The sequence below is a fragment of the Terriglobia bacterium genome, from assembly GCA_020073185.1.
Lineage (GTDB): Bacteria > Acidobacteriota > Terriglobia > Terriglobales > Acidobacteriaceae > JAIQGF01.
In genome coordinates this window covers 1-57,671 of record JAIQFT010000002.1, presented here as the reverse complement: position 1 = coordinate 57,671, position 57,671 = coordinate 1, and the positions used below count along the sequence as shown (strand labels likewise).

The window sequence follows — 57,671 nt, the reverse complement described above, 5'->3', positions numbered from 1 at the left end:
TCGTCCTCCACAATCGGGATGTCGTGCGCATCGGCAAGCAGAACGAGTTTCTGCCGGCGCTCCTCGGAGAGTGTGACGCCCGCCGGGTTCTGGAAGTTCGGCAGGATGTACATGAATTTCGGCGACGAGCGCAGCGCTTCGTGCAAGCCGTCGGTGCGAATGCCCTCGTGATCGACGGGGAGGCTGACGTATCGGGCGCCATAGACGTTGAATGCCTGCAAAGCGCCGAGGTAGGTGGGCGCCTCCACTAACACACGATCGCCGGGGTCAATCAGCAGCTTGCCGATCAAATCCAGGGCCTGCTGCGATCCACAGGTGATCAGGACATTGCTAACATCGGCGACGATGCCGTAGCGCCGCATGTTGTCCACGATGAATCCGCGCAGCGCCAGGTAGCCCTCCGTGGGCCCATACTGCAGCGCCGCGGCGCCGTTGTGCTGGAGCACCGTGTGGCACGCTGCCTCAAAGCGATCGATCGGAAACAGTTCCGGGGCAGGTAAGCCGCCGGCAAAGGAGATGACTTCTGGACGCTGTGTCAGTTTGAGGAGATCACGAATTACCGAGCTTCGGACAGCGCTGATCCGCTGGGCATAGTGGCGCGACCAGCCAGTCTCCATGGAAATCTCCACCTCTGTGGAAATTCTAGCCCTCCAGCCTGGCACCGTCTGTGATGCACCGCACCCGCTCCCTGGGCTCATTCCGGGAATGGGACGAATGGGCTGAAGCGTCGGAATCAGGCTGCATTTTCCCCGGTGGTTCTAAAATAGCAGTAGCAGTGCTTCCGGTCCGGTCGGAGGTTGTTATGGAAATGCACATCACTGCGCAGGAACAAGAGCTGCTGGCGGAAGTTCTCCGGCAGCATCAGCGAGAGCTTCTGCGGGAGATCTCGCACGCCGACCACCACGATTTCAAGCTGGCCTTACGAGCTCGGGCGCGATTGTTGGAAGAGCTGTTGAAGAAATTGGACGCGCCCGAGCCGGCGTTGAAACGCGCATCGTGAACCGGCGCCGAATGGCGTGACCGGTCTTACTGGCGGCCAAGCGCAGCAATTTGTCGACACGACCCAGGAGGAGATACTGTGGAATTCGCTCCCAAGACGATGTTGTGCCTCCTGGACCTGAGCCCGGCCTCGGCCAGTGTGCTGCAGTGGACGGGATTGTTCGCCGAGAAGTTTGGCGCCGAAACTCACATTCTGCATGCCATGTGGCCTCCGGTTCCGCGCGAGGTCTCCGAGGCGGAAGGCGAACAACTGCAGGGGGAATATGAGGAGCGCCGAGTCGAGCTTGGCCGCTCGATTCGCGCGCAGGCCGAAAGCGTGCTCGGCAACCGGATTCGCTACCAGGTCGCCGTCGGCGTCGGACACCCGGTGAAGGTCGTACTCGACTTCATCGGGCAACTGCATCCCGACCTGATCGTGCTCGGCAGTCACGGGCACGACGGTATGGCCCGCTCCTTGCTTGGTTCGGTGGCGGAAAACGTGGTTCGCGAATCGGCGTTCCCTACGCTCGTCGTGAAGGGCGCGGACCTAGTCTTGGGCCCGGGCGCCCTGAAGACGTTGTTGTGCCCGGTGGACCTCACGAACCTGGCGACACAATGCCTGGAGGCGTCGCTGGACCTGGCACGCGTGTTCGGCGCGAGGATCGATGTGCTGCGCGTGCTGCCGGAAGGCACAGCCGATGCCGAAAACGAGCTCAACATGTTGCGCCAGTGGGTCGGGGAAGTTGTCCGGCCGAGCTCTCCGGTTTCGGAGACGCTGCGCATCGGCGAGACCGCCGAGCAGATCATCATCTTCGCCCGCCAGCGCGCCGCCGACCTCGTCGTGGTGGGAGCGGAGCGCCGCAAATTTCTTGAGTTCACCGTGATGGGCCGTACGACAGAGCGCGTCGTCCGCCACGGGCCGTGCTCGGTGTTGCTCTTGCGGCTCGATTCGCGCAGCAATTAGATTCCCGACAACGTCTCGGCGCAATCATGGAGCGGCAACGGTTTACTCGCCTGGTGGAGCAAGCGCTGGATCGGCTGCCGGAGCAGTTTCGCACCCGCCTGGATAACGTGGTCGTGCTGGTCGAGGACCTCCCGCCGGAACCGGCGACACGGCAACGCGCGCCACGGCCACGCTCCCTGCGCCCGAAAACGCTGGTGCTCGGAATCTTCCATGGCGTGCCGGCAACGCGCCGCAGCGTTTTTGACCTTCCCACCGGGCCGGCGCGCATCGTGCTGTACCAAAGGAATATCGAGGCGGTGTGCTCCAACGACGACGAAATCCGTGAGCAGGTGCTTCTGACCATAATGCACGAAATCGGCCACTACTTCGGCATGGACGAAGACCAACTGCGCGATGTCTGAAGAACGGTAACTCCCACCAGCGCCGGTTTCACCTCGCAGCCCGCAAAAGGCAAACCTTACCGGCGTAAAATGCTGCTGCATGACGACACGGCGCTACATGCTTGCGGTGCTGCCCGCGGATGGGATCGGAAGGGAAGTGATACCGGCAGGGTTGGAGGTCTTGCGCGCGGTATCCGAGGCGCACGCGGCCTTTGCTTTCGAGACGCAAGAGTTTGATTGGGGATCGGAGCGCTACCTGCGCCAGGGCGCGATGATGCCGAGCGATGGCGTACGGCAGTTGGAGCGTGGAGGCTTCGACGCCATTCTGCTCGGGCCTGTCGGCGACCCGCGCGTTCCCGACCATGTGACCCTCTGGGGCTTGCTGCTTCCGATCCGCCAGGGTTTCGATCAATACATCAATCTGCGTCCCATGCGCCTGCTGCCGGGGATCAAGACACCGCTCGCGGGCAAGGAACCCACGGACATCGACATGGTGTGCGTGCGGGAGAACGCCGAGGGCGAATACGCGGGAGTTGGTGGGCGCCTGCATCGCGGCACGGCGGCCGAGGTCGCCATCCAAAGCAGCGTGCATACGCGGCACGGCACGGAGCGCGTGATCCGCTTTGCTTTCGAATATGCGCGCGCCAACGGGCGCAAGAAGGTCACCAGCGCCACCAAGTCAAACGCGCAGCAGTACAACATGGTTTTCTGGGACGACATCTTCTCCGAGGTGGCGGCGCGATATCCCAACGTCGCGCACGAACAGCAATTGGTGGACTCTCTGTCGGCGCGCTTCGTCTCCAAACCTGAGAGTCTGGACGTGTTGGTCGCCTCGAATTTGTTTGGCGACATTCTGACCGACCTGGGCGCCGCCATTTCGGGGAGCATGGGCATTGCGCCCAGCGCCAACCTCAACCCCGAGCGCAAATTTCCCAGCCTGTTCCAGGCCATCCACGGCTCGGCGCCGGACATAGCGGGACGGGGTGTTGCCAATCCCCTCGGAACCGTGTGGTCCATCCAGATGATGCTCGAGCACCTCGGAGAGTCTGAGGCGGCAAAGCCGCTGATGAAGGCCATCGAGCAGTTCGCGGCCACCGCGACCGCCAAGACACCGGATCTGGGTGGGCGGGCGAACACGCGCGAGGCAACCGCAGCGCTGTGCGAATTGATTCGCGGCCAGCGCTGAGAGAATCGACGAATTGTCGGATTTTCGAATTGGCGAATTTGCCGGACCTTCGAGGGTGAATCTAGTTCGTCAATTCTCCAATTCGGCAATTCGTAAATCGTCCCACGTGGTTTTGAAACTTGCGTCTGCTGCGGGTTATCCAATCCAGACATTAGCTGCTGAAACCACGTCTTGGGGAGCCGACCATGAATCCGTACGCATCATTTTTGGGAGATCGGGACGCGCTGGAGGTAGTAACGGGCACGCCGACGCGCCTGGAAAGTTTGGCCAACCTGCTCGGCCGGGAGCGGGTCGAATATTCGCCGGCGCAGGGGAAGTGGAGCGCGCGCGAAATTATCTGTCATCTGGCGGATTGCGAGTTGGTATTTGCCTTCCGTCTGCGGCAAACGCTGGCGGAGGACCACCACGTCATCCAGCCATTCGATCAGGACAAGTGGGCTCGCCATTATGCAGGGCACGATGCCCACGCGGCATTGGCGGTGTTTTCAGCAGTGCGGAACTGGAACCTGCAACTGATCCATCAGGCGGGCCCGACAGCGCTGTCGAAGAAGAACACGCATCCGGAGCGCGGCGAAGGCAGCTTTGGCGAGATCATCGAAACCATGGCGGGCCACGATCTCAACCACATCAAGCAGGTCGAGGCGATTACCAAGAAGCTGGCAGCGTAAAGGCAGTGGTCAGTTGTTAGTGGCAAGGTGCCCCACATCTGCCGTTCTTGGCAGATGTGGGCTTCAGCGATCTGGTTCGCTACTTGCTAATTCCGAGAAGCTCCACATCGAAGATGAGCGTCGCGTTCGGTGGGATGACCCCACCGGCGCCGCGGCTCCCGTAGCCCAGTTCAGGCGGAATGCGCAATTGGCGCTTGCCGCCGACCTTCATGCCGGCCACGCCCTCGTCCCATCCCCTGATTACCTGGTGGGCGTCAATGGTGAACCCAAATGGCTCGTTGCGATCCACCGAGCTATCGAACTTCTTTCCATTCGTCAGCCAGCCGGTGTAGTGGACTTTGACCTTATCGCCCTTCTTGGCGACTGCGCCGCTGCCTTCCTTGATATCCCAATACTCCAGGCCGTCGGGCAGCTTGGTCGGTTTGCCGGTAACCTTGGTGGGCCCGCCGGAATTCTGCGCGGGCGCGGAGGCCAGCAGGAAGGCCAGTGAGAGTGTCGCGATGGCGAGCTTCAGCATGAGGCTTGTTCTCCTGTACGACAATCCACCAAGCTACCACCGGCGCAGGAATTTCGCCAAACGTGGAAGGATTGGGGTAGTGGGCCGATTTCCGGATCGGGCGTGACTCGGCCAAGTAACGGCTACTTGACCTGCCACTCCGCGTACAGCTTGGTAATCGCCGGCCCGATGGTGAATCCCCACGCAAAGACCGGAAAATTCTTGAATTTTTCGGGTACGACATATCGGTGCTGCGCTTCCTCCGCCGGAACTCCCGCGTGGTACATCTTCTCCGCCTGTCCTGCAATGTCATCGAACACTTCGCGGATTTGCGCGATCCCTTCCTGTCCGCAGATCTGTCCGTGTCCCGGCACAAACAGCGTGTCCTTATCGAGCGCGGCAAATTTCTTCAATGTTTCGCGCCAGCCTGAAATCGTCGCTTTCTCGTCAAAGCAGACCGGATACCACCCGCTGAACAGCAAATCGCCGGTGTACACCACATTCTGTTCCGGCACGTTCACAATAATGTCCGTTCCGGAGTGCCCGGCGTGGGATTCCAGCACTGCGGAGACCCCGCCGAGATCGATGGTCATCGGCAGCTTTACCGGATCGAGCGGGTGATTGGGCAGCGCCAGAACGCTGGCGTTGGCAATCGTGAAGACTCCGGTGATCGCATTCAGGTCGCTCTGCGCGTGCGCTTTGACCGTCTCCGACTTGGCGTCCTGCACCCGCTTCTCAAACGGGCCGAGCACCGCCGCCTTGTCCGCTCCCTGCAGCGGCGAATAATTCTCGACAATCCGCTTCGCCGCCGCCGCATGCGCCCAGAGCGGTATTCCGTTCGCTCCATAAAACGAATTTCCCATCGAATGGTCGAAATGATAGTGCGTGTCCAGCGCGGCCTTTACCGGCACCGGGCTCGCCAAACGCAAAGCATCCATTTGAAACGACGCGCCCACCGGCGTGGCGAATCCCTCAATCATCAGCGCCCCGTCTTTTCCCACCAGGAAGCCGCCGTTGCACAGCGTCGTATTGCCCTTCGAGGGGTCGGAAATCGTTGCGTACAATCCATTCCCCACCTTGCGCACCGACGCAAAATCCTTGGCCACAATCGGCGTTTGGGACACCCGCGAATCGCTCTCCAATACCGCCCCCAGGGCCGGCAAGGGAATCAGCTTGGCCACGGCATAAAGCGCGCCGAAACACGAAGTCTTGGCGAGAAAACTCCGTCGTGAAAACGGCATCGAGCGGCCGGTTCCGCGGCCATCCTGGTTGCAGTCGATCATGGCTCCTCCTGAACTATGCTTCGTACGCGGTTAAGATTATTGCGGGTCGGTCGCAGACTCACAAGATTGCTTGTCCGGCAGCCCGATCGCGACCAGAAGCGATTCAATCCAGCCACCGATGCAGGAATTTCGCCAAGTGTGGAAGGATTAGGGTAGTGGGTCATTTTCCGGGTGGCCCGTGACTCGGGATGAATCTAGCCCCAAGTGCTGCTGTGGAGGGATTCCGAAAGCAAAGTCCAACAGGAATAGCTGCCGTGCAATCATAGTCTCGTGGAATTACATCCATGACTGCGCTTCGGTTTCTAAAAAGGCATCCCCTGCCAATGCAGGCGTATTTCGAGCACGTCTTGGTCCTTACATACGCCTTCCCCGACACGATCTTGCGACCGCTGATGCCGCCAGGCTTGGTTCTGGACACTTACGAAAATTATGGTTTTCTGGCAATAGCCATGGTGCAGACGAGGAACATGCGACCGAGGTTCATGCCAAGGCTAGTCGGCAGAGATTTCTTTTTGACGGGCTACAGAATCTTTACGCGTTACCGAACACGATCAGGAAAGCTACTCCGAGGCTTACGAATTCTACGCAGCGACACAGACAGCAATTTCATGGTACGGTGGGGCAATCGACTCACGCACTACGGATATCGAAAAGCTGATGTGGACTATTGCTGGAACGATCGCCTGCTAGAGATCAAGATTCACACGCCCAGTGGAGAAGCGGACTTGCATGTGCGCGCGCATTTAGCCGACGAACCCGCGCCTCTGCCACAAGACTCCCCGTTCTCGAACCTGCAGGTGGCCCGCAAATTCGCGGGGCCTTTGCCCTTTACCTTCGACTATGAGGAGGAAACCGACTCCATCGTCCGCGTCCAAGGTGTGCGCCAGGCTTGGGACCCAAAGACGATCCGTGTGGAGGTCCTGCAAAATACATTTATCGAAAAGGAACCGTTCGCCAGCGCGCATCCCATTCTGGCCAGTGCTTTCCATCTGGCGAACGTCTCGTACCGGTGGAGACGCGGAGTGCGCGAGGCTGTGACCGCCTAACAAGATGCACGCCGCCAACAACCGACCTAGCAGCTTTAGCGGTGTGTGGCAGATCTTTTTGTACAACTGGCACTTTTACGCCGCAGCGTTGGTTCTTGACTTGATCGCAGTGCTATTCCTGGTGCGATTCTCTCCTCCGGCAGCGATTCGTCTTGCGGTCATGCTAGGTTCCGCCATTGCTTCGTTTTGGGCGGTGTCCTCCTTGCTGGTGTCCCATTACATTTACGATCGCTCACGTTTGTATCAATGGAACTGGTTGGCGGCAGTGGTGAAGCGAAATCCGGTCAGCTGGGCTAATATCCATGCCGGCCTGGATCAGACCAGCGAAGCGCTGATTCGACTGTTCCCGGCCGCGCGGCGCAGAATTCTGGACATCTACGTTTCCTCGGAAATGAGCGAGCCGTCCATTGAACGTGCCCGCCACCACATTGAGACAGCCGCTGCGTCCGAAAAAGCCGATCCGCAGGCTTTGCCCTTAAAAGACCGTGAATGTGACACCGTTTTCCTGATTTTCGTCGCGCACGAATTGCGCAGGCAGGAGGCGAGGCTGGAGTTTTTCCGCGAGGTGGGTCGCGCCCTGAAACCAAGCGGCTGCGTCGTGCTGGTTGAACACCTGCGAGACTGGAAAAACTTTCTGGCGTATGGGCCGGGAGCCCTGCATTTCTTTTCGCGACGGGAGTGGCTCAACGTGGGAAGTCAGGCCGGTTTCAAGGTGGCTTATGAGCTTCGTATCACACCTTTTGTTGGGTGCTTTGTTTTGGCAAAAACCCCAGCAGTTAAACCTGACCCATCCGGAAGTGCATCATGCAGCTGAATGTCATCGAAAAGATGTTGCTCAACAACCCCGCTCGCCGGATGGTGCAAAGGTTCTATGAGGCCCCGCCCCTGCTTCGCATGGCAGGTCGTCTGGACGGTAAGCGAGCACTTGAGATTGGCTGTGGCCAAGGCTTCGGACTGGAAATCATTCTCGGGCGGTTCGGCGCGGCCAAGGTGTCTGGTATCGATCTGGACCCCCAAATGGTCGCGCGTGCGCAAAAGCGTATTTTACTCCATGCGGGTCGCGCCGAAGTCTCTGTCGGAGACGTAACCGCTATTCAGGCACCCGACCAGAGCTTCGATGCTGTGTTCGACTTCGGCGTCATCCACCATGTGCCTGCCTGGGAGGACGCGATTCGCGAGGTCCGGCGAGTGTTGAAGCCCGGCGGCATTTTCGTTTTTGAGGAAGTCTCAAAACAAGCGCTCGACAGATGGGTCTACCGAGCGTTGTTCAAGCATCCTAAGGAAAATCGTTTTACAGCGGAAAATTTCGTCGCTGCACTGCAGCACTATGGAATACCAGTAGGCGGGAAGCTGGTCAGTTTCTTTTTTGGCGACTTCTTTGCCGGAGTAGGCCAGCGGAAAACCTAAGCCATTTGCGAACTCCGGGAAACTCCGGAGACTGCCTTCTGGAAAATTAAGGACCACGGGCAGCAGGATGGCCTCCAGCTTCCGTATCGTCGCCAAACCGGAAATTGACCCACTACCAGCATTAGCGCCCAGGGCGCAAAGATTTCGCGGAAGCGTACAATCGTCGCTTCGCGATAGATCGCACGGGGTGAAAAGAATGGGTCGTTTACGCTGGCTGGTGATGATGTTGTGCGTCGGGGCGCCGCTGGTCGGGCAGCAGTTCAGTCCGTCGCTTTACCAGGAGATGCGCTGGCGCATGATCGGGCCGTTCCGCGCCGGTCGCACCGTGGCGGCGACGGGCATTCCCGGAAAACAGAACGTCTTCTACATGGCGGTCAACAACGGCGGAGCGTGGAAGAGCACCGACTTCGGGCACACCTGGAATCCCATCTTCGACGGCCAGCCGACCGGCTCAATCGGCGCGCTGGCGGTGGCGCCGTCGAATCCCGACATCATTTATATCGGCAGCGGCGAAGGTCTGCATCGGCCCGACCTCGCTACCGGCGACGGAATCTACAAGTCCACCGACGGCGGTAAGACTTGGCAGCACCTCGGCCTGCGCGATGGCCAGCAAATTCCCGTGGTGCTGGTGGATCCGCATGATCCCAATCGCGTCTTTGCTGCCGTGCTCGGACATCCCTACGGCCCCAACCCGGAGCGCGGCGTCTTCCGCTCCACTGACGGCGGCAAAACCTGGCAGAAGATTCTCTACAAGGACGAGAACACGGGCGCCATTGAGCTGGCGTTCGATCCCAAGAATTCGCAGACGCTCTATGCGTGCTTATGGTCGGCGCGCCGTCCGCCGTGGACCACCGGCAATACCTTCGACGGCCCGGGCAGCGGGATGTTCAAGTCTATCGACGGCGGCAACACCTGGCAGCCGCTGACGCAGGGACTGCCAACGTGGGCGGACGGTCTGGGCAGAATCGGCATTGGCATCGCGCCCAGCAATCCCAGCCGCATGTATGCGCTGGTGGACGCCAATCCGGACAAGGGCGGCCTCTATCGCTCCGATAACGCCGGTCAGACCTGGACCCGCGTCAACAATGAAAATCGCCTGTGGGGACGCGGCTCCGACTTCGCCGAGGTCAAGGTGGACCCGCGCAATCCCGATGAAGTGTACGTCGCCAACATCTGTAGCTATCGTTCCATGGATGGCGGCAAGAATTTCACCGCCATCAAGGGCGCGCCGGGTGGGGACGACTATCACCGCATCTGGATCAATCCGGAAAATCCCGACATCATCCTGATGGGCGTGGACCAGGGCGCGACCCTCACCGTGAACGGCGGCGCCACCTGGAGTTCCTGGTACAACCAGCCGACGGCGCAGTTCTATCACGTGATTACCGACAACCAGTTTCCGTACTGGGTCTACGGCGGCCAGCAAGAGAGCGGATCCATCGGCACTGCCAGCCGTAGCGACTACGGCGAGATTACCTTTCGCGACTGGCACACCGTGGGCACCGAGGAGTACGGCTACGTCGCGCCCGATCCGCTGAATCCCAACATCATTTATGGTGGCAAGGTCTCGCGTTACGACCAGACCACCACCCAGGTGCAGGACGTTTCGCCCGTCGTGTTGCGCACCGGGAAATATCGTTTCAACCGCACCGCGCCGCTGATTTTTTCTCCGGTCGATAAGCACGCGCTGTTTCTCGGATCGAACGTGCTGTTCAAAACCACCAACGGCGGGCAGAGCTGGCAGATCGTCAGCCCGGATTTGACCCGCGACCATCCCGGCGTGCCGCCCAACCTGGGCAACTACGCGGCCGGCGAGAAGACCGAACATCGCGGTGTGATCTACAGCATCGGGCCGTCGTTCAAGGACGCAAACCTGATCTGGGTGGGCAGCGACGATGGGCTCATCCACGTCACGCGCGACGGCGGCAAGACCTGGCAGAACGTCACGCCGCCCGAGCTTACGCCGTGGAGCAAGGTGGCGCAGATTGAAGCGGGGCACTTCGACACCAACACCTGTTACGCCGCGGTGAACCGCTTCCGTCTCGACGATCTGCATGCCTACATCTACCGCACCCACGACGGCGGCGAGACCTGGCAGAAGATAACGACCGGATTGCCCGATGACGCTTCTGTCAATGCCGTCCGCGAGGACCCGGAGCGCAAGGGGTTGCTCTTCGCCGGGACGGAAACGAATATCTGGGTCTCCTTCGATGACGGGGACCACTGGCAGTCGCTGCAATTGAACCTGCCCGCCACTTCCATGCGCGACCTTGTCGTCCATGGCGACGACATCGTGGTGGGCACGCACGGCCGCTCGTTCTGGATCCTGGATGACATCACTCCGCTACGGCAGATATCGGCGGAGGTTGCCCAGGCCCAGGCCCATCTTTTCCGGCCGCAGGTGGCGTACCGCGTGCGGCGCAGCACCAACACGGACACGCCGCTGCCTCCGGAAGAACCGGCAGGACAGAATCCGCCCGACGGTGCGGTGATCAACTACACGCTCAAAGCGGAGAGCGGTCCGGTGACGCTGGAGATTTTCAACCCTGCCGGCACACTGGTTCGACGCTACACGAGCACCGACAAACCGGAGGAGATCAATCCCAAAGCGCTGAACATTCCCACCTACTGGGTCAGGCTGCCGCGCGTGCTGCTGACTTCGCCGGGCATGCACCGCTGGGCGTGGAACCTGCATTATCCGCCGCCGGCGGTGCTGCGCCGCCAGTATCCGATTTCGGCGATCGCCCAGGATACCCCGCTTTGGCCGCAGGGGCCGCGCGCCCTGCCGGGCGAGTACACCGTCAAACTGACGGTCGGCGGACAGACATTTTCGCAGCCGCTGACGGTGAAGATGGATCCGCGCGTCACCACTCCAGCCAGCGGCCTGCAACAGCAGTTCGAGATGGAGATGAAGATTGCCGACGCGCTGCAGCAGGACTACGACGCCCTCCAGCAGGTGCGCGCGATGAGGCAGCAGTTGAAGGAGTTGGCGTCGCGTGCGCCATCGCTGCCCGGATCGGTTGCAGCCGACATTGCGGCTCTGGAGAAAAACCTCAGCGCGCTGGAAGGGGCCGCCGGCGGATTCGGACGTCGCGCAAGCAGCGAAAGCTTCGCGGCGCTGAACGACAGCCTGGCGACCGTGTACGAAATGGTGGACAGCGCGGACGCGCCGCCGACATCGCAGGCGGCGACAACGCTTCGCGAGTTGCAACAGGCCCTGGCGACGCTGCTGCTGAAATGGACCGAGGTGAAGACGCGCGATGTGCTGGCGCTGAACCAACAATTGCGAGGCGCGAACCTGGGTGAGATTGGCGTGCCTTGACTACCGCGCCGCCGCATGGATCGGTGCGCGCGGCCACACCTGGACAACGGACCACCCGGAAGGAGACTTCCACAACCGCGGGCCGGGCGGCGCCACGCCTCCTGGCGCAATCACTTTCACGACAAATGCAGCCTCGGGATTCCTCCCATTCGCCAGTGCGGCGGCGGCATCGCGCGCCGGATTGCGTATCACCTTCGGTTCCGAGACGGGCAGGGGCGTATCGGGCGTGCGGCGCCACGTCGCGTAGGGCGCCCAAGCGTCCGCCACGACCACGATGGTGTCGGCGGGCGTGTGTTGTTCGATCCATGCGTAGGCCTGACGGCGCTCCGGGTTTGGCTCGCGCGCGAACATCTCGACCCAGAAGGGAACGTTGGTCAGCGCCACCAGCAGTCCGGCAGCAATCACCACGCCCGTCCTCAGCCGGTAATGCTCGGCGACGCGGAACAGCGCATAGCCCGCAAAAATGCTCAGGAAGTAGACCAGGTCGGTAAGAAAGCGCGAGGGCGTGAACGCCACGTACTCGCTTCCCCAGCGGCGCAGGGAATAAGCCCGGTACAACGGAGCGCCCGCGACATACAGAACAACGAGAACTGATGCCGCCGTGAGCACCAGCCCTGCGCGCTTGCGATCTGCGCCTCGGCAGGCGATCACACCCGCCACTCCGCAGGCTACCAGCACGGTCCCCATTTCCACGATCATCAGCAAGAGCGAATGCGGCTCCGTGAAGCGAAGCACGTCGGTGTTGCGAATCTCGGCGGCGCGCATCGTGTGCGGGACCAGGTATGGCGATGCGGCGGCGGCGCCGACAAACCCGGCAAGCAGGAGCCCGCGACACTTCGCCCGGGAATCATCCGCACGCGCGGCGACCAAGTACACCATGCTCGCAATCAGTACCGCCGCCGTAACCAGGCTTACATGATGATGGGTGAGCAGAATCGCGCTGACCAACAGGGCGGTCAGCGCAGTTGTCCGCCAATTCCATCCGGGCTCGGCAAGGATGCCAATCACTGCCAGCAGGAACATCATTCCGAGTTGGTTCGGCAGCCCGCCCCACGTGTAATAACCAATGCTGCCGGCGAAGGCCCATGTGCCGTAGGCGACGGCGGCGTACAAGCCAACTTCCGAGCGCTGAAAGACCCGCGCCGCCAGCGCGTACACTTGTGCGGTCGAGACCACGCCGAATGCGGGAATCAGGAACTGAAAGACGCGAGGCAGCGGCAGCCCGGTCAATCGCGCGAGCACCGCCACCAGCAGGTGGCTGCCCAGCGGATAATTCAGCGGTACGGATTCGAAGGGCGTCCAGTCGGACACCATGTGGTCGGCGAGAACAAGTTTGCGGATGAGGATGAGATGAAAGCTGGGGTCCCAGCCCGGAGGCGTCTCGCGGAAGAACACCGGCGCAAATCGCGAGATGGCGACCACCGCGAGCAGCAGGCCGAGCCAGAGTCCGGAACCCTCGCGCCGTGTCGGCTTGGCGCTTGTGCTTCTCCATGCCGGCACCACGCAGGCCGCGCAGAAGACAAACCAAACCGGCCAGAACCAGGATAGGCGAAGGTAGGCCAGGTAGAACGTGACCAGCACGGCGAGCGCCAGACCCGCGGTGGCGCCCCAGGTGTACCGTTCGACCGGCGTTTGCTGCTGAAACAGGAAGGGCCACAGACCCACGCCGGGGAAGGCAAGAAGCGCGAGACCGCCCACGAGCACCACGATGTCCAGCATGCAAACGAGTACCCGGGACTGCTATATCACACTTCGCGCTTCGCCTCTTCTCGCGAATGCCAGAGGGTCCCATCCTGGAAAGCAGTTCAGCGCCGGGTGGAAACTCAGGCAAGCGACAGTTCGACGTAAACGTTGTCTTTGCTCCACAGCCACGGAATGCGGGCCAGCCAATATTTTCGACGAATCGACTGGCGCGCGGCGTTTTGATTGGCGGCCACGCGGGCGATGGCGGCAACGTAGGGTCCGAGCGCGCGGCCGCGAATGGTAGACGGCGCAATCTCCACTCGCGGATTGTTGCGAATGCGTTTCATCTTGCCGGCGTCAGGCCGGCTGAAAATGTACAGTTTGTCAGCCTCCTCGGCGAACCACACGGGCGTGTGCACCGGCACGCCGCTTTTGCGGAACGTGACCAGGTCAATGTACTTGCGGCCACGCAAATGCGAGAACGCCTCGGGCATAGGGGTGCAGTTTATCAGGCAGCGCTATGAGGGCTGATTACAATGAAGCGCAGTGAACCGCCAGAGTTTCTCCTATCGCGCGTGGCTGCGGGAGTCGGTAAAGCGGCGCGGTGTGCTGCGGACGACGGCCGCGCTGGCTCAGGGCGCATTCGAGATTGCGCGCGACGCTCTGCCATCGCGGCGGCGAATACGCTTCGGGGACCTGGATTTCGACTGGGACCACCGCGTCGATACCACCTGGTCCAACCTCCCCTTGCGGACGCGCATCCGCGAAGTGTTTGTCGGACGCGCCTACCAGCCCAGCGATCCGCTGACCTTCCACCAAGTCATGGCGCAGCTCCCGATTGATTTCCGCCAGTTCACCTTTGTTGACCTGGGCTCGGGCAAGGGACGCGCGCTGCTGATGGCCTCCGATTATCCCTTCCGGCGAATCATTGGGGTGGAGCTGCTGCCGGAGCTGCATGACATCGCGCAGGAAAACGTGCGCCTATACTCCAGTGACCGACAGCAGTGCCGCCACTTCGAATTACACTGCGCCGATGCCCGTCGCTTTCAACTCCCGCCGGAACCTCTGGTGATTTTTCTTTTTAATCCGTTTCCCGACGACATTCTGGGCGATGTGATGACGGTAATAGAGTGGTCCATGGGGGAAACGCCGCGGCCGGTTTTCGTGGCGTATCAGAACCCGGTGTCGGAGCGGGTGGTAGCGCAGTTTGCAAGTCTTCGCAAGATTGCGGGAACGATTACTTATGCCATCTTCGAGGCTGTGTCCTGCAACACCCAGCTTCACTCGTAGCGCAGCGCTTCCACGGGTTCCATCTGCGCGGCTTTTAGTGCCGGCCAGAAGCCGGAGACCACTCCAACTGCGGACAGGATGAAAAACGATGCCAGCAACACCACTGGTGAGGTGCGCAGAAAAATGTCGCCCTCGTGATTGGCCGTGTGGAACTCCTCGGCATGGAGCGGCATGGCCGGCACGGTGTGCGCGATCACGCCCGCCAGAACCATGCCCAGCGCGCCGCCGATGAAGGTGAGGACCAGCGCTTCCACCAGGAACTGCCCGAGGATATCGAACTTGCGCGCGCCTACCGCTTTGCGCAGGCCGATTTCCCGGGTGCGCTCGGTGACCGACACCAGCATGATGTTCATCACCCCAACCCCGCCCACGCCCAGCGTGAGCGCGCCGATGATGCCAAGAATGATCTGCAGCGCGATGGAGAACTGCTGAATTTGCTGCGCATCTTCCACCGTATCCCAGTCCTGCGTGGCCTTGTCATCTCTGGGATCGAAGTGGTGGCGGCGGGCCAGAACGGCGCGCACGGCTTCCCTCGCCTTGAGGTGCAGGGAAGGATTGAGCGGCGCATACACGATCATCCCGGGATCGCGCACATCCATGACATCGCGATAGGTCTCGAACGGCAAAAAGACGTTTTGATTATCCGGCCCGTTGTTGGACGAATCCTGGATTTTCAGTTGCAGCACCCCGATGATCAGGAAGTCCTGCCCGCGAACGCTGACGTATTGCCCGACAGGATTGATCCCGCCGAAGATCCTCTTGGCCGCCAGCGGGCCGAAGATGACGACACGCCGGTGCTCGATGAAATCCGCTTCTTCGAAATACCGCCCCTCCTCGACGTTGAGCTTGCGAATCGCGCCGTAAGGGAACTGCACCGCCTTGCTGGATATGGTGATGACGCGGTTTTCGTATTTGTACGGGAGGTTGCTGTCGTCCTCGGCGCTGACGCCCTTGAGCAGCGGCACTTCATCGCGAAGCGCCTGGATATCCTCGTACTTGAAATGGATACGGCGTCCGGCGCGCTCGCCGCCCGCCTGCATGCTGGTCTGCCCGCCCCAGGAGAGGATGACGTTGTTGCCGATACCCATGAACGCATTGAACACGCTCTCGCCCACGCCCTGGCCGTATCCGAGCAGCAGCACTACCGTGACCAGGCCCCAGGTGATGCCGAGCATGGTCAACGTGCTGCGCAGGCGGTGGCGCGTCAGCGATTGCCAGCTCTCGACGATAACTTCCTTCAGCCACATGCTGGTTCACTCGTAGCGCAGGCACTCAATCGGCGACAGGGAAGCGGCCCGCCGCGCCGGATACATCCCCGCGGTAATGGTAATCAGCGACAACGTCGCAAGGGACGCCAGGATTGCGCCGGGGACAATGACGGGCGCCGGCATGAAGTCCGGCAGCGCGACACTTTGCAGCGCGGTGCACACACCCAGCCCCAGCGCCAGCCCGATCGCTCCGCTCAGCGCCGTGAGCGTGGCCGACTCGGCGAAGAACTGGCGCTGAATGTCGGCGGCGGTGGCGCCCAGCGCTTTGCGCACGCCGATTTCGCGCGTGCGTTCGGTCACCGACACCAGCATGATGTTCATCACACCGATTCCGCCCAGCGACAGCGTCATCAGCGCCACCGCGCCGAAAAACATCGTCATCACCGCGAAGATTCTCTCCGACAGCTTGGCGCCGTACATCGTGTCCCAGGTGAAGAGCGCGTATTTGTCCTGCGCATCAAAGTGGTGAAGTCGGCCCAGCGTGCGGTACACCTGTGCGATGGCTTCTTCGTGCTGCTCGGGATCCGCGACCTCGAACACCAGGTTGTTGATGTAGCCGCGGTCGATCCATGGGCGCTCCGGGGTGCTGGGCGGCGGATAATCGCGCGCCATGGCGGAGTAGGGAACAAACAATTGCGTGTTATCCGGCCCGGAGCCGTAGCTGCCGTTTTGTTTTTTCCTCTCGAGCACGCCGATGACCCGGTAGGGATAGCCCGCCATCACCAACGTCGCCCCGACCGCCGGCTTGCCACGGAAAAGTTGCTGCCGCGCTTCGTCTCCCAGCACCACCACACGTCGTCCCTGCGCTTCGTCCTCCGCCGTCATCAGCCGTCCTTCGGCTGCGGTGAGAGAGCGGAATCCTTGGTATTCGGGCCAGACGCCGCGCACCGGGCGATTGGCGGCATTGAATGCGCTCACCTCCGCCACCGGCCGGATCATTTCCGGGCTGACCGTCTTGATCAGGTAACACTCTCGCTGGATAGCCCGCGCGTCGTCCACGTGCAGCCGGATCGGGCGCCCGGCGGCGTAGCCTCCCGCGTCCGTGCTGGTGCGTCCGCCCCATACGATCGCCAGGTCCACGCCGATGGTGCGCAAGCGGCGCTTCTGGTCGCGATTGAAGCCGCGCCCCAACCCCACCAGCAACACCACTGAGGTGATGCCCCAGATGATCCCGAACATGGTCAGGAAGCTGCGCATCTTGTGGGCGCGCATCGAACCCAGCGTCTGGCGGGCGATTTCACGGAGATTCACCGAATGCTCCCTGAACGCCGTCTGGCAGCGGCGGCTACCGGTTTAGACGCCACGTTGGCTGAAAAGTAAGCACCTGTGTTCACACTGGGAAATACGGAAACGGGAAGCCTTTGGTTCTTGTTTCCTTGCTCGTCCTGGTACAGATTCGTCAAATTCAAAGTTGCCGTTTATGATCTCTGTTGGCCGGAGGAAAGTCGAATGAAGCGGGCGCTCGTATTGATCTTGGTGATGGTTTTGGGGTTGACGTGCGCGGCTCAAACACCGGACACAGCCACCATTCACGGACAAATTCTGGATCAAACTCGTGCTGCTGTGCCCGGCGTGCTGGTCACAGTCACGAATGCGCTGACAGGTTTGCAGCGCAGCGCAACCACTGGCAACTTGGGCTCGTTCTCCATTGGCGGCCTTCCTGTCGCCGGTGAGTACACGATCACAGCCGTCCGGCAAGGCTTCGCCGACGTGACGTTGAATGAAGTCAGGCTCGTTGGAGGCAGGTCGGCAAACCTGGATATTACTCTCACCGCGGCGGGTGTGCCGTCGGAAGTCACCGTGACCGGGGCCGCCGGTGAGGTGCGTGCCGACCAGCCCCAACTCGGCAATCAGCTTTCGTCGGCCCAGATTCAGGAAACGCCGCTGCTCAATCGCCGAATTACCTACCTGCCCCTGTTGAACGCTGCCAACCGCCCGGCTATCAACCAAGGCGACGTTTTCATGAACGAAAACCTGTTCAACACCAACGGCACCGGGCGGCGCCAGACGCTGTTCGTGATTGACGGCAGCTCCGGGTCGGATGCCTGGGGCCGGCAGACAATCTTCACCAATGTTCCCGAGGACGCCGTGCAGGAGATGACCATCCTGACTAATGCGTTTTCCGCCGAATACGGTTTCACCGCGGGCACAGTGGTGAACATTGTCACCCGCAGCGGAGGCGACCGCTTTCATGGCGACGTACTCGGCATGTGGCGTCCCGCCGACACCGCCGCGAGTCTTTCCGGATTTACCGCCACTTCGTCGAACGCCATCGGCAACGCCCTCGTGACCGATACCCTGCGGCAGGCAGCGGCGGCTTTCTCCGGACCGATCGGCAGCAGCGGTCGCACTCATTTCTATACCGCCGGCGAATACAACTGGCAAAACCGCGGGTCGCCAATCATTTCGCCGCTCGCGCCCGGCATCTTTGTTGGGCACTACCGTGGCTGGCTGGGATTCGCGCGCCTGGATCACCAGATCAACGACAAGCACCTCCTCTTCTTGCGGGGCGACGTGGATAGCTTCCGCGATACCAATCCCAACGGCACTGTGGGCGGCAACAACCTGCCCAGCGTCGATCGCATTTTTCGGCGGCGTACTTATGCCGTGGAAGGTGGCGAGACCGCCGTGCTGAGCCCGTCGTTGCTCAACAACCTGCGCCTGCAGTTTCAACTGGCATCGCCGATCACCGCCTTCGACCCGGTATTGTTCGGCACACAGTTCGCTGTGCCCATCGCCGGCGCGGCAACATTTACGACCGGCACGTCGCAATCCGCCATGCTGTTGAATCGCCAGTATGAGGTTGGCGACACCCTGTCGGCGGTCCGCGGTCGTCACACTCTGAAATTCGGCGCCGACGTTCTCCACGCGCGCAGCGGCGGCAACAGCAAGGAATTTGGTGGGCCGATTTTCCTCGGCTCGTTCACCTACAATCTGTGCAACCAATCAATTGCCACCTGCGAGAGCGCCGCCTACCTGAACAACTTGGCGAACGTGAGGAGCTACACCCAGAGCTACGGCAATGCCAACTACGTGGTCGGCGATACCATGTGGTCGCTGTTCGCGCAGGATGACTTCCGCGCGCTTCCCAACCTGACCCTCAACCTGGGTCTCCGCTATGAGCGTCAGACATTCACCGACGCCGCCAGGAATTTCGCCCCGCGGGTTGGATTTGCCTACAACTGGCGCGGCGACGGCAAAACCGTGATCCGCGGCGGATTTGGCATTTATTACTCGCAGGTTGTGGACAACGCCGCCGCCAACTATGCGCTTGGCGGACCCAACGGCGTTTTCAATTTCACGGCCGGCCCCGGCCAGATCGGTTTCCCGACCAGCGTCTCGGCCGCGCCTCTACCCGCATTTCCCGCCAATGCCGTGCAGCCGGTGCGCGATCTCTACATCCGTCCCGGCCAAAGCGCTTTCTTGGACCAGTTCTTTCCCACCTCCGCTCTTATCGGATATCCCAATCAGTTGTTGAATCCCTACACGGAGCAGTGGACGTTTGGGTTGGAGCGCGAGGTTGCCTCGAACTGGGTGCTGTCGGCGGACTACGTCGGCGCGCACACGCTGAAGATCAATCGTCCGCTCGACGTGAATCCACCTACGTCCTTCGTGCGCACCTTGCCGGGGCAGATCCGCAGTGCGCAGGCCGCCAACTGCACGCGGCCCTTATGGGTGTTGTGGTACGCGCAACACAATCTCGCGTGCAACCCCAACGCGGCTACCAACCCGCAGCCGCCCTACCGCCTCATCCAGACCGATGTGAACAACGGGTTCGCGCACTACAACGCGCTCGATGCCAACCTCAGCCACCGCTTCAGCGAGCGCTTGAGCATGCTGGCCAGCTACACCTGGTCGCATGCCACTGACAACGTCGATCCCGACATCCCGGGCCAGAATCCCAACGATCCGAATCTTACCGGCGCGGCGGAGAAGGGCAACGCCATCTTCGACCAGCGGCACCGCTTCGTTCTGAGTGGTTCGTACCAGGCGCCGCTGAAGATCACTATCGGCGGCGTTTCGACCCTGGCCAGTGGCGTGCCCTTCAATATTGTGACCGGGAGCATCAACAGCGGTGACACCGGCGGGACCACCGACCGTCCCGTGGTCAACGGCGTCGTGCTTTCCCACAATGCCGGACGCGGCAAAGCCATCTACGACGTGTCGCCCTTTGTGGAGCGGCCGTTCGCCCTCGGTGAGCGCGTTCAACTGAAACTGCGCGCCGAAGCGTTCAACGTCCTCAATCACGCCAACTTCGTCGGCTACAACGGGACTTGGGGCAATGGCGCCACTCCCGCGGCCGGTTTCGGACAACCGCTGGTCGGCATTACGGCGCAATTGCCCGCGCGCTCGATGCAGTTTTCCGCCCGGTTGTCGTTCTAAAGGGTGTCGTACAACGCGGTTCGCTTTATCGACTCATGACTGGAGTTGAGATGCGCCACTTCATCGTCCTGGTGCTGATGGTTGTTTGTTCGATTGCGCTGTGCGGCCAGGAGCGCCGCGCGCCTGCCACGGCGGAACACACCACCGAAGGCGAACACCCGCGTGACGCCGAGCCCAAGCCCCCTGTCGCCGACAAGGAAAAAGAACCTCCGGAAGAAAAGCCGGTGGTCACGCATCACCAGATCGCCATCGCAGGCAAGACCCTGCGCTACACCGCCACCGTCGGCATGATGCCGATCAAGAACGAGCAGACCAACAAGGTCGAAGCGCACATGTTCTACGTGGCCTACACGCTGGACAATCCCCCCGTTGGACGCCCCCTGACCTTCGCCTTCAACGGCGGGCCAGGTTCCTCGTCGGTGTGGCTGCACATGGGCGCCATCGGCCCCAAGCGCGTCAAGATGCTCCCCGAGGGCGGCATGCCCGCGCCCCCGTTCCAGGTCGAGGACAATCAGTACACCTGGCTCGACGCCACCGACCTGGTTTTCATCGATCCCGTCGGCACCGGTTACAGCCGCGCGCTGACCCCGGAGCTGGGCAAGAAATTCTGGAGCTTGCAGGGCGACATCGCCTCCGTCGGCGAGTTCATCCGCATGTACTTGACCCGCTCCCAGCGCTGGACCTCGCCGTTGTTTCTCGCCGGCGAAAGCTACGGCACCACGCGCGCCGCGGGCTTGTCCGGCTACCTGATCGATCGCGGCATTCCGCTGAATGGCATCACGCTCATTTCATCGGTGCTGCACTTCGAGACCCTAAGCTTCGCGCGCGGCAACGATTTGCCCTATATCGCCTACCTTCCGACCTACGCCATGACGGCCCAATATCACAAGAAGCTGCCGCCCGATGAGCAGGCGATGGACGGGGCAAAGTTGCTGGCCGAAGTCATGCAGTGGGCCAACACCGGCTACACCGAAGCCTTGCAGAAGGGCGACCGCCTTACCGCGGACGAACGTCGCGCCACCACCGAGCGCCTGGCGCGCTACACCGGGCTGAGCCCCGTCATCATTGACGAGCACGACCTGCGCATCGACCAGCAGACCTTCAGCCGCGAACTGCTGCGCGACCGCAAGCTCCAGGTCGGACGTCTCGACACGCGCTTCCTCGGGCCGGCATCGCCGGGCGGCGTTGGCGGCGACCTCTACGGCTACGATCCCAGCGAAGCCGCCATCCGTCCACCCTTTACCACCGTTCTTAACGAGTACATCCGCTCCGACCTCGGCTACAAGACCGACCTGATCTATTACATCCTCGGCGGCGGCATCGGCGCGCAGTGGGACATGGGCACGGGCGCCCGCGGCGGATTTCCCGAAACCGCCGACGCCCTGCGCCGCGCCTTCGTCAAGAATCCCTATATGCGCGTGCTGGTGGCGGAAGGCTGGTACGACAACGCCACCCCCATCAACGGCATCGAGTACACGCTTGCTCACATGGGCCTGGACGCCGCCATGCGCAACAACATCTCGACCGCGCAGTATCCCGCCGGCCACATGGTGTACATCCAGGTAACCTCGCTGGCGAAGATGAAGAAAGACGTGGTCGAAATGATGCAGCAGGCGCTGAAGGGCGGAGGCAACGATTTGAGCCCGGCGAAATAGATCGGTTGATTTCGTGATCGAGTGATCGGGTGACTTGGTGAGGAGTCCCGGGGGCTGGCCCACCCTTTCCGTCAAGCAAAATTCCGAGGTTGCCCCACCCTTGTCTCGCCCGTTTTTTGGCGAGACAGGGTGGGGAAGTTCATTGGTTCGGAGGGGCACGGCTTCAGCCGTGACGTAAAGCCCCATCGCTTGTGTCATTCCGAGCCGCACCGACTGAGCGTCGCGAGGGAGGCGCAGCGAGGAACCTGCTTTTTGATGGAGAAGACTGGAGAGCTGCCGTGAAAGGAGACGTCTTCAGCGGTGCCAAACGCCTTTTACTTATCTCCAACTGGTTGTCCGCGTGCCAGTTTCAAGTTCTCGGGCGACAACTTAGATGTCAGCCACGCATGGGTCTCTGCGTGGTCTTTGAGCTGCTGCAGGTTCACGTTGAAGTTCACAGTTCCTGCCGCGTGGGTAGTAAAGGAGATGCCTTCGGCACTCAGGCGACCCGAGACTTCTGGGTCCTTGCCTAGCTTCAGCTGGATAAACGCCCGGTCGTTCTCCCGCTTATTGATCCATACCTTCGCAACACCTCCGACAACCAGCGATATGTAGCTGTCGTAATACCTAACTGGAACGTCACCATAGAGTCTCTCCACCACGCCCCGATACCACTTCGCGCATTCCAAGGTAGCCGGGTAATTCTTGACCCAGTATGACTCGTCGAATTGGGACTCCTGCGGCGCTTCGGCTTCCTCGGGCTCTTCGTAGGTGTCGATCACCTTGGTGAAGTGCAACGCCTTCGCACCGCCTATGTCCACCACATTGGCCTGAATACCGATGATTGGCACGGACATGCTCAACAATTGCACTACGTTAAAGAAGCGGTTGGTGATCCTCTCGGCGACAAGCACCGCCGTATGGCTGCGCTTCGGCCACTTGCGCTTTTCATTGGCCCAATATTCGATGGTGCGGATGATGTGGATCTCATCGGTCTCTCCTAGCTGCAGCTCGACCTCGTACATGGAATTGTCTTCTGGGTCTTTCAGCAGCAGATCCAGCCTTCCCCCTTGTGATTGGGTGCGCTCCTTGCTGATCGGCTGCAGATCACCCAGATCAAGCATGGATGGATCGTCGTAGATCGTGTCCCGCAGCCAGTACTCATCGTGGCCGCATTCGTTGATCCTCAAAACCTTGGCGGTACTAATGTCCTCCATCGTGTTCTCCTCTGCAGGAGGCTGCTGACTTGTGCGGCTCACATGAACTTCCGGCGACTTAATGTTCTCACATCCGCCGCCTCCAAGTGGAACCATTCGAACCCCGGTCAAAATTTCACCTCACTTCCACGCCTTTTCCTCTCCCGGCTCATACCCCGGAATTTTCTTTCCCTGCAGATAGATGTCGAACCAGTTGACGATGTGCTCCAGGCGCTCAATTCGGTGCCACGGCTGGCCGGAGCGCGACAATTCGTGCGACTCGCCCGGAAAGCGCACCATCACCGTTGGCACCTTGCGGTATTTCAGCGCGCGAAACATCTCCTCGCCGCCAGCTCCCTCCGGCGTGCGCCAGTCGGCATCGCCGAGGATCAGCATCAACGGCGTCTTGACCTCGTTGATGTAGGTGATCGGCGAGCGCTCCGCGTATTCCTGCGGATCCTCGAACGGAGGCTTGTGGAACCAGTTCGGCTGAAAGAACGTGATGTCCGCCGAGTACCACCACGCCGCCCAGCTCGCGATATCGCGCTGCGCCACCGCTGCCGCAAATCGCGTGGTATGGCCCACAGCCCAGTCGGTCAGCAGCCCGCCGCCGCTGCCGCCGGTGACGCCCAGCCGCTTATCGTCGATGTACCCGCGCCGGATCAATTCATCCACCCCCGCCATCAGGTCTTTGAAATCGTCGCCCGGATAGTGGTACTGGATGATGTTGCCAAACTCCTGCCCGTAGGTCGTGCTGCCGCGCGGATTCGGATAGAGCACGACGTAGCCTTTAGCCGCCATCCATTGGAACTCGTGATCAAATACCCAGCCGTACGCCGCATGCGGCCCGCCGTGAATGTTAAGGATCAGCGGATATTTCTTTTTCGCATCAAAATCCGGCGGCTTCTGCACCCATGCCTGGATCTTCTTGCCATCGAAGCTGGTGTAGGTGATTTCCTCCGGCGCGGTGAGGTTCAGTTGCGCAAAGAGCTTCTGGTTAATGTCCGTCAGCCGCTGCAGTGATCCGTTGGGCTGCACCAGGAACAGATCGTTGATCATGGTCGGCGTGCTGACCTCCACCACCGTCATGGCGCCGTCGGGCTTCTCGACGTACGCGTCCACCGACTGATCGCCGCGCGTGACCGGCGAATTCTTGCCGGTAGCCACTTCGAACCGCTCCAGGTTGCCGCGGCCCTCGCGACCGACCAGCACGATCAGCGAATTTCCGTCCGCGCTCCACAGCGGACGCGAGCCACCCGCGGCGCGCGGTGGTTCCTGGTCGCCGAATGCACCCGATCCCACGTCCCAGTCAAAGCTAGCGGTCAAATTGCGCGGCTTGGCGCCGGCGACAAGGTCCACCACCCACAAGTCCTGTTGCGTGTAGGAGCGCACCGGCTGGTTCAGCGAACCGAAAAACGCCATGCGCTTGCCGTCGCGGCTAACCGAAATCGAGGACAGAGCGCCGCCCTCCAGGCGCGTTACTTCCTTGCTCTCGCCACCGCCCGCGGGCACCTCGTATACCGCGTTCTGCGGAAACTCGTAATACGGCTCCAACGACCGGTTGGAGACGAAGTAAATTTTTGACCCGTCCGGCGCCCACGTGATCTCCTGCTCGGAAAAATCGCCGGAGGTAAGCTGCGTGGGCTTGACGGCCTCATCCGGCCTGCCGCCGACCGCAACACTCCAGACGTGGTTGCGATGCGTAAAATCCAGGTATCCGGCGCCATTCAGCCGATAGACGGCGCGGCTGACGACGTGCACGTCGCTCTCGTGCTCCGCCTTGGCGCACTTCGCTTTGTCACTCTCGGATTCTTTGTCCGTGCCGTCCTTGCCGCCCTTGCACGCTTCCTTCGCGAGATCGTCTGCATTGGTTGGGCTGTTGAAGGCGATCGTCTGCCCGTCTGGAGACCACGTCGGCCGCGACGCGCCCTTCGGCAATTTGGTCAGCGGCCACGCTTCGCCGCCGGTGAGAGGAAGGATGTAAATCTGCGGCGGCTGGCGCTTGCCGTCTTTCTCCACGCTGCGCACGAACGCCAGCCGCGTGCCTTCCGGCGACCACTGCGGCGACGCGTCTCGCGTTCCCGAGGTCAGCATGCGCGGCTCGCCTCCGCGCGTCGAGGCCGTCCAGATCGAGGTGTCGTAATCGTCCTTCTTGTCGTTGACCACGATCCGCACGAACGCCACCTGCGTGCCGTCGGGGGAAACCTGCGGATCGGCAATCCAGGTGAACTGGAACAGATCTTTTTCGGTGATCGGACGCTTCTCGGCCGCCGCCGCGGCCAGTGTGAACAGGAAACAAGCGGCCAGCAGGGCGGCGCACCGGCCGCGGACAGGTGTCATGGCGTGCTCCTGACTGTAAATATCGTGATACGATATGACAATGCCCCACAGGGTTCGTGAAGCGGCGGAATGATATCAAACCATGTCCGCGACGATTACGAGCCCGCTGCGCCCGCCGCTCTTACCGTCCCGGTTCGCCATGCCGCGCGCCATGCCAGCAGCGGCCACGCGACCAGCACCACCGCCGCGCCCACCGCCACCCACCCATTCATCCGCAGGAAGGCATTCGGCTGTTTCAGCAGGACCGCGGCCGCGGACAGCAATCCCGACAATCCGCCGATCAGGAAGTACGCCATCGCATTGAAGCGCACGATCCGCTGTACCGCGACCCAGATCACTGCCAGCGTCACCAGCCGAATCACCAGGTGCTGGGCAAAGTCCGCGGGACTGCCCCAATCGCCCGCCAGCGCCAGCGCCGCGCCGAACAGCAGCGCCCACTGCATCCAGCGCTGCCGCAGGTAACACGCGATGAACCCCGCCGCCAAGCCAACCAGCGCCGTCGCGAAGATTCCTGTGCTGAGCGCGTGGCCGATCGCCTGCGCCGCCGGCAGATACGCGTCCAAACCCGACGGTACCGCCGCCTCCAGCGAGCGCATCAGGGTCGGCATGGCCTGCGACGCGAGATACGACAATCGTTCCAGTCCGGCCAGCGCTGCCGTCCCGCTCACGCCGACGAGCAGCGCGTCGCGGTAGTAGTTGGCTGGCTGCCCGCCCCACCCTGGCAGCCTCTGCTCGCCGAAAGCGCGCGCCAGGTAAAACCACGCCAGCCCCAGCAGATACGCCGCCGCCGCGAAGCCGAACAGCACCGCGATGAACAGCGACACGCTCATGATTGTCCGAAAGGTTGCCAGCGGCACCGCCGTCGGGTAATTGGACATCACGCTCGGCAGGCTGTTGAAGGTAGTGATGGCCGAACCCGCCAGCGCCACCAGCGCCCATTTCGCCATGCGCTTCCAGGGAACCGTTTGCTGCCGCAGGTTCTTGAAGAACAACACCACCGCGGCGACGCCCAGTCCGGCGAAAACGACCACCGTCCACACCGTGCGCAGCACGCGCGGCAGCGTCCGCTTCTGCTGATCGCGCTCCCATTGTTCCGGGATTTTGACGAACACGCGGTAGCCGGAAACTTCGTCTCCCAACACGTGCAACTCGGCGCGCACGTGCGCCGCGTCCGTTCCCGAGCCCGCCGCAGCCTGCTTTTCCTCCCAGACGAATTGATGATCGGTGCGCGCCGGCCGCGCGTCGGCGCTGGAGTCCACCAACTTCCACTGGTTCAGGTCGAGCTTTTTCTCCTCGCGCAGATACTCTTCGGCGAGCGCCTGCGCCTCCTCGCGCGAGAGCTTCGCCCCCGGCGCGTTCTCTTCGATAGTGTGGTGCACGGAATGAAAGGCGCCGTCCGGCCGCAGCACGGCTGCGTACTCTTCTTTCTCGCCGTCGCGGAAGTAGCGCACGCGCCACAGCGCCAGCGGCACTTTGTCCTGGAAAACGCGGTTGGCGCCCGCAATGCCGATCTTCCTGCGCAGGAATTCATTCACGTAAGCATCGGAGTGGTTCGCCAGCGTGGTGACGCGGTGATAGCGTTCCGGCTTAACTCCGCGCGCGCGCAGTACGCTGTCGGCGCGCTCCGCTGCCTGCTGCGCGTTAATTTGGAAGCGCAGGAATTCGCCGATCTGTTGCGGCCTGATCATGACCACCAGCAACAGTCCCAAGACGCCACAGCTCAGCACGAACTTGATGTTCGAGGCGCTCAGCGCTTCCACCGGCGCTGTCTGACGTTCCACCGGCATGGCCTCGGGCACGGACTTCTCCGTCAGCACCTCCGCGCGGTTCAGGAGCGCTTCGTCGGGCTCGAATCGTCGTCGCGCCAGGTAGAATCCGCCCGAGATCAACAGTGGAATCAGCGCGCCCGCTGCTACCAAGGCGCCCGACGTGCGGAAGTACAAATTGCCCGAGCGCAGCAGGAACAGGCTGATCAGCGCCGCGTCCACCGTGTAGTGCCACACCAGGGTTGCGAGGATGCCGTAGCGCAGCATCACCACGCCCGCCACGATTCCTATCAACCCCACTTCGATTCCGCGGACGTAGCCGGGCTGCTGCGGATACGTCGAGTGCAGAAACCCCCAAAAAAACGCCGGCAGCACAACCGCCAACACGCGCGAGTTGGTCAGGCGCATCAGGAAGGGAATGGCGAACAGCCGGAAGAGGAATTCCTCGCTCGTCGCCGCGTAGGCGCCGATGGTCAGCGGAAACAGCCACGGAAACTTGGTGCTCAGCACATCGGTGTAGGGAACGTCCTGCGGCGCCCACACCCCGACTTTGCTTCCCAACAGATAAAAGAGCACCACGAACCCGATGTGTCCCGCGGCCATGCCCAGGCCGATCACGCAGGAGCGGAAAAACTCTTTGCTGCGGATTCCCGGCAGCGTCCACGCCACGTTCAGCCGCAACTGCTCCGGCTGCGACCAGCGATACAGCGGCTCACCGGCGGCTACCGTCAATGCCACCATCAGTCCGAGCGCCAAGCTTCCCACGAGCGCCAGTGCCAGGTGCTGCACCACGAACGACGGGTACGACGAATTGGTGTCGTAGGCGGCACGTGTCACCGGCCAGTTGTTCGCCGTCATGGCGAAGAACAGGATGGCGAGCACGAATCCCAGCTTCAGCGCGCCGCTCCAGCGGACGATGCCGCGGCGGCCAAGACCGAACAGTACCCACAGCATCGCGCCGTTGAGGAGCAAGTAGGGAATCAGCGCGATGGTGCCGTAAAAAGCGTTGCTGGAGCGCAGTCTCTGGTAGCTGCGCTGCCAGGCCTCCGGCACTTTCAGGAATTCGCTGGAGGCGCCGGGCTTGTCGCCCTGCACGCTGACGCGTAACCGGTAAGACGCGCCGTCTTCACGCTGCGGCGCTTTGAACCCGCGCCGTTCCCAGGTAAAGCTCCAGTCGCGGCGGTTGGGACGGTCGTTGGAGTTCGCCTCCGCCGGCAGAAAATCATAGGAGGCGAAGTCCGCGTATTGTGCGCCGGCAAATTTTTCCGCGATGGCCTGCGCCGCGTCGTGCTCCAGCTTTGCCCCGGCCCGCGCTTCCTCGATGGTGTGCGAGAACCCGGCCACTCGTCCCGCTGGGCTTACGCTGACGCTAAACTCCTCCTGCTGCTGTGGCCGGAAAAAGCGCACCTCCCAGGCCCAGACAAGCACCGGTCCGGCCATGAGCTTGTTCGCCTGCTCCAGGCCGAGCTCGCGCTCCAGGTAAGTCTTCGCGTTCTCGTCGACGTGGAACACGATACTCGATTCGTAGCCATCCACCATCATGCCGTTTTCGGCCAGGAACTTGCGCGCCGTCTCCAGCGCCTCACCCTTGGAGACCTTGAGGTTGAGCGCGGCTTCCGGAAATGCGGCGTGGTAGTAGCGGACCGCGACAACGGCGCCCACCACGCCGATCACGATCCATGCGAGCAAGGTTCTGAGGTCTCTTCCTGTCAGGCGCGACACTAGGCTCTCCGTGAAAACAGGCCGGCTGTGCGGGCATCCTAAGCTGCCGTTTGCTGAGAGTCAAACTTCCCAAATCGCTTGGGGCAATCGGCGGAATCCTGAAGCCGTCGTACAATCCCGGAACAGTTTACTGGCCACCGATCACTTTTCACCGCACACTAGTTCGTCATCACCACGGGTTTTTGTTCGTATGGCTGAATGGTTACCGTCAACGCCTTGCGCTTTTCGAACTGGTCCTTGGTCACGGGAAAGCTGAAGACGATTGTCCCCTTCTGCGCGCCGCCGGGCGCGATTTTGGCCTCCGGCAACAGCGCCGCCAGCGTGTTCTGCTTCAGGTCAGGGAACGCCTGGTAGTAGCGCTCGGCATCAACGGCGGGTGCGGCCTCGTCGGAAAAATCGCCCTTGTCGGTCTTCAATTGCGCCGTGATGTCGTGGATCCAGAGCGGCTTCTGGCCGGAGTTGTTCAAGGTGACGTTGACCGCGACCAGCACGCTGTCGCCCTGGATTTGGACGACGTTCATGTTGTCGATGGTCGCTTTGCCTTGCGGCTTGGCCCTTGTGATCCACGACAGGAACGCGACCACCACGGCAACGATGGCCAGCGCGATGACCACAGGCTGCCAGGGCGGAAGAGTCCATTTCGCCTTGTCGAACTCTTCTCCCATGGGGACATGGGCGCGATCGTAGTTGTCGGCGTCATGATTGACGACCTGCGGTTTTGCCGGCGTCGTGCTTGGCTTAGGGTCCGGTGTCGGATTGAGTTTTACGTTGTCTTCCGGCATACGGCAGATTCCTCACGTGTGAAGCGCTGAAAACAAGTGGTCAGTGGCCAGTGCCCGGGAACGAAAGCCCGCACATGAACGCGACGCTTCGCGGACGAAAGGCCCTCGTTTCCACGGTAACGCGCGCATTGGTGATTATCAGATACCTGCTCTCTGACTGGCCGCTAGCCACTGGCCACTGGCCACTGTTTCTTCATCGCTTGGGCGAATTTTTCCGCCGGTAAAGTGTTGAGCACGTCGTCTTTTGTCAGCCACGCGCGGCGCGCCTGCAACACGCCATACTTGATTTTCTCCAGGTGCGATGTGTGGTGCGAGTCGGTGTTGATGACGATCTTCACGCCGCGTTCTTTGGCCATGCGCAGATGGCGATCGCACAAATCGAGGCGGTCCGGATAGGCGTTCAACTCCATCGCTACCTTGTTGCGCGCGGCGGCGGCGAGCACGGCCTCCATATCGAACTGGTAGGCGTCGCGGCGCAGCAGGATGCGCCCTGTGGGATGGCCGATGACCGAGACGTTCTGGTTCTCGATCGCCTTCAGCAAGCGCCCGGTCATCTGCTGCGGCTCCTGGTTAAAGGCGGAATGCACGCTGGCGATGACGATGTCCATATCCTCCAGCACCGAATCGGAAAGGTCGAGCGAGCCGTCGGCGAGAATGTCCACTTCGATTCCAGCGAAAATGCGGATGCCCTCCAGCTTTTCTCCGGCCTTGCGGATCCTCGTGATGTGGGCGACAGCGCGCTTATCGTCGAGGCCATTGGCCATGGCCAGGTTCTTGGAATGGTCGGTGATCGCCATGTACCGGTAACCGCGGGCGCGCGCCGCTTCGGCCATCTCCTCGATGGTGCACTTGCCATCGGTTTCGACCGTGTGCATGTGGACGTCGCCCTGGAGGTCGCGCCGCTCGATCAGCTTGGGCAGGCGACGCTCGATGGCCGCCTCGATTTCACCACCGTTCTCGCGCAGCTCAGGCGGCGGGCAGTCCATGCCGAGCTTGGCGTAGATTTCCTCCTCCGTCTTGCCGGCGACGCGCTTGTCGGTGTCGAGCTTCGCCAGCCCGTATTCGTTGAGCGTGAAGCCGAGCTTGAGCGCGCGCTGGCGCAAGGCGACGTTGTGCGACTTGGAGCCGGTGAAATACTGCAAGGCGGCGCCGAAGGACTCCGGCGGAAGCAGGCGAACGTCCACCTGCATGCCGCTGCGCAGCTTGAAACTGACCTTGTTTTCGCCACGCGCGATGACGTCGAGAATGCCGGGGAAGCTCACGATCTGCTCGATGACGTGGTTGCGCTGCTGCTCGTGCGCACAACACTTGCCGGTTACGAGGATATCGAGGTCGCCGACGGTTTCGCGGCCGCGGCGCAGCGAGCCCGCGGGCGTAATCTTCTCCACGCCGGGCAAATGCGCGAGATGATCGCCGAGCTTGTGCGCGACGGCGTCGGCGTCGTCCAGGCAGAAGCGGCCGGAGATGCGGCGATAATCCTCAATGGCCTTGAGGATTTTCTGCTCTTGCTTCTCGCCCATGCGCGGCAGCTCGCGCAGCTTGCCGGCGCGCGCCAGCTTCTCGACACCGTCCACATCGTTGACCTGGTGCGCGCTCCACAGCAGCGCGATGGTCTTGGGGCCAAGGCCCTGGATTTTGAGCAGCTCGAGCATCGAGGGATGGTATTTCTCCAGGAGCTGCGCGTGCAGTCCGACACGCCCGGTTTCATAGAGCTCTTGCAGGTGCGCGCTCATGCCTTTGCCGATGCCGGGAATTTCCAGCAACTTCCTGGGTTCGGGAATCAGGGCCCAGATGGGCTGGTCGAGCGCTTCGATGGCCTCCGCGGCGCGGCGGTAGGAGCGGACGCGAAAGGGGTCGTCGCCGTTGATCTCCATCAGGCTGGCAGTTTCGTAAAAGATGGAGGCGATAGCCTGGTTGTCGAGCGGGCGCGGTTCGGGCATACGCCAGAGGATTTTATGCCTGCGAACAGGCTGTCGGCTATCGGCGGTTGGCAGTTGGGGAAGGCCATACAACAAAGCCCAGCCTCAGGGGCTGGGCTAGCGAAGTGATTGAATTTGGTGTTGCTAGGCGGACAACTTGGTGACGTTGCCGGCCTGAGGCCCCTTTTGGCCTTGCACGATCTCGAATTCCACGTCATCTCCTTCCTGCAGGCTTTTGTAGCCTTCCGAGGTGATGGCGCTGTAGTGGACAAAGACGTCCGGACCATCGTCGCGGCCGATGAAGCCGAACCCCTTGGCGTTATTGAACCACTTTACTTTGCCTTTAATACGAGCCACCTTTCTCTTCCTCCGTACGGGTACCGCCGCCGCGCCCCCCCCACGCGCGGTTAGAAGTCCATCAAGACCACGGCCAATTGCGACGGAGCGCTTGCGGGCGCCACATCGTGGTTGGGCAGAAGGGGATCTTACGAATATTGGATGTCATTTTCCTGCCGTTGGGATGTGTTGTCAAGAGAGTATACAGGCACGGTGGCCGGCGACGGGTGTGGGCGGCACGCCAGGCGCAGCGTCTTAAAGAGACGCGGCCGAGGAGGACTTTTGAGCGGCTCTTCGGCCAAGTTGGAGTTTTTCGGCGAGCCACAACACGCCGCAGATGGTCTTGCCGTCGCGGAGATTGCCGCTCATCACCATGCGGACAAGCTGGGAGAGCGGAAACATGCGCTTCTGGATGACCTCGTCTTCCTCGGGTTGGGCTTGGCCACGCTTCAGGCCGGATGCGAGATAGACGGCCATGGTTTCGTCGAGGAATCCGGGGCTGGCGTAGAAGTAGAACGCGCGCTGCCAGTGAGTGGCGGCGTAGCCGGTTTCCTCCACCAGCTCGCGTTTGGCACCGGCCAGTTCGGATTCTCCAGGATCGATGCGCCCGGCGGGGAGCTCCCAGAGATAATCGCCGGCAGGATGGCGGTACTGACGAGCAAGCAGGACGCGAGGCTCGGAACGGCTGTTGTCCACCGCCATAATGACGATGGAGCCGGTGTGGCGCACGACGTCGCGGCGCACGGTGATGCCGCCGGGCTCCTGGACACGGTCGGTGGCCACGTAAAACACCGGTCCGCGATAGACGACACGGGAAGAGAGGAGCTTGGCCTGCTTGGGCTTGCGGGAGCGGGACATGCTGTCAATATACGCGAGCGAAAGGGATTGGCGATCGTGATTGGTGAATTGTGATTGGCTGGCGAGGGCAGATTGACAACTGCTATGCTTCCGCCACTTCATGCGCAAGCCAACCATCGCGATTATCGGGCCGGGGAATTTGGGGAGCGCCATGGCGCGCGCGCTGCACGCGGCGGGATACCGCGTGGAGGAGATCGTGCATCGCGGGGGCGCAACGGCGAAACGCGCAGAGACGCTGGCGCGCGGTCTGGGGACACGCGCGGTCGAGTTGGAAGAGGCGAAATTCTCCGCCGACATGGTTTGGATCTGCGTCAGCGATGGCGCGATTGCCGCGTGCGCAGGCGAGTTGGCGAAAAAAGGGAAGTGGGCGGGTAAGATCGCGCTGCACTGCAGCGGCGCGCTGAGCAGCTGGGAGTTGAAGAGGCTGAAGGAGCGCGGAGCTGCCGTCGGCTCGATTCATCCGATGATGACATTTGTGCGCAAGGTGCGGTCGGAGCTGCGCGGCGTGACCTTCGCCATTGAGGGTGATCGGCAGGCGGTGCGGGTGGCTCGGCGGGTGGCGCAGGACCTCGGAGGACGCGTGGTGGTAATTGAGGCGCAGCGAAAGCCGATGTACCACGCGTTCGGGGCGTTCACGTCGCCGCTGATCGTGGCGACGGTGGCGGCGGCGGAGCGGGTAGCACGGCGGGCGGGATTGAGCGAAGCGTCGGCGCGGGCAGCGATGGGGCCGATCCTGCAGCAGACCGTGCGCAACTATTTGCAGCGCGGCAAGGCGGGCGCATTCAGCGGACCGCTGGTGCGCGGGGACGTGGAGACGGTGCGGCGGCATTTGGAAGTGCTGCGGGCGGTGCCGGAGGCGCGCGAGGTGTATGTGGCGCTGGCGCGGAGTGCGTTGAAGACGCTGCCGGTGAAGAGAAAGAAAGAGATACGGGAATTGTTGAAGCCGGCTTGTCGATAGATCAAAAGGTGTCGTCCCTGCGACGGGGCTGATGTGGCAAAAATTGGGCCCCGTGGAGGTCGTGTTCCCCACTACGGGGCGATCCATCCACACGGCACTCGCGAGCACCCCTTTGCGCCGCAGCGGCGCGGCACGCGGGCGTCGGGCGGACAGAACCAGCACGCGGGTTGGGCGCGCTGGCAAAGACCGTGCTCCAAGCCAGCTTAGAACCAGCGCTGCTAAAGTCAACAAAACGGGCACGTCAGAAAGCGCCAAGGCGTAAACGGTCGGTTCCAGTTTGGGGCTGGTCCAGAAGCCATATGCGATTGGCGATTGGTGAATGAACACGCCTGATGGCGTGAGGGTGGCGATGGTCCGGGCGGCGATCGAGATCAGCCGCCGCCGAGAGTGAAATTGACCGTGATTTGAGTATCCACTTCGACCGGCTCTCCGTTCAGCAGGTAGGGGCGGTAGCGCCATTGCCGCACCGCCTCAACCGCGGCTCGCACCAGCAGAGGATGACCACTCACAACGTGTAGATTTTCAATCGTCCCGGCGCGGCTGATCACGGCACTCAGCACGACCGCACCTTGCACGTGGGCGATGATCGCCGGCATCGGATACACCGGGCGGACTTGGTGCAGGAGGAAACCCTGCAGCACACCGCAGGAGACCGCGACGCGGCGCGTCGGAACCGGCGGCGGCGGCGCGGCTGGCCTGGGCGGGACGGCAAACAGCGCCATAATCTGCGTTCCAGCTTCGCGAGAACCGGTTCCGCCCGGAATTACCAATCCGTTGTCAGGCACGGGTTCAGGGGCGCCCTGATCGTGAACCTCGGCAACCCCTTGGCGAATCCGGATCGGTTCGCGCACCGTGTCGCCGACCAGTTCCGAGTCCGAGTTACGCGTGGCGCGGCGCTCGGTCGACGCTGCCCGCGGCACCTTGCCGGGCGGAGGGCCGATCAGCCGACCGAGATCGATTATCGCGGGCAACGCTTGCGTATAAAACAGCGGAAGCAACACCAGCGCGGCTACGACCGCAGTCTGCGCGGCAAAGGAGAGGAACGTGGTCCAGCCGCGGCGCGTGCGGGCACAGGACTCCAGGAGAGATTCAGTAAACACGGCGGCGTCCGATCTCCCCATCGTGCGGCGGCGAGAGATGGGGACCTCGCCGCGCACTCGCTGTCACTGCATTGGACACCGGGAGACGCGAGATTGCTCCAAGCGCTTTCGACGCACGTCATGTGAGGTTATTGCACTGCGGGAACGGCGGCTCGTGGCAGGACAAACGAGAACCTCGAGCCGCGGTTGAGCTCGCTGGTGACGCGGACGACGCCATCGTGAGCTCGAACGATGTGCTTGGCGATGGCGAGGCCAAGGCCGGTACCGCCGGATTCGCGGGAGCGCGCCTTGTCCACGCGGTAAAAGCGCTCGAAAAGGCGCGGCAGGTGTTCGGAGGCGATGCCGGGACCGTAGTCGCGCACGTAGAACTCGACGCCGGCATCGTCATCGCGCGCGCCCACCTCGATGCGCGCGCCCGAGGCGGCGTACTTGATGGCGTTGTCAATCAGGTTGGTGAACACCTGATGGATGGCGTCCTTGTCGGCCTGCACCATCGGCGTGGCGGAATTTTCGACCTGGATTGCGATGCCGCCGGCCTTGGCGGTTTCGAAGAATGTTTCCACCGCGTCGTCGAGGAGGGTGGCGGGCGAAGTGGGGCGCAAGTTGAAGGCGCGCTCGCCGGATTCGACCCGCGCCAGCACCAACAGGTCTTCGGTGAGCCGCGCCATGCGGGCGGCATTCTTGCGGATCACTTCGAGGAAGTCGCGCTTGGTGGCGGGATCGGCGTTGTCGGATGCTTCCAGGTCAAGTAGCGTCTCGGCGAAACCTTGAATGGAGGTGAGCGGCGTGCGCAGCTCGTGCGAGACGTTGGCGATGAAGTCACGCCGGGTTTTCTCCACGCGCTCGATGCTGGTCATGTCGTGAAGCACGGCGACGGCGCCGCCGCCGGGCAAGGGAGCGGCGGTCACGCTGAAGGTGCGGCCAGGAACGAGCGCGGCAGCGCGCGTGGTTCGCACTCCCTTTGTCTCCAGCGCGCCTTCGATGGCGGCGAGGACGTCGGGGTCGCGGACGGCGCCGACCAGAGGTGCGCCGATGGAGATACGCGCGATGGCGTTCATCGGGCCGTTCGACCACTGGATGCGGCGGTCGCGCGAGATGGCGAGCACCGCCTCCTGCATGCTGTTGAGCAGCGCTTCGAGTTGCTTGCGTCCGGTCTCGACGGCGGCGAAGCTCTGTTCCAACTGGCGCGCGGTGCGGTCGAGGGCGGAGGCGACATGCGCGATCTCGTCGGCGGAGGACTCCTCGATGCGCGCGCTCAGGTCGCCGGCGGCGATGCGCTCGGCGAAGGCGACGATGCGCTGCAATCGCCGCGAAATCAGGCGCGCGACCACGGCGGAGATGATGGTGGCGAGGATGAGCGCAGCCAGCGACGCCCAGATCAGGTAGAGGGTCACGCGCCGAGTCATCTGCCGGATGGAGGAAAGCGGATACGCGAGGCGCACGGCCCCGCCCGATATCGGAGCGGCGACATAAAGAAACGGAATGCCGACGGTATGACTGGTGCGGGTGGCCGAGCCGACGCTGCCGCGCAGCGCGGCGATGAACTCCGGCCGGGTGGCGTGGTTTTCCATCTCGGCGGGATTGGCGCCGGTGTCGGCCAGGACACCTCCGTCGGTTGCGATGATGGTGGCGCGGGCGTCGGCAGCGTGGGAGACGTCGTCGGCGATGGCTTGCAGGCTGCGACGGTCGCGGTCCTGTTGTACCGCCTGCGCGAACATCGCGGCTTTCTGCTCCAGCGCAGTGCGGATTTCGTTGTAAAGCGATTCTTCCCATGCTCTGCGGACAGGGAAGTCAAGGGTGAGGGTGGCGACCGCAATCACCAGCACGAAGGCGCCGAGCAGCTTGAAGAAGATGCGGTTGGTCATCGCGGCGCCTCGAAGCGGTAGCCAGTGCCGCGAACCGTCTTCAGATAACGCGGATCTTCGGGATTGCTTTCGATCTTCTCGCGCAGGCGGCGCACGTAGACATCCACCGAGCGCGGGGTGACGAAGGCGGTGTCGCGCCAAACGGCGTCCAGCAACTGGTCGCGGGTGAAGACCCGGCCGACATGGCGGGCGAAGTAGTCGAGCAGGCGGAACTCGGTGGCGGTCGTGGCGACGTTGTTGCCGCGGACCGTGAGCGTCATGGCGCCGGTGTCAATGCGCAGGTCGCCGAGTTCGCGGACCGAGGCCAGCAGCGGCGGTTCGAAGCGGCGCAGCACGGCCTTGACGCGCGCCACCAGTTCGCGCGGGCTGAAGGGCTTGGTGATGTAGTCGTCGGCGCCGAGTTCGAAGCCGAGCACGCGGTCGGATTCGGCGGCTTTGGCAGTGAGGAAAATGATGGGCGTGGCAGCCAGCGTTTCCGATTGGCGAATCTGCTCGCAGAGTGCCAGACCGCTGCCGCCCGGCACCATGATGTCGAGGAGAAAAAGCGCCGGGTGTTGCTTGACAGCGTCGGCCAGGACGCTGGCGAGCGAAGTAAAGGAACGCACCAAGTAGCCCGCAGCTTCGAGATGATGGCGCACCAGGCGGGTGATGTCCGCGTCGTCCTCAACCAAAAAGATTTGTTGTTTCACCTTAGCAATAGTTTAGCCGGAAGGGTACTTTCGACCCTAATGTGGAGTCACCATCTATGCCGCTGGGCGAGACGCGCGCCCGGCCGGCGAGTCAGCTTCTTCGTCCGCGAGCCGTTTCACCATCTCGAGGGCAAAACTGTGATTCGGGGACGCGCGACCGGTCAGCAGCATGACGATGACGGCGATGGCAATCAGCGTCGCGAAAATGACGGCGATACTCATCCGAATTCCCCACCCCGAGCTTAGCGCCCCATTGTTAAAGGACGATTACAACCCCAGGAAATCGCGGGCGGAAATCCCGTTCATGGGAAATTCATCCCTCTGTAACGCCGTTGTAACAATTCGCCGTTAGAAGGAGAAGCATAGGAGGAATCGAATTGTGATGCGAAAAATGCTGGTTTGCGCGGTCCTGTTCCTGACAATCTTTACGGCCGCGAGCTGGGCACAAACAAATCTGAACGCCGCGGGCGCGACCTTCCCGTATCCCATCTATTCCAAGTGGTTCAACGAGTTCGCTAAATCGAATGGCGTGCAGATCAACTACCAGTCCATCGGCAGCGGCGGCGGCATCCAACAGTTACACTCCGGCACGGTGGATTTTGGCGCCAGCGACATGCCGCTGAATGACCAACAGCTCAAGGACCTGGGCAAGTCGATCATTCAGTTTCCGACCGTGCTCGGCAGCGTGGTGCCGGCGTACAACGTGCCTGGGGTCTCAGGGGAGATCAAATTCACTCCCGAGGCGCTGGCCGGAATCTACCTGGGAAAGATCACCAAGTGGAATGACAAGGCGCTGACCAGTGTGAATCCGGGAATGAAACTGCCCGATCAGGACATCGTGGTGGTCCACCGCTCTGACGGCAGCGGAACGACGTTTGTTTGGACCGACTATCTCTGCAAGGTCAGCCCGGAGTGGAAATCGAAAGTTGGGTCCAACACCTCGGTGAAGTGGCCGGTGGGACTCGGGGGGAAGGGCAACGAAGGGGTGGCGGGAGTCATCTCGCAGCAGCCGGGCGCACTCGGGTACGTGGAACTGATTTACGCGCTCCAGAACAAGATTCCGTTTGGTCCGGTCAAGAATGCATCGGGGACTTTCGTGAAAGCCAGCCTGGATACGACCACGAAGGCAGCCGCGGGCACGAAAGTACCCCCGGATTTCCGCGTATCCATCACCAATGCTTCCGGCAAGGACGCGTATCCAGTATCCAGCTTTACGTATCTGCTGGTGCCGACGCAGTGGCAGGACCAAGGCAAGAAAGCTGCCATGGTGAAGTTCCTCACCTGGATGCTCGATCACGGTGAGCCGATGGTGACCGCGCTCGATTACGCCCCCCTGCCCAAGCAGGTGGCGGAAATGGAACGGGCAAAGATCAAGGAGATCCGCTAGCGGCAGCGGCGGTATGTCCTGACAAAAGGCGACGGTCAGCTATCCGCCGCCTTTTGTTTTCACCAGAGTGAGGTGTTTCCGCCTGTTCCGCCCTGCGCTTTCAGCCCATCACAATCGGAAACGCCGGCCTGCCCTCTCATTTCGCGGGAAGTTAACAATCCTGTAACAAATCTCTGTTAGCGTTGGTTTGTCAATTGAACACGCGAAATAGACCGGAGTTGCACTTGGCTGACCCACAGCCGAAACGGCCTGACTTTGAGGTAGTAGTACAGGCGGGGAAGCCGCTACAGCCGTCGCCCAACTTCCGCACCAGCATTGTCCCCGACAAGATTTTCAAGTACTTGACGGTGGCAGCAGCGCTGTCGGTGGTCGCAGTAGTGCTGCTCATCGTTTTCGAACTGGTCTGGCACTCCCGGCTAGCGATCTCGAAGTTCGGATTCGGTTTCTTCGCGGGCAGCAACTGGGACCCGGTGAGCGGCGAGTTTGGAGCGTTTCCGTTCATCTATGGCACCTTGGTTTCCTCGCTGATTGCGTTGATCATCGCCGTGCCGCTGGGAATCGGGGTGGCGATCTTTATCAATGAAATGTGCCCGCGCCGGCTGCGCGCGCTTTTGTCGTTCACCGTGGAGCTGCTGGCCGCGATTCCGAGCGTGATCTACGGTCTGTGGGGAATTTTCGTTCTGGTGCCTTACCTGCGCGTACACATTGACCCGCCCCTTAAGGAGTACCTCGGGTGGACGGGCCTGTTCACCGGCCCGATCTACGGAATTGGAATGCTGGCGGCGGGAGTGATCCTTTCCATCATGGTGGTGCCGTTCATTTCCTCCATTACGCGCGAGGTAATGCTGACGGTGCCACAGAACCAGCGGGAAGGCGTGCTGGCGCTGGGCGCGACGCAGTGGGAGATGATTCGCATCGGCATCCTGCGCAACGCGCGGGTGGGGATCATCGGCGGAATCATTCTCGGACTCGGGCGGGCATTGGGCGAGACCATGGCGGTGACAATGGTCATCGGGAACCGCCCGGAAATCGCGAAATCGCTGTTTGCGCCCGGCTACACCATGGCCAGTATGATCGCCAACGAATTCACCGAGGCCACTGGCCGTCTTTATCTCAGCGCGATTATTGAGATCGGGCTGGCGCTGTTTCTGCTGACGCTGGTGGTAAACGCCTTGGCCCGGCTACTGGTGTGGATGACGACGCGGGGCTCGCCTTCGAGGGTGTATGGCTGAGGAGCTGCAATCCGGGATGGCGGTCCGGTTGAGCTTGCGCCGGCGGCTTGTGGATCGCGCCGTGATGGCCGCCACCGGCATGGCCGCCTTGCTGGTGCTGGTGCCGCTGTTCCTGATTCTCGGATTCCTGGGTGCCAAGGGAATCGGTGCGTTGAACTGGGCGTTTCTGACCCACACGCCGGCGCCGGTAGGGGAACTGGGCGGCGGAATGGCGAATGCCATCGTGGGCACGTTTATGATCCTCGGCATCGCCAGCCTGATCGGAGTGCCGTGGGGGATCGCCGGGGGAATTTACCTCTCCGAATACGGCCGCAATGCGTTCGGCAACGTCATCCGCTTCACCGCCGACGTACTCAACGGCGTGCCCTCGATTGTTACCGGGATTGCGGTCTATGGGCTGGTGGTGGTCACACAAAAGCATTTTTCCGCGCTGGCCGGCGGCATCGCCCTGGGCATCATGATGATCCCGATCATCGTGCGGGCGACGGAGGAGATGCTGCTCATGGTGCCGCAGACGATCCGCGAGGCGGCGCTCGGCCTGGGCATTCCGCAGTGGCGGACCACCTTGTCCGTAACCTTGCGCACCGCGACCTCGGGAGTGATTACCGGTATTATGCTGGCCTTTGCGCGGGTGGCCGGTGAAACGGCGCCGCTGCTGTTCACCGCATTTGGAAACCAGTTTTGGAATCTCAAACTCAACCAGCCGACCGCCGCCTTGTCCCTGCAGGTCTACACCTACGCGATCTCGCCGTACGACGACTGGCACCGGATGGCGTGGGCGGGGGCGCTGGTGTTGATCGTGATGATCATCGGGACGATTTCGGTGGTGCGCATTATCGCCAGCCGCGGCCTGTTGAAGGGAGCATCCTAACTTGGGGGTCGGAATCGAGGTTCGCGGGCTGCGCGCGTGGTTCGGCGCTGCCGAGGCCCTGCATGGCATCAGCATGGAGATGCGGCCCAACACCGTGACGGCCATTATTGGCCCGTCCGGCTGCGGAAAGTCCACTTTCGTGCGTTGTCTGAACCGCATGCATGAGACCATTCCAGGGGCGCGGGTGGAAGGAGAGGTAAGAATCGGCAGCACCGACGTGTACGGGAACGGTACCCCGGCGGTGGAAGTGCGCCGGCGCGTGGGAATGGTGTTTCAAAAGCCGAATCCTTTTCCGACCATGACGATCTATGACAACGTGGCGGCGGGATTGAAGCTCAACGGGTTCCGGAATCGCCGCGCACTGGATGAAACCGTGGAGCGGTCGCTGCGCTTGGCCGCGCTGTGGGACGAAGTCAAGGACGCACTCAAGAAACAATCGGGAGCAAGCCTTTCCGGCGGACAGCAGCAGCGGCTGTGCATTGCGCGCGCCTTGGCGGTGCAGCCGGAAGTGCTGTTGATGGATGAGCCGGCCTCGGCGCTGGATCCGATCTCCACGGCCAAGATCGAGGACCTGATCTATCAACTGAAGGAACGCTTCACCGTGGTGATCGTCACCCACAACATGCAGCAGGCGGCGCGCGTGGCGGAATGGACAGGTTTTTTCCTCCTGGGCGACTTGATTGAGTTCGACAAGACGCAGAAGATCTTCACCACGCCCGGTGACAAGCGCACCGAGGACTACATCACGGGCAGGTTCGGATGACGCGCACTCGCTTCCATGAAGGCCTGGACGAACTGAAAGACCGGCTGCTGCGGATGGCGGGCATGGCCGAGCAGTCGATCACCCGCGCGGTGAAGGCGTACCGCGAACGCGACCGGTCTCAGTGCAAGCTGGTATTCGACAGCGAGGCGGGTATCAACGTCGCCGAGCGCGAGATTGACGAACTGGCGATCGACCTGCTCGCCATGCAGCAGCCGATGGCGGTGGATTTGCGCTTCATTCTGGCCGTGATCAAGATCAACGCCGACCTGGAGCGCGTCGGCGACCAGGCGGTGAACATCGTGGAACGGGTAGAGCAACTGCTCAAGGTGCCTGCCGTGGACTTGCCGATTGACATCCCGCTGATGGCGGCGACCGCCGGCCTCATGATTCGCCAGGCATTGGAGGCGTTCGTTCTGGGCGACGCGCAGCTAGCGGAGCAGGTGCTCACCATGGACGACACCGTGGACCGGATGAATTATGAGATCGCCGAGACCATGATCGACCTCATTAAGAAATCTCCGCAAGTTACTGAACAGGCGATGGATGCGATTATCATAGCGCGCAATCTGGAGCGCGTCGGCGACCACGCCACCAACATTGCCGAGGACGTCATCTTCTGGGTCCGAGGCGCCGACGTGCGCCATCACCTGGGCCGCTCCTAATTCCTACCACGCGACCGTAAGACGCAGCGGAGTCGTCTCTAGGGAATGAGACGCAGGGTGAGGTTGGGGAGGCGAAGACCCTCGAGTTCGGCGGTCCACGTGTCGCCTGTCGCCATGAGGTGACCGGCGGTGAGCGTGCCCGAACTAACGATTTCCCCCGCGCCGAGTGGCGGCTGGCCACGGTTCAGGATAGCTGCGGCGAGTTCGGCCAGGCAGAGCGCCGGGCTGCGCAACGAATTCTTGCCCGAGCCTTCTTCCACGAATCCACCGTTCTTCGACATGCGCGCCTTGAACTTGGGAAGTTGTTCCATGAGCGTGGGAATCAGTTCGGGTGTAACCGACTTACGCTCGCCGACAATCAGAGCGGAGTGCAAGCCGAGTGAAGCAACGAAATCCCCCGGCTGAAACTTCCAGTCGGGGTAGGGGCAGTCAATGATCTCGAAGCCAAAGGCGATCCACTCACAGGCATCGAGCGCGGCGGCGGCATCCAAACCTTCCGTGATCGGCCGTTTCAGGCCGAACATGATTTCCGGTTCGATCTTCAGCGAGCGCGCCTTGGGTAGCGCGATCTCGGCGGAATTGGCGTTGGCGTAGTGCACGGTGTCGTCGTACATATGCGCCCAGACCAGCGTCTCCAGCTTGAGGATGCGCCACATGGCCTTATTCGCGAACCCCACCTTGCGTCCGGCGGCCTTGTGCCCAGCCTGTTCGCGCAGCCGCTTGATCTCCCATTCGACGGCGTAGCAGGCGTCAAGATCGAACCCTCGTGCACAGGGTGGAACCGCGACCATCTGGCCGGTTTGGTGGGCGGAGAGGAGTTCGCGCGCAACGGAAGCGATATCAGCGGTCGTCACTGTCTTGGTTTGCTCAGCGGTCATCTCGTTCTCGGGCATCTTGGAGACGCAGCCGGTGCGGACTTCAGCCAGCAGCTTGGTGCAGGCGTAGATGGTGCGGGTGTGCGGCATCGGCACTTTCAGGCGCTCTCCCAGTTCGACGACCGCGGCCACAATGGCCTCCAGCTCAAGCGGACGTCCGGCTTCGAGGTCCTGCAGCATGGAGGTTTTGTGTTCGCCGACCCTGGCGGCGCCGGCGATTCGCTGTTCGATGGTGATCGGCAATTCGAAGCCGAGCTTGGCGCCCAGGGCTTCGGTCTCGCGCATGATCTCGCGGACGATTGGTGCAACCTCGGGATGAAACGCCATCTGCACCAGGGTGGCGCCAGTGAGGGCGCTGATGGGATTGAAGACGACATTGCCGAGAATCTTGACCCAGATTTCCCGGCGGATGTGAGTGGTGACGGGGCAGCGCAGCCCGGAGGCGACCAGCGCTGCGGCAATCTTCCGGCAACGGTCGGAGCGGGTGCCGTCGGGCTCGCCGAGCGAGACGCGGCTGCCTTCCGTGTGGCGAATGACGCCGGGCTCGATGACATGCGTCGCGAAATAGATGATCGAGCCGACTACCTGCTGGGCGGGAATGGCGGCAGAAACCGCGCCGCCGGGATCGATCGTTTCCAGCCGGATCCCTTTCAACTCGCCGCCGGTACCCTGGAAATACCACCACGGAATTCCGTTTTGCGTGCTGACCACGGTGGTGTCCGGCCCCATGACGCTCTTCAGTTGCGGCACAAGCTGCGCCAGGCTGTGCGCTTTCACGGTCAGAAACAGGACATCGACGGGACCAACCTGGTCGAGATTAGCGGTAAGGTTGGGGCGCGCTTCGAAATCGCCGTCCACGCTTTGCACGCGCACGCCGCGCTCCTGGATCGCCTGCAGTTGCCGTCCGCGTGCGAAGAGCGTGACGTCCAGCCCGGCGCGGGCCATCTTGGCGCCCATGTAAGCTCCGACCGCGCCGGCGCCGGCAATCAGGAACTTCATGCCACGTGCTCCTTGTTGCCGCACAACGTCTGCGCGACGATCCGGCGCTGGATCTTGCCGGTCGCAGTGCGCGGAATGCTCTCCACGATGAAAATCTTCTTGGGACACTCGAAGTGCGCCAGGCGCTCGCGGCAGAACTTCAGCAGGTCGGCTTCGGTGTAGCCTTGGCGCAAGACCACGGCAGCGGCGACCTCTTCGCCCAGCGAGGGGTGGGGCATGCCGAAGGCGACCGCCTCGGCCACGGCGGGATGTTCGGCCAGCACCTCGTCAACATGTCGTGGCGCGACCTTTTCGCCGGCGCGGTTGATGAGCTCCTTGATCCGCCCGGAGATATGCAGGTAGCCGTCGGGATCGAGCCAGCCCTCGTCGCCGGTGCGGAACCAGCCGTTGCTGAACGCCAGCTTGTTCTCCGCCGGATTGTTCTCGTACCCGCTGAACACGTTGGGACCCTTGATGACCACCTCGGCGCGTTCGCCTTGGGGGCGATGATTGCCCAGCGCATCCATGATGCTGATCTGCAGTCCAGTGGGCAATCCCACGGAGCCGGCTTTGCGCGGCGCGGGAGGCAGAGGGTTGGAGGCCATCTGGTGGGCGGCCTCGGTCATGCCATAGGCTTCCAGGACCGGCACGCCAAACACTTCTTCCATCTTGCGCATCATCTCGGGCGCCAGCGGCGCGCTGGCGGAGCGCACGAAGCGCAGCGAACCGCCGTCGCTGGGGCGCTCGTTGCTGCGCGCCCGGCCTGCGACCACGTGATGGATGGTGGGCACGGCGGTGTACCAGGTGACGCGGTACTGCCGCACCAGGCGCCAGAACATCAACGGATTTACGCCGGTGGGCGCGACTACGGTGCCACCGGAGAGCAGCGTCGCCAGCGTCGAGGCGACAATGCCATGCACGTGAAACAGCGGCATGAAGCAGAGGGAAACGTCGTCGGGCGTGAGCGCGTAGGTTTGGACGATACTTTTCGTCGACTGCGCCAGGTTACGATGCTGCAACGGCACGCGCTTGGGACGGCCCGTGCTTCCGCTGGTGTGCAGCACCAGCGCGATGTCGTCGGCGGTGGGCGCGACTGTCCAGGGCTTGGGTGAAATGCCCTGCAGGTGGACTGTGCCCTTCTCATCGAGCACCACCGGCAGGATCGGGATGCCGAGATCGGCGGCCGCCGGACCCGCTTCGCCATCTTTCGGGCTGCAGATCAACACGCGCGCGGAGGTGTCCTCCAGGTAAAAAGCAAATTCCTGATACTTGTAAGTCGGATTCATGGGCGCGGCGGTGCCGGCGACGGAGGCCGCCAGGAAACTCACAATGGCCGGCAACCCGTTGGACAAGGCAATGGCCACGCGGCCGCCGCGGCGAATTCCCGCCGCCGCCAGGGTGTCGGCCATGGTCAGGACCTGCTCGCGCAGCGATCCGTAGGTGACCCGCGCCCCGCTCTCCGGAATGATGATGGCGGTCCGTTCTGCGGGCGCTACGTGGATGGCGTCCAAAACTGTGGCTACCGACCGCATTCGTGGTTGGTTCTCCGATCCTGTGGGCGCGCCGGCGATCCTTGCGCGTGCACCTTTGATGCGGGAGAGGTGAGCAGAGATTGCAAAATTGAGGCCGGTACGGAAGTGATTTTATTGGGACTGACCTGAAATGAAATTCGAAAAGAAGAAATGGTGGTGGCCTCGAGAGTCGAAATATTTCGGTTGTTGATACGACGTAACTTGCTGGTTTTTTCGAAGTGCCAGAAGGCCATGCGGTCGCCCCTGCTGAGTACTGATTCGTCGCCCCACGAGTCCGCTGCCACGCCAGTATCATCGAATTGGTTTCGGAGGGACGCGATGAAGTATGCACATCTGGGCAAGACAGGATTGATTGTGTCAAGGCTCTCATTCGGCGTCATGACGTTTGGCAAGGCCACGGCGGACGATCCGATGGCCTCGGTTTGGAAGACCGGCCAGGAGCAGGCCAGCGCGCTGATCGAGTGCGCGCTCGACGCCGGCATCAATTTCTTCGACACGGCCGACATGTATGCCGGCGGTCAGTCGGAGGAGATGCTGGGACGCGCGCTCGGCCAGCGCCGCAAGGACGTCATCATCTCGACCAAGATCGGCTTCCGTTCGGGCGATGCCGTGACGCGTGCGGGCGCATCCTGCGGGTACATCCTGTCGGCGGCCGAGGCCTGCCTGCGACGGTTGGGCACCGACTACCTCGATCTGCTTTCCATTCATAAGCCCGACCCATTCACACCGGAAGAAGAGACGGCGCGCGCGCTCGACAACCTGGTGCAGCGCGGCCTGGTCCGCTACGTCGGGTACTCCAACCTGTCGGCGTGGCAGGCGGCGAAATTCCGCGGGATCCAGGAGAAGTACGGCTGGGCGCCGTTCGTCGCGGCGCAAATGTACTACTCACTGGTGGGGCGCGATATCGAACACGAGGTCGTACCCTTCTGCCACGACGCGGGCATCGGGATCGTAGTGTGGAGTCCGCTGGCGAGCGGGTTCCTGAGCGGACGGTATACGCGCCAGGATCCGACCGGCGGCGGCGGGCGTATCGCTCAGTCCAACTTCCTGCCTGTCGACGTGGAGCGTGGTTACGCCTTGATCGAGCGCATGAAGAAGATCGCCGCAGGACATCGTGCTACCGTCGCGCAGGTCGCGCTGGCCTGGATGCTGGCAAAGCCGTTCGTGAGCACGATCTTGTTGGGGGCGAGCAAGACGGCGCAACTGGAGGACAATCTCGGGGCACTGAACGTAACCTTAGACGCGACCGAATTAGCGGAACTGGACACGATGACGGCACCGGCGCCGCTCTATCCGGGGTGGTTCCAGGCGGCCACGCGGGACGAGGTCTCTACCAAGGCCCTCGCCGGAGAGACACCGGTGCCACAAAAGGCGGCATAGACAGCGCTCACCAGCAGGCCAAAGAGTTAATCAGGCCGCGTCACGTCGTCTGCAGTGCTCGTCAAAGGAGATGAACGATATGCAAAAAATCGCCCCATTCTTGTGGTTCGATGGCAAAGCTGAGGAAGCTGCGAATGTCTACACTTCTATTTTCAAGAACTCGAAAATTGCCAGCATCAGCCGTTGTGGAGAAGCAGGGCCGGGACCGAAGGGAACGGTATTGTCGGTGACCTTCGAGCTCGATGGGCAAGATTTCATGGCCTTAAACGGCGGCCCACAATTCACTTTCACGCCGGCCATATCGTTCTTCGTGAACTGCGCGACGCAGCAAGAAGTGGATGAGCTGTGGGAGAAGCTTTCTGCCGGCGGAGAAAAAAGCAGATGCGGCTGGCTGAAAGACAAGTATGGCGTCTCCTGGCAAATCATCCCTACCGCTTTGGGCAAGCTGATGAATGACCCTGATCCGAAAAAAGCGAATCGAGTTATCAGGGCAATGCTTGCGATGGACAAAATTGACATCCAACACTTACAGCAGGCGTATCGGCAGCCATGAAGCAGGGAGGGTGGGAGTCGGCCAAGCAGTGCTGTTGTATCTGAAACATTGCGACACAGGCAATTCACACACCGCGACAAGAACAAAAGGAGACCAAGGACCATGGAAACAAAGCCCACGTACGAACAAGCACAACTACACCTGCAAATTTACGAGATGCGCCGCGAGGCCCGACTGCGGCAGGCGCGCGAGTGGTTTTTCAAGAACTACTTCGCGGACAGCTTTGACGATGGCATGCGAATCGCGCCCCCCGGAACGGAAGCGGGCGCGTTCGTCATGATGGTGTTCAGTTATTGGGAGCAAGCCTGCGCGTTGCTCAATTATGGATTGCTCCACGAAGACCTTTTCTTTGAGACGAGCGGCGAGTTTTTCGGAGTGTGGGAACGCGTCAAACCCGGTATCCAGCAGGGCCGGGAGCGTTTCGCGAATAAGCAGTTCCTCGCACACTTGGAAAAAGCTGCCAACCGCTATGAAACCTGGATTGAGCGCCGTTCACCGGGTCACGTCGCCGCGATGCGCCGGTTTGCGCAGCAAATGCGCGATCAACTGGGGAAAGCGGCATAAGACCTGAGGTTCGGGCTCGAGCCTGAATCGCGACTGAGCCTGCGGCCGCTGGGTGCGTGCAATACGCTCCTGGCGGCGCAGGTTCAGATTTATGAGTAAGTTCCCCCCGAAATGATTAGCGAAACATTCGTACGTCGAACTCAAACCGCCGCTTCGCATGAAACTTAACTGCTGGGAGGTTCGGGTGGGCAGGATTCAGCAGAATATTCCAGTCGCCTCGAATGGCTGCGGAAGGGACGAGCAGCCCGACCGTTTGTCCAGCGCGGATCCACTTGTCTCCAAAGCGGCGCAGAGATTCGTCTCTCGTGCGATGCCAACCGTCGGGCAGTTCCTTGAGCTCCAGGCGTTCGATCCCGAGCGCATCGGGGATGTCTCCTTCGATGAATGCGAGATCAGCCGGTAGGAGATTCGGTTCCAGATTCACGAAGGTCTCGACGGCTGCGAGTGCGAGTGAGGTTGAGGCGTACACCGCCGGCACGCCACGGCTGCTCCAACGTCCGCCATAGAGCCGCGCTCCTTCACCGTTGGCGGCAGCGGCGGCATAGCGTTCGCGGCAGATTCTCCAGAACCGCATCAGCTATAAACGCCATAAGCGATACGGCCGAGTACATCCTCCACAGCTCGGGCGCCGAGATCGGTGTCGAGCTGGTCCAACGGCCGTTCGCCTCCGAGGGCCCGGTTGGCGGTGCCCAGCCACTTGACTGCGGTCTCTTCGCTTCCGATCATCTCGATGGCATTGGCGTAGACACGCGCCAGCCGGACTGTCCGGTCCGATTCAGCAGCGGTCAAGCGGGAATGCTGGCTGAGGCGGCGAGTCAGCGTGCGCTGCGGAATTCCCAGCTTTCGCGACAGAACGGTATTGCCGACATGAAGCTTCTCCGCAAGCGCGACAACGGAATTTGCGGGTAGCCCCTTGCGCACCAGTTGGGCCAGCTCGCCCGGGCTCTTGACCACTCGGCCGAGCACCTTTCGGCCGCCCAGAACCTCGGCAATTGCTTCCGTCTCCATCACTGGCCTCCTGGCTATTCATCTGACGCCATTTGGCCAACGGGTGCAATTGGCCCGACCTATTGACTGTTTTAGTTAAAATAGCTAAACTAGATAGAGTACGTTTGTGCGGAGGAGTCCATGGCGGTTCGGAGGAGCAAACGTGCGGCGCCTCAAGCGGCACGGTTCGTCGCTGGCAGGACTTCGTCGTTCACCGCCAGCGAGGCGAAAAATGAGTTTGCTCGAATGCTTGAAAAAGCCATTCAGGGGAATTTGGTCGTAATCACAAAACACAATGCTCCGAAGGCAGTCTTGATGTCCATGGACGAGTTCAATCTTTTGTCGCCCGAATCGAGGATTAATACTCTGACCGCTGAATTCGATTCGCTTCTGGCGCAAATGCAGAGTCGCAGGGCGCGAAATGCCATGGAAGCCGCCTTCCATGCTTCCCCTAGAGAACTTGGAAGGGCAGCGTTAGCGGCCGCCCGGAAACGTGGCTGATCCGTCTCAAATTCCCCGCTTATACGTATTGGCTGGCGCCAATGGAGCTGGTAAGAGCAGCATCGTGGGCGCCATGTTCGTCGAAAAAGGAGTCAACTATTTCAATCCCGATGAGGCGACACGGCTCATTGAATCAGCCAACCCCGGCATTCCAAGGGCCGAGGCGAACAGCCAGGCTTGGTATGAGGGCAAAAGATTGCTGGAGCGGGCCATTGCAGAGAGACTTGATTTCGCATTTGAAACAACTCTCGGCGGAAGAACGATCACAGCGCTGTTGGAAAAGGCGCTACGTGAAGGATTCGAGGTCAGGATCTGGTATGTCGGTCTTAACAGTCCAGAGCTTCATATTGCGCGTGTTCGTTCCAGGGTCCAGAGGGGTGGGCACGACATCCCTGAACAGAGAATCCGACAGCGATACATCCAGAGCCGGCTCAATCTGATTCAGCTACTTCCCAAGCTGACCGAACTCTTGCTTTATGACAATTCCGAGGACGCCGATCCGATGAAAGGGCAAACGCCAGAACCAAAGTTGATTGTTCATCTCACGCACGGCAAGATCCCTGAATCCTGCGATTTGACCAGCGTTCCAGAATGGGCAAAATCGATTGTGGCTGCTGCTCTCAAATTACAGTCCTAGGATAGGGAAGTGCTTCAGCGTTGCGGGCCGGAGCCGGCCGCAGGCTGCTGACAGGTTTTGCATAAATCAACGAATGAGGTTGGTGGAGGCGGCGGGAGTTGAACCCGCGTCCGAAGGTGTCACTGGCAGAGAGCCTACATACTTATTCGCGTTCCTGCTTCCCACTCAAGGGAAACGTTCGCCGCCCGCGGTCAGAACACGACAAGAAACGCAGGCCGCTAGCCCTGGTTCTCGCATCCGCGCTCGGGCCGCACGCGGAAGCCAGCCTACTGTGCGACGCCCTTTCACGGCCCGTAGGCGAAGCCGCGGAGGACGGCTACTTAACTAATTAAGCAGCGTATGCCAGTGTTTGGTTGGCAATTATTGGTTTTGCACGCGATTACGGGTGTGTGCACCCCGGTATGCCTCTCTACCGCAAGCATCTCCGTCGAAGCCGTGACGCCCCCATTCGGTGATATGCGGCAGATCCCTTGCTTGCCGTCCGTCGTGATGGCCCTGAGGCCAGGCGGAAGGCCGTTGACAAGGGTTCTGCTGTCAAAGAGCTACTTCTAATTATGGCAGCAAGCGGTGGGAAGTCAAATTACTTGATAATCCGCTGGCGCCGGTGGATTTTGCGAACACGGCAGTCCGTAGACCGTGGCCGGTTGTCCCGGAGAACGACAGCGAAGTACCTTCTACCAAATAGGACTAACGACGGCCCTTACCCGTCCCTACCTCAGAATCAGGATTTTTCGATTTCACGGAACCCGCGCGCAATGCCCGCTCATCCAACGTCTGTGCCCAGCGACTGCATCCCCTTTACGGCGATTCCTCACACTTCGCAGCTCTTCCGGGATTTCCTCTACGACTTCGAGCGGGTACAGCGCTTCTATTCCTACCCACCGCGGCAGCGCGACTGGCTCCCCAAGGTGGCCGGCTCGCTGCACTATGACCAGCGGCGGCGCGACGCCGTGGCAGCCATCCTGGAGCGGCAGAACCGCGCCGTTGGCGCTTCCGAGCAGACGCTGGCCAGCATCCAACGCCTGCGCACCGGGGCTGCGGCTGCGGTCACCGGACAACAGGTTGCATTGTTCGGCGGGCCTTTGTTTTCCTTGTTGAAGGCGCTGACGGCAGTGTGTATCGCCGAGCAAGCGCGCGCTCAAGGCGTAGATTGTGTCCCGGTGTTCTGGCTCGCCACCGAAGACCATGACCTCGTCGAGGTCAACCACACCACCCTGTTCACGGCGGAAGGGGAGCGGGAGAAGCTGATCACGGAGTCCCAGGGGGCGCCGAATGCCCCCATCAGCGATGTCCGCTTGGGGCCGGAAATTGAAGCGGTAGTGGCACGCGCCGCGGAACTGCTTGGCGATACCGACATCGCTGGCCTGTTGAAGACCGCCTATCGTTCCGGGGAAACTCTGGGCAGCGCTTTCGCCAAGTTGTTTGCGGCATTGTTCGGCGAATTCGGAGTGATTCTGCTTGATGCCTCCGATCCGGAGCTGCACGCCATCGCTCAGCCGGTTTACCGCGCCGCTGTTCTCGGAGCGGAGGAAATCGACAACGCGTTGCTGGCGCGCGGCAAGGAACTGCGGGCAGCCGGGTATCACGAGCAGGTGAAGGTCACCCCGGCGACCACGCTGCTGTTTGAAAAACGCCAAGGCACGCGCGAGGTCATCCACCGACGCAATGGCGGCTTTGTCGTCGGGCACGATGTGATTTCACGAGACGATTTGCTGGCACAGATCGCCGCCGAGCCGCAGCGCTTCAGCGCCAACGTCCTGCTCCGCCCGGTGGTGCAGGATTACCTGCTGCCCACGATCGCTTATACCGGGGGTCCGGCCGAGGTGGCTTACTTCGCGCAGACGGCGGTGGTGTACGAAGAAGTGCTTGGCCGCACCACGCCCGTCCTCCCGCGCTTTAGCGCCACCCTGCTGGATGCGCGCGCGCAGCGCTTATTCGGCAAGTACCACGCCAGCCTGACGGATCTGTTCCATGGGCCGGAGGTTTTCCGCGAGCTGCTGGCGCTGCGCAGCATCCCCGGCGAACTGGGCAGCGAGTTCAAAGAGGGCGAAGAAGCGGTGATGGCATCGTTGGGCAAGATTCGCGCCTTACTGGAAAAGCTCGACCCCACGCTGGTGGAAGCCGCGGGCCGCGCCGGTTCGAAGATGCTCTACCAATTGCGCCGGCTGCAAGCCCGCGCCGGCAAAGCACAACTGCGTCGCAACCGGGAGGTCGGCGACCATGCCGACTGGCTCAGCTCGGTGTTGTTCCCCAACAAGAATCTCCAGGAGCGCGAGATCGCCGGCGTTTCCTTGCTTGCGCGCCACGGCCGCCAGTTGCTGCACACCCTCTACCAGGCAGCGCAATCCGACTGTGCCGACCACCAGGTCATTCATGTGTGATTTGCGAAGCATGATCCGCGAAGGGAAGAACGGTGGCGCTCACATCCCTTTTTTTTCAATCAGGCGGGCGGTGAGCACCACGCCATCGCGGTCGTTGTGCAGCTTGATGGGGAAGACGAGCACGTTCCAGGTCCAGCGCGCCGATTTCCGCGGCAGGTTGGGAAGCCCACGAAAACCGCGGTCGATGTAGGTTTCGCGGGTATCGGCGACGGTCCGGATGATTTCGCGCCAGTCCTCGCCCGCCTCGGGGAATTCCTCGAACTTGTTCTTGCCGACAAAGTACGGCAGCTTCTTTTCGAACAGCTTGGCAAAATAATCGTTGACGTAGAGCCAGTTGCCGTCGCGGTCCAGGACCTCCATCACCACGTCATCCCCCATGGCCTCGGAAATGCGCCGGTAGTAGAAGTCGCGCGCGTCCACCACCACGGGCTTGCCGCGGCGCTTGGCTTCAAAGCTGCGCAGCGCGCCCAGCAGGTCATCCACCGAGCTGTGGCCCTTGAGCAGGTGGATATCGGCAATCCCGCCGAATTTCCGCTCCAGGGTGGCGGACAAAATGATGATCGGAACCTGGGGACGCTTCTGGCGCAGCGAATCGGCGACGTCGGTGCCAAACTTGCCCGCGCCGAGGTGGTAGTCGAGCACGGCGATGTCAATGTCACTCAGTTTTTGCTCCGCTTCCTCGATCGAAGACGCGGTGACGACGCTGTAACCCTTCTGCCGAAGAATGGTCGAGCGCAGGACAAGATTGTCCTCCAGATCGTCGAGCAGGAGGACGCGGATCGGTTTGCTCGCCTTGCCGGTCGCCGTAGTGACGTCAGCCATAGTTTTAGGCCGTACATCATACGTGATGCGGCAGAAAGCCCCTAGGAATTAGGCAATAAGGTGGTGTCCTAATTTGGAGGACATTACCGGCAATCAGCGTTACGCGCAGCACCCTGAGGTGAAGGCTTACTTCTTTCCCTCCCTGGGCGCGGCGGTTCCTGCAGGACGAACGGCGCGGACCGCTTTCGACAAGTCCGGCAGCTTATTGAACACGGCGACGCAACGCAGCCACTGCTTGTTGTCGATGGCAGGGTAGCCGCTCACCGTTTTGCCCGCCTCGACGTCGTTGGGAATTCCGCTTTGCGCGGTGGCGATCACTCCGTCGCCGAGCTTGCAATGTCCGGCGACGCCCACCTGCCCGGCTAGAATGACGTTGTTGCCGACGACCGTGGATCCTGCCAGCCCTGCCTGTGCGCACAGCAGCGAGTTCTCGCCGACCTCGGAGGCGTGCCCAACCTGCACCAAATTGTCGATCTTGGCGCCGCGCCGGATTCGCGTCTCGCCCACGCTGGCGCGGTCCACGCAGGCGTTGGCCTGCACTTCGACATCGTCTTCCAGCACCGCCGGCCCGGACTGCACAATCTTGTGCCAGCCGCCATCGCCATTCTTGGCGAATCCGAATCCGTCCGCGCCGATGATGGCGCCATTCTGCAGGATGACGTTGTCGCCGAGGCGGCAGAACTCGCGCACCACGGCATGGGCGTGGGCAAAGAAGTTGTCGCCAATACGCGCCCCGCGATAGATCACCACGTGCGGCAGCAGCACGCAGTGACGGCCGATCTCGACATCTTCCTCGACCACGGCGTAGGGTCCGATCGCGGCGTGCTTGCCGATTTTCGCCGATGGGTGCACCACCGCCGTGGAGTGAATCCCGATGGAATAGCGCGGCGGGTGATAAAACAACTCGATGGCGCGCGCAAATACGAGGTACGGATTGGCGCAGCGCAGGGTGGCGGCGGCGATGGCGGGGAAGTCGTCGCTGACAATCACCGCCGACGCCCGCGTGACGCGCGCGGCGGCCGCGTACTTGGGATTGGCGACGAAGGTAAGGTGTCCGGGAGCGGCTTCCTCGATACCCGCCACGCCGGTGATTTCCACGTCGTCACCGTCGAGACGAGCCCCTAGTGTGGCGGCGATGTTGGAAAGTTTCATAGGATCGTTGCCCAGATTGTAGCTTACGAGCTGAATTGCCGGCGTCGGGAAGCGAGCGGGAGCTTTACTCGGTGAACATGGGCACCTGGCGCACGTCGGCGGCGGCGGCACGGCGGCGTCCCGCAGCGGCGCCGATCACCGCCAGGACCGTCAATTGCGACAGCGCACTCCGCGGCACGAAGATGCGCTGCGTGTTGGAACGCGTGTCGGGTGGATTGATGAGGTAGCCATCCGGCCCGACCAAGGTGAGATCGTTGGGCATCATGCCTTCCATGACCTCGTTGTCGCGGAAGCGCAGGCGTACCCACAGTCCCTCGGTGCGCGGGCGCGTGGTGAAGGTCTTGCGCAGCGAATCGGGCTCGCCGAATTCGCGCACGAAGTAAATCCCCTTGATGTCCTTCAAATCGATGGCAACAACGTTGCCGGAGGTATTCAGGATTTCGACCTTGCCGTCGGCGATGAAGTTGTTGGGTGACACGTAGCCGCTGATGGTGTCGCGATTGAGCTTACGCACCACGACTTTCTTGTGGGTTGAAGGCATACCATCCGCCAGCGACGCGCCAACTGCAACGCATCAGCCGGAACTTAATTTTCGCACTTTTCCGGGTCGGAAACCGAGTTAACAACACAGAGAGTAGCCAAGGGATCAACGTTTGTGTTATTGTCGGTGGTTCGCGGCGGTGTAGCTACGCTCGTAAGTGCCACGTAACGCGCCACTTACAGTCGAAACCTGGTCCCGGGTTGCTCCCCGCGTGGAACAGCTTCCAAGAGCACGATGGCCGACTACATCTACACCATGGAGACCCGGCTCACGCCGGAGCAGCAGCGTGCCGTGAGCCTGGTCCAGGATGTCGCCCGCAATCAGGAGACGAACGTTTACCTGACCGGCGGGACCATCCGCGACATCATCTCCGGCTTTCCCATCCGCGACCTCGACCTCACTGTTCAAGGAAATGCGCTGAAGCTGCAGAAGGACCTGGAGAAAGCCGGCGCCATCGTCGAGGGCGTGGACGACGACACCAAGACGCTGTACGTGCTGTTCGCCGCCAACGTGCGCGGAGAAATCGGCATGGCGTACTCGGCGGTCTATGAGAAGCCGGGCAAACCTCCGCGCGTCGTGCCGGCGACGATTACCGAAGACCTGCGCCGCCGCGACTTCACCGTCAACGCGATGGCGCTGTCGCTGAACCCGGGCTCGCGCGGGCTGCTGCTCGATCCCTTCAATGGCGTGGCCGACATCGAGGCCAAGGTCATCCGCATCCTGCACAACTACGCCTTTCTGGAAGAACCCTCGCGGCTGATTCGCGCCACCCGTTTCACGCATCGCTTCCACTGGCCGCTGGAGGAACGCACCCAGGCCCGCTACGACGCCGCCAAAGAAAACAATTACCTCGAGTACATCACCGACCGCGCCATCGGGCAGGAGATTGAGGCGCTGGCCTACGAAGAAGACCCGCTGCATATCCTGCGTGCACTGGAGAAAGAAGGCTGGCTGGCGGTCCTTAACTCGCGCTGGGCAGTCGCCAAGGTGGACGCGGCCGGTCTGTCGCAGTTGTTGAAGACGCGGCAGCAGATGATGCAGTTCGGCTACAACGTGGACATGGCGCCGGCCGTCATGTACTTCCTTACGCGTCGGCTCAGCGATGCCGACATTCGCGACATGCAGAAGCTGATCCCGCGGCGGCACTTTTTGGAAACCTGGCGCAACCTGGATGACGACGCCGCCAAACTGGCAAAACGGCTCACTGGCAAGGAAGCGGCCACACCTTCGCGCACCTGGCACTTGCTGTCGGAGGCCAAGCCGGAGACCATCCTGTTCCTCGACGCCACGGCGCGCCAACAGGCGGTCGCGCAGAAGATCAAGAATTTCTTCGGCAAATGGCGGCAGGTACGCCAAAAGCTCCCGCTGCCCGAGATGGCGGAGTTGCGCATCACGCCGCAGTTGCCGGCTTATCCCCAGATCGAGCAGGAAGCGTTCCTGCTGCTGCTCGACGGCAAGCTGCGGTCGCGCACTGAGATTCTGAAATTTCTCAAGCCCTACGCGCCTCCACCACCACCTCCGCCTCCTCCACCCAGGAAGGGCAAGGGAGCAAAGGCCGACGCCGCCGCTCCCACGCCGGCCGCGGCAGCGGCGACGCCGGGCAAGAAGGGAAAGGGCAAAGGAAAGGCAGCAATTGCGCCTGCGCCCGCAGCCACGGTGAAAGTCGAAAAGCCGGCGGAAAAACCGCCCGCCAAAGCCGCCAAGCCGGCGCCCCCACCTCCCCAGCCGCAGCCCAAGAAATCCGCGCCGAAGAAAAAGCCGGCGCCCGCGAAAAAGGACAAGATAAGGAAGAGGTAGGAATATTTTCATTTTGCCGGCTCCTCAACCGGTCGTCCCCGCGCCGGCTGAATTTCCGCCGCGTTTTCCACATCGCGAAATTCTTCCCAGGAGCAGTTCCCACCCATAGAATTGAACTAGGCTCATGTCTGAATTCGTTCACCTCCATCTTCATACCGATTACTCCCTGCTCGACGGCGCCTGCGACATAGACAAGCATTTGTTCCACAAACGGAACACTGTCACAAGCGACTGTGACGACACCGGTAAAGCGAACCCTGTCAGAGAGATGTCCCCGCGGTGCCAGGCTCCCATTCTGGCAAATCCGTTTTTTAGAACAAAACTCGCTTAGTGCTCCACAAATGTCATCCAGTCCCATACGCTCCTGCACAATTGTGCGCAACACAGTTTACAAAAAGGGGCTCTGCGCAGGAATCTGAAAAACTCGTGGATTTACTGGATTCCAGAGTAGCGGTTTGGCGGTACGCTCGGCGGGATGAGCGACAGTGAGTGGACGAAGATTCTGGGGTGGCCGGGTTACCGCGTCTATCGAAGCGA

General features: G+C 61.7%; 50 protein-coding genes and 1 other RNA gene (1 of these 51 running past the window's edge). 25 read left to right on the top strand and 26 right to left on the bottom strand.

All coding sequences use genetic code 11. The features are described 5' to 3' along the window. A protein-coding gene (locus tag LAN64_00795) for a PLP-dependent aminotransferase family protein (protein ID MBZ5566365.1) crosses the window boundary here: on the bottom strand, nt 1-617 show its 5' portion. The gene continues 625 nt to the left of window position 1, outside the view; only the first 617 of its 1,242 coding nucleotides appear in the window; the start codon lies at nt 615-617; its stop codon lies off the left edge, out of view. Nucleotides 618-802: 185 nt separating this feature from the next. On the opposite strand from LAN64_00795, the gene LAN64_00790 reads away from it, so the two are divergent. From LAN64_00790 to LAN64_00770, 5 genes are all read left to right on the top strand, one after another. After that, nucleotides 803-1,000: a hypothetical protein gene (locus LAN64_00790; protein ID MBZ5566364.1), complete on the top strand. Its 198-nt coding sequence runs from the start codon at nt 803-805 to the stop codon at nt 998-1,000. Between the two features lie 78 nt (nt 1,001-1,078). Beyond that, nucleotides 1,079-1,942, top strand: a complete 864-nt coding sequence (locus tag LAN64_00785; protein MBZ5566363.1) for a universal stress protein — start codon at nt 1,079-1,081, stop codon at nt 1,940-1,942. A 26-nt stretch (nt 1,943-1,968) separates the two neighbouring features. Next, on the top strand, nt 1,969-2,343 hold the full coding sequence (locus tag LAN64_00780) for a metallopeptidase family protein (protein ID MBZ5566362.1): 375 nt from the start codon (nt 1,969-1,971) through the stop codon (nt 2,341-2,343). Between the two features lie 79 nt (nt 2,344-2,422). Next, nucleotides 2,423-3,508 carry a tartrate dehydrogenase gene (locus LAN64_00775; GenBank protein ID MBZ5566361.1) on the top strand — a complete coding sequence of 362 codons (1,086 nt, stop codon included), beginning with the start codon at nt 2,423-2,425 and terminating at the stop codon, nt 3,506-3,508. Between the two features lie 185 nt (nt 3,509-3,693). Further along, nucleotides 3,694-4,176, top strand: coding sequence for a DinB family protein (locus LAN64_00770; GenBank protein MBZ5566360.1), 483 nt, complete (start codon nt 3,694-3,696; stop codon nt 4,174-4,176). 79 nt (nt 4,177-4,255) lie between these two features. Here LAN64_00770 and LAN64_00765 read toward each other — a convergent pair whose 3' ends face one another. Next, nucleotides 4,256-4,693 (bottom strand): FKBP-type peptidyl-prolyl cis-trans isomerase, encoded by a 438-nt coding sequence (locus LAN64_00765; GenBank protein ID MBZ5566359.1) that lies wholly within the window; start codon nt 4,691-4,693, stop codon nt 4,256-4,258. A 122-nt stretch (nt 4,694-4,815) separates the two neighbouring features. After that, nucleotides 4,816-5,955, bottom strand: coding sequence for an MBL fold metallo-hydrolase (locus tag LAN64_00760; protein ID MBZ5566358.1), 1,140 nt, complete (start codon nt 5,953-5,955; stop codon nt 4,816-4,818). Between the two features lie 284 nt (nt 5,956-6,239). Between LAN64_00760 and LAN64_00755 the strand changes: the two genes are divergently transcribed. The 4 genes from LAN64_00755 (at nt 6,240) to LAN64_00740 (ending at nt 11,730) form a co-directional block, all read left to right on the top strand. Then, nucleotides 6,240-7,001, top strand: a complete 762-nt coding sequence (locus LAN64_00755; protein MBZ5566357.1) for a DUF2071 domain-containing protein — start codon at nt 6,240-6,242, stop codon at nt 6,999-7,001. Between the two features lie 43 nt (nt 7,002-7,044). Continuing rightward, nucleotides 7,045-7,815 (top strand): class I SAM-dependent methyltransferase, encoded by a 771-nt coding sequence (locus tag LAN64_00750; protein ID MBZ5566356.1) that lies wholly within the window; start codon nt 7,045-7,047, stop codon nt 7,813-7,815. Continuing rightward, nucleotides 7,806-8,408, top strand: a complete 603-nt coding sequence (locus LAN64_00745; protein ID MBZ5566355.1) for a class I SAM-dependent methyltransferase — start codon at nt 7,806-7,808, stop codon at nt 8,406-8,408. Before LAN64_00750 ends, LAN64_00745 begins: the two co-directional genes overlap by 10 nt. Nucleotides 8,409-8,604: 196 nt before the next feature. Further along, on the top strand, nt 8,605-11,730 hold the full coding sequence (locus tag LAN64_00740) for a glycoside hydrolase (protein MBZ5566354.1): 3,126 nt from the start codon (nt 8,605-8,607) through the stop codon (nt 11,728-11,730). Here LAN64_00740 and LAN64_00735 read toward each other — a convergent pair whose 3' ends face one another. Both LAN64_00735 and LAN64_00730 read right to left on the bottom strand, forming a co-directional pair. Continuing rightward, nucleotides 11,731-13,449: a hypothetical protein gene (locus tag LAN64_00735; protein MBZ5566353.1), complete on the bottom strand. Its 1,719-nt coding sequence runs from the start codon at nt 13,447-13,449 to the stop codon at nt 11,731-11,733. Between the two features lie 104 nt (nt 13,450-13,553). Then, nucleotides 13,554-13,907 (bottom strand): PPOX class F420-dependent oxidoreductase, encoded by a 354-nt coding sequence (locus LAN64_00730; protein ID MBZ5566352.1) that lies wholly within the window; start codon nt 13,905-13,907, stop codon nt 13,554-13,556. A gap of 52 nt (nt 13,908-13,959) precedes the next feature. On the opposite strand from LAN64_00730, the gene LAN64_00725 reads away from it, so the two are divergent. Further along, entirely contained in the window at nt 13,960-14,703 is a 744-nt protein-coding gene (locus LAN64_00725) for a hypothetical protein (protein ID MBZ5566351.1), read from the top strand. Here the strand turns inward: LAN64_00725 and LAN64_00720 are convergent. Together LAN64_00720 and LAN64_00715 are read right to left on the bottom strand one after the other, a co-directional pair. Next, on the bottom strand, nt 14,694-15,950 hold the full coding sequence (locus tag LAN64_00720) for an ABC transporter permease (protein ID MBZ5566350.1): 1,257 nt from the start codon (nt 15,948-15,950) through the stop codon (nt 14,694-14,696). The genes LAN64_00725 and LAN64_00720 overlap by 10 nt on opposite strands. 6 nt (nt 15,951-15,956) lie before the next feature. Beyond that, a complete protein-coding gene (locus tag LAN64_00715; protein MBZ5566349.1) occupies nt 15,957-17,222 on the bottom strand; it encodes an ABC transporter permease in 1,266 nt (421 codons plus the stop codon). 198 nt (nt 17,223-17,420) lie between these two features. Here LAN64_00715 and LAN64_00710 point away from each other — a divergent pair, with 198 nt between their 5' ends. Both LAN64_00710 and LAN64_00705 read left to right on the top strand, forming a co-directional pair. Next, on the top strand, nt 17,421-20,354 hold the full coding sequence (locus LAN64_00710) for a TonB-dependent receptor (GenBank protein MBZ5566348.1): 2,934 nt from the start codon (nt 17,421-17,423) through the stop codon (nt 20,352-20,354). A 50-nt stretch (nt 20,355-20,404) separates the two neighbouring features. After that, nucleotides 20,405-22,009: a peptidase S10 gene (locus LAN64_00705; protein MBZ5566347.1), complete on the top strand. Its 1,605-nt coding sequence runs from the start codon at nt 20,405-20,407 to the stop codon at nt 22,007-22,009. A 314-nt stretch (nt 22,010-22,323) separates the two neighbouring features. Here LAN64_00705 and LAN64_00700 read toward each other — a convergent pair whose 3' ends face one another. The 7 genes from LAN64_00700 to LAN64_00670 all read right to left on the bottom strand — a co-directional run bounded on the left by LAN64_00700 (nt 22,324) and on the right by LAN64_00670 (nt 32,907). Continuing rightward, nucleotides 22,324-23,205 (bottom strand): hypothetical protein, encoded by an 882-nt coding sequence (locus LAN64_00700; GenBank protein MBZ5566346.1) that lies wholly within the window; start codon nt 23,203-23,205, stop codon nt 22,324-22,326. Nucleotides 23,206-23,325: 120 nt separating this feature from the next. Continuing rightward, nucleotides 23,326-25,524, bottom strand: a complete 2,199-nt coding sequence (locus LAN64_00695) for a S9 family peptidase (protein MBZ5566345.1) — start codon at nt 25,522-25,524, stop codon at nt 23,326-23,328. A 95-nt stretch (nt 25,525-25,619) separates the two neighbouring features. Then, nucleotides 25,620-28,979 carry a CPBP family intramembrane metalloprotease gene (locus tag LAN64_00690; protein ID MBZ5566344.1) on the bottom strand — a complete coding sequence of 1,120 codons (3,360 nt, stop codon included), beginning with the start codon at nt 28,977-28,979 and terminating at the stop codon, nt 25,620-25,622. A 191-nt stretch (nt 28,980-29,170) separates the two neighbouring features. After that, the gene (locus LAN64_00685; protein ID MBZ5566343.1) at nt 29,171-29,794 is read right to left on the bottom strand and encodes a hypothetical protein; all 624 of its coding nucleotides are present in this window, start codon (nt 29,792-29,794) and stop codon (nt 29,171-29,173) included. Between the two features lie 164 nt (nt 29,795-29,958). Continuing rightward, complete coding sequence (gene polX / locus LAN64_00680; protein MBZ5566342.1) at nt 29,959-31,734, bottom strand: DNA polymerase/3'-5' exonuclease PolX; 1,776 nt, start codon at nt 31,732-31,734, stop codon at nt 29,959-29,961. A gap of 123 nt (nt 31,735-31,857) precedes the next feature. Next, a complete protein-coding gene (locus tag LAN64_00675; protein ID MBZ5566341.1) occupies nt 31,858-32,061 on the bottom strand; it encodes a cold shock domain-containing protein in 204 nt (67 codons plus the stop codon). Between the two features lie 243 nt (nt 32,062-32,304). After that, nucleotides 32,305-32,907, bottom strand: a complete 603-nt coding sequence (locus tag LAN64_00670; protein MBZ5566340.1) for an NUDIX hydrolase — start codon at nt 32,905-32,907, stop codon at nt 32,305-32,307. A gap of 100 nt (nt 32,908-33,007) precedes the next feature. Here LAN64_00670 and LAN64_00665 point away from each other — a divergent pair, with 100 nt between their 5' ends. Beyond that, nucleotides 33,008-33,865 (top strand): DUF2520 domain-containing protein, encoded by an 858-nt coding sequence (locus tag LAN64_00665; protein ID MBZ5566339.1) that lies wholly within the window; start codon nt 33,008-33,010, stop codon nt 33,863-33,865. Between the two features lie 371 nt (nt 33,866-34,236). Here LAN64_00665 and LAN64_00660 read toward each other — a convergent pair whose 3' ends face one another. The 4 genes from LAN64_00660 to LAN64_00645 all read right to left on the bottom strand — a co-directional run bounded on the left by LAN64_00660 (nt 34,237) and on the right by LAN64_00645 (nt 37,741). After that, complete coding sequence (locus LAN64_00660; protein ID MBZ5566338.1) at nt 34,237-34,965, bottom strand: energy transducer TonB; 729 nt, start codon at nt 34,963-34,965, stop codon at nt 34,237-34,239. Between the two features lie 128 nt (nt 34,966-35,093). Then, entirely contained in the window at nt 35,094-36,830 is a 1,737-nt protein-coding gene (locus tag LAN64_00655; GenBank protein MBZ5566337.1) for a HAMP domain-containing protein, read from the bottom strand. Next, a complete protein-coding gene (locus tag LAN64_00650; GenBank protein ID MBZ5566336.1) occupies nt 36,827-37,519 on the bottom strand; it encodes a response regulator transcription factor in 693 nt (230 codons plus the stop codon). Before LAN64_00650 ends, LAN64_00655 begins: the two co-directional genes overlap by 4 nt. A gap of 54 nt (nt 37,520-37,573) precedes the next feature. Beyond that, the gene (locus LAN64_00645; protein ID MBZ5566335.1) at nt 37,574-37,741 is read right to left on the bottom strand and encodes a hypothetical protein; all 168 of its coding nucleotides are present in this window, start codon (nt 37,739-37,741) and stop codon (nt 37,574-37,576) included. Between the two features lie 160 nt (nt 37,742-37,901). On the opposite strand from LAN64_00645, the gene pstS reads away from it, so the two are divergent. The 5 genes from pstS (at nt 37,902) to phoU (ending at nt 42,434) form a co-directional block, all read left to right on the top strand. Then, the gene (pstS, locus tag LAN64_00640; GenBank protein MBZ5566334.1) at nt 37,902-38,906 is read left to right on the top strand and encodes a phosphate ABC transporter substrate-binding protein PstS; all 1,005 of its coding nucleotides are present in this window, start codon (nt 37,902-37,904) and stop codon (nt 38,904-38,906) included. Nucleotides 38,907-39,124: 218 nt separating this feature from the next. After that, on the top strand, nt 39,125-40,138 hold the full coding sequence (pstC, locus tag LAN64_00635) for a phosphate ABC transporter permease subunit PstC (GenBank protein ID MBZ5566333.1): 1,014 nt from the start codon (nt 39,125-39,127) through the stop codon (nt 40,136-40,138). Then, the gene (gene pstA / locus LAN64_00630) at nt 40,131-41,009 is read left to right on the top strand and encodes a phosphate ABC transporter permease PstA (GenBank protein MBZ5566332.1); all 879 of its coding nucleotides are present in this window, start codon (nt 40,131-40,133) and stop codon (nt 41,007-41,009) included. The genes pstC and pstA overlap by 8 nt, the downstream gene beginning before the upstream one ends. Before the next feature lies 1 nt (nt 41,010). Next, the gene (gene pstB, locus LAN64_00625; GenBank protein MBZ5566331.1) at nt 41,011-41,772 is read left to right on the top strand and encodes a phosphate ABC transporter ATP-binding protein PstB; all 762 of its coding nucleotides are present in this window, start codon (nt 41,011-41,013) and stop codon (nt 41,770-41,772) included. Continuing rightward, nucleotides 41,769-42,434 (top strand): phosphate signaling complex protein PhoU, encoded by a 666-nt coding sequence (gene phoU, locus LAN64_00620; GenBank protein ID MBZ5566330.1) that lies wholly within the window; start codon nt 41,769-41,771, stop codon nt 42,432-42,434. The genes pstB and phoU overlap by 4 nt, the downstream gene beginning before the upstream one ends. A gap of 38 nt (nt 42,435-42,472) precedes the next feature. On the opposite strand, the gene LAN64_00615 is transcribed toward phoU, so the two are convergent. Both LAN64_00615 and LAN64_00610 read right to left on the bottom strand, forming a co-directional pair. Beyond that, on the bottom strand, nt 42,473-44,308 hold the full coding sequence (locus tag LAN64_00615; protein ID MBZ5566329.1) for a 2-dehydropantoate 2-reductase: 1,836 nt from the start codon (nt 44,306-44,308) through the stop codon (nt 42,473-42,475). After that, nucleotides 44,305-45,819, bottom strand: coding sequence for an acyl--CoA ligase (locus LAN64_00610; protein ID MBZ5566328.1), 1,515 nt, complete (start codon nt 45,817-45,819; stop codon nt 44,305-44,307). The genes LAN64_00615 and LAN64_00610 overlap by 4 nt, the downstream gene beginning before the upstream one ends. Nucleotides 45,820-46,137: 318 nt before the next feature. Here LAN64_00610 and LAN64_00605 point away from each other — a divergent pair, with 318 nt between their 5' ends. The 3 genes from LAN64_00605 (at nt 46,138) to LAN64_00595 (ending at nt 48,316) form a co-directional block, all read left to right on the top strand. Then, nucleotides 46,138-47,199 (top strand): aldo/keto reductase, encoded by a 1,062-nt coding sequence (locus LAN64_00605; GenBank protein ID MBZ5566327.1) that lies wholly within the window; start codon nt 46,138-46,140, stop codon nt 47,197-47,199. 79 nt (nt 47,200-47,278) lie between these two features. After that, entirely contained in the window at nt 47,279-47,752 is a 474-nt protein-coding gene (locus LAN64_00600) for a VOC family protein (protein MBZ5566326.1), read from the top strand. A 102-nt stretch (nt 47,753-47,854) separates the two neighbouring features. Then, entirely contained in the window at nt 47,855-48,316 is a 462-nt protein-coding gene (locus tag LAN64_00595; protein ID MBZ5566325.1) for a hypothetical protein, read from the top strand. A 115-nt stretch (nt 48,317-48,431) separates the two neighbouring features. Here LAN64_00595 and LAN64_00590 read toward each other — a convergent pair whose 3' ends face one another. Together LAN64_00590 and LAN64_00585 are read right to left on the bottom strand one after the other, a co-directional pair. Beyond that, complete coding sequence (locus LAN64_00590) at nt 48,432-48,890, bottom strand: RES family NAD+ phosphorylase (protein MBZ5566324.1); 459 nt, start codon at nt 48,888-48,890, stop codon at nt 48,432-48,434. Continuing rightward, entirely contained in the window at nt 48,890-49,324 is a 435-nt protein-coding gene (locus tag LAN64_00585) for a DUF2384 domain-containing protein (protein MBZ5566323.1), read from the bottom strand. Before LAN64_00585 ends, LAN64_00590 begins: the two co-directional genes overlap by 1 nt. Nucleotides 49,325-49,444: 120 nt before the next feature. Here LAN64_00585 and LAN64_00580 point away from each other — a divergent pair, with 120 nt between their 5' ends. Further along, complete coding sequence (locus tag LAN64_00580; GenBank protein ID MBZ5566322.1) at nt 49,445-49,804, top strand: type II toxin-antitoxin system prevent-host-death family antitoxin; 360 nt, start codon at nt 49,445-49,447, stop codon at nt 49,802-49,804. 10 nt (nt 49,805-49,814) lie between these two features. After that, nucleotides 49,815-50,441 carry a zeta toxin family protein gene (locus LAN64_00575; protein MBZ5566321.1) on the top strand — a complete coding sequence of 209 codons (627 nt, stop codon included), beginning with the start codon at nt 49,815-49,817 and terminating at the stop codon, nt 50,439-50,441. An 80-nt stretch (nt 50,442-50,521) separates the two neighbouring features. Here LAN64_00575 and ssrA read toward each other — a convergent pair. Continuing rightward, nucleotides 50,522-50,887, bottom strand: a transfer-messenger RNA (tmRNA) gene (gene ssrA / locus LAN64_00570). A gap of 309 nt (nt 50,888-51,196) precedes the next feature. On the opposite strand from ssrA, the gene bshC reads away from it, so the two are divergent. Next, complete coding sequence (gene bshC, locus LAN64_00565; GenBank protein MBZ5566320.1) at nt 51,197-52,822, top strand: bacillithiol biosynthesis cysteine-adding enzyme BshC; 1,626 nt, start codon at nt 51,197-51,199, stop codon at nt 52,820-52,822. 39 nt (nt 52,823-52,861) lie between these two features. On the opposite strand, the gene LAN64_00560 is transcribed toward bshC, so the two are convergent. The 3 genes from LAN64_00560 to LAN64_00550 form a co-directional block, all read right to left on the bottom strand. Beyond that, entirely contained in the window at nt 52,862-53,644 is a 783-nt protein-coding gene (locus LAN64_00560) for a response regulator (GenBank protein MBZ5566319.1), read from the bottom strand. Between the two features lie 126 nt (nt 53,645-53,770). Next, the gene (lpxD, locus tag LAN64_00555) at nt 53,771-54,796 is read right to left on the bottom strand and encodes a UDP-3-O-(3-hydroxymyristoyl)glucosamine N-acyltransferase (protein MBZ5566318.1); all 1,026 of its coding nucleotides are present in this window, start codon (nt 54,794-54,796) and stop codon (nt 53,771-53,773) included. A gap of 64 nt (nt 54,797-54,860) precedes the next feature. Further along, on the bottom strand, nt 54,861-55,337 hold the full coding sequence (locus LAN64_00550; GenBank protein ID MBZ5566317.1) for a hypothetical protein: 477 nt from the start codon (nt 55,335-55,337) through the stop codon (nt 54,861-54,863). 234 nt (nt 55,338-55,571) lie between these two features. Between LAN64_00550 and LAN64_00545 the strand changes: the two genes are divergently transcribed. Then, nucleotides 55,572-57,134, top strand: coding sequence for a CCA tRNA nucleotidyltransferase (locus LAN64_00545; protein ID MBZ5566316.1), 1,563 nt, complete (start codon nt 55,572-55,574; stop codon nt 57,132-57,134). The last annotated feature ends 537 nt before the right edge of the window (nt 57,135-57,671 follow it).

What these genes read in the sequence shown, in the direction of transcription:
- LAN64_00790 (MBZ5566364.1), top strand. Translation starts at nt 803, where the DNA reads ATGGAAATGCACATCACTGCGCAGGAACAAGAGCTGCTGGCGGAAGTT.
- LAN64_00780 (MBZ5566362.1), top strand. Translation starts at nt 1,969, where the DNA reads ATGGAGCGGCAACGGTTTACTCGCCTGGTGGAGCAAGCGCTGGATCGG.
- LAN64_00775 (MBZ5566361.1), top strand. Translation starts at nt 2,423, where the DNA reads ATGACGACACGGCGCTACATGCTTGCGGTGCTGCCCGCGGATGGGATC.
- LAN64_00770 (MBZ5566360.1), top strand. Translation starts at nt 3,694, where the DNA reads ATGAATCCGTACGCATCATTTTTGGGAGATCGGGACGCGCTGGAGGTA.
- LAN64_00765 (MBZ5566359.1), bottom strand. Translation starts at nt 4,693, where the DNA reads ATGCTGAAGCTCGCCATCGCGACACTCTCACTGGCCTTCCTGCTGGCC.
- LAN64_00760 (MBZ5566358.1), bottom strand. Translation starts at nt 5,955, where the DNA reads ATGATCGACTGCAACCAGGATGGCCGCGGAACCGGCCGCTCGATGCCG.
- LAN64_00755 (MBZ5566357.1), top strand. Translation starts at nt 6,240, where the DNA reads ATGACTGCGCTTCGGTTTCTAAAAAGGCATCCCCTGCCAATGCAGGCG.
- LAN64_00745 (MBZ5566355.1), top strand. Translation starts at nt 7,806, where the DNA reads ATGCAGCTGAATGTCATCGAAAAGATGTTGCTCAACAACCCCGCTCGC.
- LAN64_00740 (MBZ5566354.1), top strand. Translation starts at nt 8,605, where the DNA reads ATGGGTCGTTTACGCTGGCTGGTGATGATGTTGTGCGTCGGGGCGCCG.
- LAN64_00735 (MBZ5566353.1), bottom strand. Translation starts at nt 13,449, where the DNA reads ATGCTGGACATCGTGGTGCTCGTGGGCGGTCTCGCGCTTCTTGCCTTC.
- LAN64_00730 (MBZ5566352.1), bottom strand. Translation starts at nt 13,907, where the DNA reads ATGCCCGAGGCGTTCTCGCATTTGCGTGGCCGCAAGTACATTGACCTG.
- LAN64_00720 (MBZ5566350.1), bottom strand. Translation starts at nt 15,950, where the DNA reads ATGTGGCTGAAGGAAGTTATCGTCGAGAGCTGGCAATCGCTGACGCGC.
- LAN64_00710 (MBZ5566348.1), top strand. Translation starts at nt 17,421, where the DNA reads ATGAAGCGGGCGCTCGTATTGATCTTGGTGATGGTTTTGGGGTTGACG.
- LAN64_00705 (MBZ5566347.1), top strand. Translation starts at nt 20,405, where the DNA reads ATGCGCCACTTCATCGTCCTGGTGCTGATGGTTGTTTGTTCGATTGCG.
- LAN64_00700 (MBZ5566346.1), bottom strand. Translation starts at nt 23,205, where the DNA reads ATGGAGGACATTAGTACCGCCAAGGTTTTGAGGATCAACGAATGCGGC.
- LAN64_00695 (MBZ5566345.1), bottom strand. Translation starts at nt 25,524, where the DNA reads ATGACACCTGTCCGCGGCCGGTGCGCCGCCCTGCTGGCCGCTTGTTTC.
- LAN64_00685 (MBZ5566343.1), bottom strand. Translation starts at nt 29,794, where the DNA reads ATGCCGGAAGACAACGTAAAACTCAATCCGACACCGGACCCTAAGCCA.
- polX (MBZ5566342.1), bottom strand. Translation starts at nt 31,734, where the DNA reads ATGCCCGAACCGCGCCCGCTCGACAACCAGGCTATCGCCTCCATCTTT.
- LAN64_00670 (MBZ5566340.1), bottom strand. Translation starts at nt 32,907, where the DNA reads ATGTCCCGCTCCCGCAAGCCCAAGCAGGCCAAGCTCCTCTCTTCCCGT.
- LAN64_00665 (MBZ5566339.1), top strand. Translation starts at nt 33,008, where the DNA reads ATGCGCAAGCCAACCATCGCGATTATCGGGCCGGGGAATTTGGGGAGC.
- LAN64_00655 (MBZ5566337.1), bottom strand. Translation starts at nt 36,830, where the DNA reads ATGACCAACCGCATCTTCTTCAAGCTGCTCGGCGCCTTCGTGCTGGTG.
- LAN64_00645 (MBZ5566335.1), bottom strand. Translation starts at nt 37,741, where the DNA reads ATGAGTATCGCCGTCATTTTCGCGACGCTGATTGCCATCGCCGTCATC.
- pstS (MBZ5566334.1), top strand. Translation starts at nt 37,902, where the DNA reads ATGCGAAAAATGCTGGTTTGCGCGGTCCTGTTCCTGACAATCTTTACG.
- pstA (MBZ5566332.1), top strand. Translation starts at nt 40,131, where the DNA reads ATGGCTGAGGAGCTGCAATCCGGGATGGCGGTCCGGTTGAGCTTGCGC.
- phoU (MBZ5566330.1), top strand. Translation starts at nt 41,769, where the DNA reads ATGACGCGCACTCGCTTCCATGAAGGCCTGGACGAACTGAAAGACCGG.
- LAN64_00615 (MBZ5566329.1), bottom strand. Translation starts at nt 44,308, where the DNA reads ATGAAGTTCCTGATTGCCGGCGCCGGCGCGGTCGGAGCTTACATGGGC.
- LAN64_00610 (MBZ5566328.1), bottom strand. Translation starts at nt 45,819, where the DNA reads ATGCGGTCGGTAGCCACAGTTTTGGACGCCATCCACGTAGCGCCCGCA.
- LAN64_00605 (MBZ5566327.1), top strand. Translation starts at nt 46,138, where the DNA reads ATGAAGTATGCACATCTGGGCAAGACAGGATTGATTGTGTCAAGGCTC.
- LAN64_00600 (MBZ5566326.1), top strand. Translation starts at nt 47,279, where the DNA reads ATGCAAAAAATCGCCCCATTCTTGTGGTTCGATGGCAAAGCTGAGGAA.
- LAN64_00595 (MBZ5566325.1), top strand. Translation starts at nt 47,855, where the DNA reads ATGGAAACAAAGCCCACGTACGAACAAGCACAACTACACCTGCAAATT.
- LAN64_00590 (MBZ5566324.1), bottom strand. Translation starts at nt 48,890, where the DNA reads ATGCGGTTCTGGAGAATCTGCCGCGAACGCTATGCCGCCGCTGCCGCC.
- LAN64_00585 (MBZ5566323.1), bottom strand. Translation starts at nt 49,324, where the DNA reads ATGGAGACGGAAGCAATTGCCGAGGTTCTGGGCGGCCGAAAGGTGCTC.
- LAN64_00580 (MBZ5566322.1), top strand. Translation starts at nt 49,445, where the DNA reads ATGGCGGTTCGGAGGAGCAAACGTGCGGCGCCTCAAGCGGCACGGTTC.
- bshC (MBZ5566320.1), top strand. Translation starts at nt 51,197, where the DNA reads ATGCCCGCTCATCCAACGTCTGTGCCCAGCGACTGCATCCCCTTTACG.
- LAN64_00560 (MBZ5566319.1), bottom strand. Translation starts at nt 53,644, where the DNA reads ATGGCTGACGTCACTACGGCGACCGGCAAGGCGAGCAAACCGATCCGC.
- lpxD (MBZ5566318.1), bottom strand. Translation starts at nt 54,796, where the DNA reads ATGAAACTTTCCAACATCGCCGCCACACTAGGGGCTCGTCTCGACGGT.
- LAN64_00550 (MBZ5566317.1), bottom strand. Translation starts at nt 55,337, where the DNA reads ATGCCTTCAACCCACAAGAAAGTCGTGGTGCGTAAGCTCAATCGCGAC.
- LAN64_00545 (MBZ5566316.1), top strand. Translation starts at nt 55,572, where the DNA reads ATGGCCGACTACATCTACACCATGGAGACCCGGCTCACGCCGGAGCAG.